Source organism: Sphingomonas sp. LY29, from assembly GCF_035593985.1.
Classification (GTDB): Bacteria; Pseudomonadota; Alphaproteobacteria; order Sphingomonadales; family Sphingomonadaceae; genus Sphingomicrobium.
On sequence record NZ_CP141587.1, the window covers coordinates 2002290 to 2058524 of the forward strand.

Consider the following 56235-nt stretch of genomic DNA (forward strand, 5'->3'; position numbering starts at 1 on the left):
CGTGTCCGAAAGTTAAGCCGCCCGATGTCCGCTTCCTCCGACCAGCCGCTGATCACGGCGCTCGACATTGGGTCGTCAAAGGTCACCGCGCTGATCGTGACTCGCGATCCCGACGGGCGGCTGCGCGTGCTTGGCACCGGCCAGCGCGAGAGCCGCGGGGTCAAGCGCGGCTATGTCACCGACATGGAAGCGAGCGAAGTCGCGGTGCGCGAGGCGGTCGAACTGGCCGAGCGAATGTCGGGCGTGACGATCGAGGACGTGTGGGCAAGCTTCGCCGCGGGCGGACTGGTCAGTGACGTTGCCAATGTCGAGGTCGAGCTTGGCGGCCATGCGGTCGAACAGTCGGACATCAACGAATTGCTGACCACCGGTCGGCAGGCGATCGACCGCAACGGGCAGGTCGTGCTTCACGCGCATCCTGCGCTCTACACGATCGACGGGGTCGAGGGCGTCAACAACCCCATCGGGCTTCATGCCGACCGGCTGGGCGTCGATATCCACGTCGTCGTCGCGGACCCCGCGCCGCTTCGCAACATCGACTATGTCATCCGCTCGGCGCACCTCGGCGTGAAGGCGATCGTCGCTTCGCCGGTGGCCGCGGCGCTGGCGTGCCTGACGACCGAGGAACGCGAACTGGGCGTGGCGCTGGTCGAGCTTGGCGCGGAGGTGACAAATGTGTCGCTTCATGCCGGCGGAATGCTGGTAGGGCTTCGCTCGATCCCGCTTGGCGCCAAGGACATCACCGACGACATCGCCTGCGCGTTCGGCGTGCCGCGGCGCGAGGCCGAGCGGATGAAGTGCCGCTTCGGATCGGCGATGACGAGCCCGCGCGACAATCACGAGATGGTCGAGGCGACCCCGATCGGCGGCGAGGATAGCGCCGAGCCGCTGCGCATCACCCATGCCCAACTGATCACCGTCATCCGCCAGCGGGTGGAGGAATTGACCAGCGAGGTCGAGGCCGCGCTGAAGTCGCTGGGTTTCACCGGGCCGGTCGGGCGCCAGGTCGTACTGACCGGGGGCGGGGCGGAATTGAAGAACATCGCCGATTACATGCAAGGCGTGCTCGGCCGCGCGGTTCGCGTTGGGCGTCCGCGCACGATCACTGGCCTTCCCGAAGCGCATAGCGGACCGGCCTTTTCGACTATGGTCGGGCTGGCGATGCTGGCCGGGAACGGCAGCGGCGACATTCGGGACATCGTTTCCGGGTCGGCACGCGAAAAGAAGACCTCGAACAGTCTTTTCGGGAAACTCTTCAGCGCGTTAAAGCAGGGCTATTAACCACGAAGTGAAGCTTGGCGGACTCACCCTCGTCCCATAATGAATCATTTCTTCACTTTTTTGCCCCGTGGACCATTTTTCGCTTGGGGGTGGAATCGACATGGTGCAAAGATTCGTCCCCACGGTTCAACGCGTTGTAGCATCGAGGGGGTTCTTCCATGAGCATTGATTTCATCCGGCCGGAGGTCGACGAACTTCGCCCGCGGATCAGTGTCATCGGCGTCGGCGGTGCCGGCGGCAACGCGATCGCGAACATGATCCGGTCCGACGTCCAGGGCGTCGAATTCCTGGTCGCCAATACCGACGCGCAGGCGCTCAATGCCTCGGCCGCCGACCAGCGGCTGCAGCTCGGCCTGAAGATCACGCAGGGCCTTGGCGCCGGATCGCGCCCTGAAATCGGCCGCGCTGCCGCGGAAGAGACGATCGAGGAAATCGATCGCGCGCTTGAAGGCGCGCACATGTGCTTCATCGCTGCCGGCATGGGTGGCGGCACGGGCACCGGCGCCGCGCCGGTGATCGCCAAGACCGCGCGTGACAAGGGTATCCTGACCGTCGGTGTCGTGACCAAGCCGTTCGCGTTCGAGGGCGCGCGTCGCGGCCGCTCGGCCGATGCGGGCATCGAAGAGCTTCAGAAGCACGTCGACACTCTGATCGTTATTCCGAACCAGAACCTTTTCCGTCTCGCGACGTCGGAAACGACGTTCAAAGAAGCGTTCCAGATGGCCGACGAGGTCCTGCAGCAGGGCGTTCGCGGAATCACCGACCTGATGGTCATGCCGGGCCTGATCAACCTCGACTTCGCCGACGTCCGTTCGGTGATGGGCGAGATGGGCAAGGCGATGATGGGCACCGGCGAAGCGTCGGGCGACAATCGCGCGATCGAGGCCGCCGAAAAGGCGATCTCCAACCCGCTGCTCGACGGCGTCAGCATGAAGGGCGCCAAGGGCGTCATCATCTCGATCACCGGCGGCGAGGACATGCGCCTGATGGAAGTCGACGAGGCTGCCAGCCACATCAAGGAACTGGTCGATCCCGACGCCAACATCATCTGGGGTTCGGCGTTCAACAACAATATGGAAGGCAAGATCCGCGTGTCGGTCGTCGCCACCGGGATCGAAGCCGAAGTCGCCGCCCAGCCGCAGCCGGGCAAGGTCTTCACCTTCCCGACGGCAGGTCGAGGCGCCGCTCCGGCGGCTCCTGCCCCCGCGGCTGCGCCCGCTCCGCGTGCGTCGGCCGAGGAGGATATCCTCGACCTGTCCGAAGGTGACGTTGCCGGCGACGAGCTCGTGCTCGACAGCGGCGACATCCTGTCGGACCCGGTCATCGGCACCCCGATCGCGCCGCCGGCCGACGACATGGACAGCGCGCCCGCGACGATCACCGCCGGCGCCAAGGAAAGCGGCACGCTGTTCGAACGCATGTCGAACATCGCGCGTGGTGCGAACCAGGCGAAGATCGACGAGGAACCGGCACCGAGCTTCCGCCGTGAACCGCTCGATATTCCGCGCTTCCTCAACCGCCAGAACAACCAGTAATTCGGTGGACGGGCGGCGCCTTGGCGCCGCTCGTCGCCGCGCGGCCACACCTCGCCGCTAGCCCCTTCCCAGCAAGCTTCCAGAAAGCTTCCATCGGGCATGGGGAGGATCATGCGAAACATGCGATCGGCGCGCGCGCCGGCCAGAGCGTTGGCGCTCGGCCTGGCATTGGGATTGGCCTTAACGACGGCCGGTCCGGTCATGGCGCAAGGCGTCTATGCGGAAACTCCCGGCAATGCGCTGTCGCGTCATATCCGCGTGCTTGCCAGCAATCCGCGCGACTTCACGTCGCTGATCGGGGCGGGGCGCGCGGCGCTCGACCTTGGCGACTTGCAAGCGGCGGTCGGCTTCTACAGTCGGGCCGAGGAAAGCTATCCGTCGACCCCCGCGCCCAAGATCGGGCTTGGCGCGGCGATGGCGCAGATGGGCGACCCGCGCGGCGCGCTCGTCTATTTCGACCAAGCGCTGCAGATGGGCGCGCCGCCGATCACGCTGGCGCTGGACCGCGGCATGGCGCGCGACCTGCTGGGCGATCCCGGCGCGGCGCAGTCCGATTATCGGTTGGCAATGGTCGGCGCGAATGCCGACGAAGCGCGACGCCGGATCGCTCTCAGCCTGGCCATCACCGGCGACCGCAACGGGGCGATCGTGGCGCTGCAGCCGCTGCTCAATCGCCGCGATGTCGCTGCACAGCGGATCCGCGCCTTCGTGCTGGCGCTGACGGGTGACCGGATGGGCGCGGCGCAGGCGATCAACTCGGTCATGCCCGGCGCCTCGGCGCGGTTCGATCCCTTCTTCGTGATGCTGCCCCGCTTGAGCATGACCGAGAAAGCTGCCGCGGTGCACCTTGGCTTGTTCCCGGAAGATGCCGCGACGCGCCTTGCGCAGGCCGGGCCGCCGCCGCCGCAACCCGGTTTTGCCAATCCCGCGCGGTCGGCGGCGCGGCAACAGCCGGTTCGCGTCGCCCGGGCAGCCCCGCAGCGACCGGCGCCCCAGCCGCGTGAGACCCGTCCGGCGGTTCGCGTCGAGCGTGATCCGGCGGTCCGCGGCCTCGACGGTCGCGAACAGCGCGCGGCGTCGCTGATCCGGCGCCCCGCCCCGACCCAGCAGGTCGCTAGCAGGCCGGTGACGCCGCCGGCGATCACGACGGCGCCTGTCCGGATGGCGAGCCAGCAGCCACTGCCGACGCCCGTTCCCACCTACACGCCGCCCGCCACGTCCGTGGCGAGCCTGACGGCATCTCCCCCGGTCGTCGAAACGGCGGGCAATTCGACGCCCGAACCGCTGGTCGACACTGCGGCCACGGCTACTCCGACGCCCGCCTTCTCCATCGCCGAATTGAACGCCGATGCCGAGCGGCTCGACGGTCTGGAAAAGCTGCTCGCCACCATCGACGACAGCGCGCCGCCGCCACCCGCGCCGCGCCCGAAGGTTGAGAGCCCCAAAGTCAAGGTTGCCGCCGACAATCGCGACGCCCGCGAGGCGCGCGAGAAGAGGGCCGCTGCCGCGAAGAAGCTGGCCGAGGACAAGAAGCGCGAGGAGAAGCTCGCCGCGGTGAAGAAGGCCAAAGCTGAGGTCGAAAAGATCGGCGTCGCGGGCATGAACTGGGTGCAGCTGGCGGGCGGATCGAACGAAGACCGCATGTCGACCGAGTATAAGAAGCTGTCCGCTAAGGCCGGCACGCTGCTGAAGTCGCGGTCGGGCTATGTGACAATGGGCAAGGACTATTTCCGACTGCTGGTCGGGCCGTTCGACAGCAAGTCGGAGGCGCAGGAATTCGTCAACAAGCTTGCCAAGGAAGGGGTCGACGGCTTTAGCTGGACCCGCACGCCCGCCCAGATCAAGATCGAGAAAATCGGCACGAAATGATGCTTGCCCCGGCCCTTGCCGCGCACCCCGAACGATCGCGCGGCCGGGCCTTTGCCGAGGACGATCGCGGTCCGCGCGGGCCGCGTGACGCGTTCCAGCGTGACCGCGACCGGATCGTCCATTCGGTCGCCTTCCGCCGCCTGCGCCACAAGACGCAGGTGTTCGTCGCGCCCGATGGCGATCACTTCCGCGTCCGGCTGACCCATTCGATCGAAGTCGCACAGATCGGCCGGACGATGGCGCGATCGCTCGGCTTGAATGAGGATCTGACCGAGGCGCTGTGTCTGGCGCATGACCTCGGCCATCCCCCGTTCGGACATGGGGGCGAAGATTCGCTCGACCGCGGGCTCGCTGACGCGGGTGGGTTCGATCACAACGGGCACACGCTGCGCCTCGTCACTGCGCTGGAGAATCCTTATCCGGGGTTCGACGGTCTCAATCTCAGCTGGGAAACGCTGGAGGGTCTGGCCAAGCACAATGGCCCGGTGAGCAACCCGACCTGGGCGATGGCCGAAGCGGATGCGGCGTTCGGCCTCGACCTGCAAAGCTGGCCGAGCCTGGAAGCGCAGGTCGCGGCGATCGCCGACGACATCGCCTACGATAATCACGACATCGACGATGGGCTGCGGTCGGGCATCCTCGATCTTAACGCGCTGCTGGAGCTTCCGTTCGTGGCGCGCCAGTGGGCGGCGATCGAGCGACGTCATCCCGACCTCGACGTGCCGCGCAAGGCGAAGGCGCTGGTTCGTGACGGGATCGGGGCGATGGTCGGCGATGTGCTGACGGAGGCGCGCCGGCGGATTGCCGAGGCGGGCGTCGAGACGATCGACGACGTTCGCGCGGCAGGCCGGCAGTTGGTCGGTTTTTCCGACGCGATGCGCGAGGAAGAGCGCGCACTGAAGCGACACCTCTATGCCAACCTCTACGACAGTCCGCCGCTCACCCCGATCCGGCGCGAGGCGCAGCGGATCGTCGCCGACCTTGTCGCTTGTTACCGCGACCATCCCGAACATCTGCCCGAAGGCTGGCAGCGCGGCGACGGCGAACAGGCGCGGCTGCGCGGCATTGGCGACTATATCGCCGGGATGACGGACCGCTTCGCGATCGCGCGGCACGAAGCGCTGATCGGTCCCGTGCTCATGCCCGACCGCTTCTAGTCAGCGGGCGTTCAGGCCGCCGAGCCGACGCTAAGCTCCTCGATTGAAGGAGTTTTCGATGACCGACCGAAGCTTTGCGGAAAGCCGCTTCGGGCTTGGCCTTCGCGGCGATGTGGCGAGCGATGCGACATCGGACCCGCGTGGCTGGGCGGCGGCGCAGATCGGTCGCTTCGAAGCGAAGATCGCCGGAATTCCCACGCGCGCTGAGGTCGCGGCCGATCTGGGCGAGTTTTACGCGATTCGGCGCGAGGCCCGGATGGAGCAGCGCGCGGCGGCCGCCACTTCTCCGACGATGACCGACATGCCGATGCGCGACCCCGAAGTGCGCGCGGCACGCCGGGCGGCACGCGATGCCTATCCGCAACTGGTCGGCGCCCGGTTGCAATCCGCGCTGACGACTCCGACGCCGTTCCTCGAGCGGATGACGCATTTTTGGTCGAACCATTTTGCCGTGTCGGCGCAGAAGCTGACCGTGGTCGGCTTCGCCGGGCTGCTGGAGATGGAAGCGATCCGGCCGAACGTCACCGGGACCTTCGGTGATATTCTGCTGGCGGTCGAGCGCCATCCGGCGATGCTGTTTTACCTCGATCAGGCGCAGTCGATCGGTCCCGACAGCGTGGTCGGAGCGCGCGCGGCTGCGCGAGGCAACAAGCGCGGCCTCAACGAGAATCTGGCGCGCGAGATCTTGGAATTGCACACGCTGGGAGTCCGCACGGGCTATGCCCAGGCCGACGTGACCGAGTTCGCGCGGGCGTTGACCGGATGGACGGTGGCGGGCGTGGGGCGCGGCGCAGGCGCGAGGATCGCGCAAGGAAGTCCGGGCGACTTCGTTTTCGCGGCGCAGCTTCATCAGCCCGGCGCGCGCACGATCATGGGGCGGCACTATGCCGAGGGCGGCGAGGAGCAGGCCCGCTCGGTACTTTCGGCGCTGGCGGTGCATCCGGCCACCGCGCGGCACATTGCGACCAAGCTTGCGCGTCATTTCGCTGCCGACAACCCGCCAGCGGCGATGGTGGCGCGGATCGAAGCGGCGTTTCTGAAAAGCGGCGGCGACCTGCCGACCGTCTATCGCGCGTTGATCGACAGCCCGGAAGCATGGGACGCAACGTCCACCAAGTTCCGCAGTCCTTGGGACTGGACGGTCGCAGCCCTGCGCGCGACTCGTTTCGTCGAGTTGCCGCCCGAAGCCGCCGTTGCCCTGCTCCGCGAGCTTGGGCAGCCCGCGTGGCAACCGCCGTCGCCGGCAGGTTGGGGGGATGACGCGGCAAGTTGGGCTGGGCCGGACGCGCTGGTGCGACGGGTGGAGACGGCGCAGCACATTGCGCAGCGGGCGGGTGAGGGGGTGGATGCGAGAGCCCTCGCGCCGAAGGTCCTAGGTAGCCGACTGAGCGCGCGCACCAACTCGGCAATCGCCCGCGCCGAAAGTCCCGAGACGGGTTTGGCACTGCTGCTTGCAAGCCCAGAAATGTTGCGGAGATAAAAATGTTCGACCGTCGAAATATCCTCCAGCTTGGCAGCGTGGGGGCAGCGCTGTTGGCGATGCCGAAGGTCACGTTCGCGGCAGGGGCGCGGACCGAGAAAAGGTTCCTCTTCGTTATCCAGCGCGGAGCGGCCGATGGGCTGGCCATCCTGGCACCGACCGGCGATCCGGCTTTCGCGGGGCTTCGCGGTGACTTGGCGGCAGAGGCGGCGACCGGGGCGAAACTTAATTCGATGTTCACGCTGCATCCGGCGCTGGCGGAGACGGCCAAGCTCTATGCGCAGCGCCAGGCGCTGTTCGTGCACGCAGTGGCGTCGCCCTATCGCGACCGGTCGCACTTCGATGGTCAGAACGTGCTCGAGAGTGGCGGCGCGGGGGCTTATCGGGTCAAGGATGGATGGATGAACCGCCTGCTTGGCGAATTGCCGGGTGGAAAGGCCGTCGCACTGGCGCCGACGGTGCCGCTGGCGCTGCGTGGCTCGCGTCCGGTGGCAAGCTATGCGCCGTCGAACATTCCCGCCGCGGCGGACGACCTGCTGCTTCGGATCGGCGATTTGTACGAACAGGACGCACAGCTGGCGCCGCTGTGGTCGGAGGCGCAGGCGGCGCGGATGAAGGCGGGGGACATCGGAACGGCGCGTGGCGGGGCGGCAGCGGGCGCGCTCGCCGCGAAGCTGATGAGTGGCGCCGACGGTGCGCGCGTTGCGATGATCGAGACAAATGGTTGGGACACGCATAACGGGCAGCGCGGGCGGATTGCGGCGCAGCTGCGCGGGCTCGACGCGATGGTCACTAGCCTGAGGGCGGGGCTGGGGACCGCGTGGAACGACACGCTGGTGCTGGTGGCGACCGAATTCGGGCGGACGGCGAGGGTCAACGGCACCGGCGGGACCGACCATGGCACCGGCGCGTCGGCGATGCTGTTGGGCGGGGCGGTAGCGGGCGGAAAGGTCGTCGCGGATTGGCCCGGTCTGTCGGACGCTTCGCTTTATGAAGGCCGCGACCTGAAGCCGACGATCGACCTCGACGCGCTCGTCGCGACCGCGCTTGCCCAGCATTTTGGGCTGGACCCCGTGCGGTCGTCCGTACTGCTGTTTCCCGAGACGCGGCCGAAGGCGCTTTCGCAGCCGCTGATGCGCGGCTGAGCATCGTTTGGCTTTGGTTAATCGCGATTTCCTAAAATTGGCGACTCGCGATCGACTGGTCGTCCGAGAGAGTCCGCTGGTCGCGTAATCGTTCGTTAAGCGGAACGACGTGGTCACAAGCTGTCGGCGTTGCGGTAGCAAGGTCGAAAGGGTCAGGGGTCGAACGATGCGCTTTGTCACACTGCTGTTTTGGCTATTGGTCGCGGCGACGCCCGCGAGCGCGCAGAGCCTGCCCTCGCTCCAGGCGATCCGGAATCAGCTGAGCTCGATGGTCAGCCCCTATTCCGCCGACGTCGGGATCGCGGCGCTCGACCTGAAGACGGGCGAACTGATCAGCGTTCACGGCGACGAGCCCTTCCCGATGGCAAGCACGGTCAAGGTCGCGGTCGCCGCCAATTACCTCGCGCAGGTCGAAGCGGGTCGACGGACCCTCGACGACCGCATCGGCAGCCGGTCGGCGCGCAGCCTGATCGACGCGATGCTGATCCGCAGCGACAACAACGCGACCGACGTGCTGATGGCCGACCTGGGCGGTCCGGAGACTTTGCAGCGCTGGCTCAACCAGCATGCGCTGACGGGCCTTCGCGTCGACCGCAACATCGACCAACTGCTGCGCTCGAAGCGTGACCTGCGCGACGTGCGCGACAGCTCGACGCCCAAGGCGATGGTAGAGCTGCTCCGCCGCATCGACAGCGGCGAACTGCTTCGCCCGACGAGCCGCGCCTATCTGCTCGACGTGATGGCGCGCTGCACGACCGGCAAGAACCGTATTCGCGGGCTGCTGCCTATGGGGACCCGCGTCGAGCACAAGACCGGCACGCTGTCGGGCTATGCGAGCGACGTCGGCTTCATCACCATGCCCGACGGCCGCCGAATCGCAGTCGCGATGTTTGCGCGCTCGACTCCCGATCGTCCGGGGATTATCGCGCGCGCCGCACGCTATATTTACGACGGTTTTTACTCGACGGTTCGGTCGCCGCTGATGCCGGCCTATTCCGCCCGCTGAGCGACGCCGAAGTTGCCCCGGTCGCACGATCGTTAAATTTCTGTTATACACCCGACTCGGGAGGAAACCGAGATGGCGGGTGGGGCAATCGCATTGATCGTGGCCGGAATGGCGGGGGCGGCAAATCCAACTCCGACCGATTTCGGCATCCGAATCCTGAACGTTCCGAAGTCGGGGCAGCCGCTCGATCCGTCGCTGGTCCCTGACGCCCCGGCACGTGGGCGGATCGACATCGGGTCGGCCGTCGGCATCGGCTCGCGGTGGGGGCGGGTCACGAGCACGCTGCGCAGCGTCGCGCACAATCGCCGCGTCGGCGGAGTCATCAACAGCTATCACCTGTCGGGCCGGGCGATCGATATCGCGCGCCGCCCGGGAGTGGCGCATCACCAGATCGCCGCCGCACTTCGCGCAGCCGGCTATCATTTGATCGAATCGCTCGACGAAGGCGACCATAGCCATTTCGCGTTCGGTGCTCCGGGTAGCCGCGCGCCGTCGAAGCCACGACCGCAGATGGTGCTGGCCGGCGAGGGCGGCGCGACGCAGTTCCGGATCATCTACGCACCGACCGCGCGCTAAGCCTTAGTGACGCGTGGCGCGCGCTGCGCTACGGGCGCGGCCATGTCGATCTATGCCCAATATTCCACGCTGCTCGATGGCGTGCTCGATGATCTCGTCGCCGACGGTGCGCTTCCCGCCGACGGCAAGCGCAATGCGGTCGCGGTCGAGCCGCCGCGTGACGCCAGCCATGGCGACCTTGCCACCAACGCCGCGATGGTGCTGGCCAAGCAGGCGGGGACCAACCCGCGCGCGCTTGCGGCGCTGATCGCGCCGAAGCTGGAAGCGCTTCCGGGGGTGACCGCGGTCGAGATTGCCGGGCCCGGGTTCATCAACCTGCGCCTCGATCAAGGCAGCTGGCGCGACGAGCTTGGCACCATCCTGGCCGAGGGCGACCGCTATGGCGTGTCGGACATCGGCAAGGGCGAGCGGGTCAACATCGAATATGTCTCGGCCAATCCGACGGGACCGATGCACATGGGCCATTGCCGCGGCGCGGTGGTCGGCGACGCACTTGCCAGCCTGCTCGAGGCCGCGGGCTTCGAGGTGACTCGCGAATATTACGTTAACGATGCGGGGAGCCAGGTCGACACGCTCGCCCGCTCGGCGCATTTGCGGTATCGCGAAGCGTTGGGGCAGGCGATCGGCGACATTCCCGAAGGCCTGTATCCGGGCGACTATCTCGTCCCCGTCGGGCAGCTGTTCGCGGCCGAGTTCGGCGACCGCTACGCCGCCGCGCCCGAAAGCGAATGGCTGGACCTGTTCAAGCGCAAGACGGTCGCGGCGATGATCGAGCTGATCAAGGCGGACCTCGCGCTGCTCGGCATCCACCACGACATCTTCGCGTCCGAGGCCGAATTGCAGGCGTCGGGCGGGGTCGAGGCGGCCGAAAGCGACCTTCGCGCCAAGGGTCTGGTCTACGAAGGCGTGCTCGAAGCGCCGAAGGGCGAGACGCCCGACGACTGGGAGCCGGTCGAACTGACACTGTTCCGCTCGTCGCAGTTCGGCGACGACCAGGATCGGCCGATGAAGAAGTCGGACGGAAGCTGGACCTATTTCGGCGCCGACGCGGCCTATCATCTTCAGAAAGCCGCGACGGCCGACCACCTCGTCAACATCTGGGGCGCCGACCACGCCGGAACGGTCAAGCGGGTGCAGGCGGCAGTGACCGCGCTGACCGACGGCCGCGTCGACCTGGACGTCAAGCTGGTCCAGATGGTGCGCCTGTTCCGCGCGGGCGAGCCGATCAAGATGTCGAAGCGCGCGGGCAATTTCGTGACGCTGGCCGACGTCGTGCGCGAAGTCGGCAAGGACGTCGTCCGGTTCATGATGCTGACCAAGCGCACAGATTCCATGCTCGACTTCGACTTCGCCAAGGTGGTCGAAGCGTCGAAGGACAATCCGGTATTCTACGTCCAATATGCGCATGCGCGGATTTGCTCGTTGCAGCGCAAGGCGGCGGACATCGGCGTCTCGCTCGACACGACCGCCGACCTGTCGCTGCTCGATGCCGAGGATCTGGCGCTGGTCAAGCTGGCCGCGCAATATCCGCGCATCCTGGAGGCGGCGGCGCTAAGCCATGAGCCGCACCGCATCGCCTTCTACCTGTCCGACCTCGCGGCCGCGCTCCACGCCCAGTGGAATCGTGGCAACGACGACACAGCGCGGCGATTTCTGCTTGAGAATCAACCCGATCTGACCCGTGCAAGGCTGGAACTTGCGCGCGCGATCGGGCAGATCATCAAGAACGGCCTGGGCCTGATGGGCGTGGAGGCTGCCGAGGAGATGCGGTGATGGGCGAAGCGGTGGTTGTTCCCGATGCGGATCGGCTGCCCTGGCTTGCGCCCGCGCCCGTTGCGGCACCCTCGACCTCGCGCCCCGCGATTGCAGCGATCGGCATTACCGCGCTGGTCGGTGCGGCTTCGCTGTGGGTCGTGACCCAGCAGCCGCGCGGCGATTCGACACCTGTCGTCCCGACCGCCAGCGTCGATTTGCCGTCGACACCTCCGCCCGCCACGATCGTCGAGACTCCGCCGGTCGTCGAACCGGTCGAGGTCGAAGAGGCTCCGGTCGTTCGCAAGGGGCGCGTCACGACGCAGCGCGCCACGCGGCCGAAGGCGCGCACGCGCCGAACGCTCAAATCTTCGGACGAGCGGCTGGCCTATCGCGACGTGGTCGCGCTCCAGACCGTGACCGCGCCGCCGCCATCGCAACCGGTGGTCGCATCCTTGCCGCAGCCGGTAATGCGACCCTCGATTGTGCGGCCGGTCACCAATCGGCGCGCCATGATCTCCCGCGGCAAGACGTTGCAGCTGGGGGTCTATCTCACCCCGCTTCAAGCCGAGGCCGCCTGGCGGAGCATGATCCGCGACTATACCTTCCTGGTGACGCTGCCGAAGGACATCTCGCTCGTCCGGCTGGGTCCGCAGAAGCAGCGCTTCTACCGGCTGCAGCTTGGCACCCCGTCGGCGAAGCATGCCAAGGCGCTGTGCGGCAACCTGCGCGGGATCGGGCGCAACTGCACCGTCGCCTAGCGCGCAAAAATTTCGGCGACGCCTGTCCCTTTGCGCGGGCAAGCGGCTAGGATAGCGGCGGTCGGACCGACCGGGGCATGAGGGAATCGGACATGAGTGACACACGCGCCTTCGACGATCAGGGACTGCCCTGGCTCGAGGGGGTCGACGACGAGGACGGCCCGCGCGGCATTTCGGCGCGCAAGATGGCGCTCGCCCTGCTGTTCGTGTTGCTTGCCGCCGCAATCGTTGCCGGGACCTTTTTCTGGCTCGGCCGCCGCGATCCCGCGGTAATTGGCGCGCCCGAACTGATCCGCGCCGACCCGGCACCGTACAAGAGCAAGCCCGAGGATCCGGGCGGGCTCGACGTGGCCGGCGACAGCGAAACCGCTTATTCGACCAGCGCGGGCGAGGATCCCGACGCGGCGCTCGACCTCAACCGGTTGCCAGAAGGACTGTCGCCTCCGCCCGAGCCGGTCGACCCGGCCGAACCGCCGCCGCCGAAGAAGATTCCGCCCAAGGAGGTCAAGGAACCCGCGCCGCCTGAAACGCCTGCCGGCGCAAGCGGCCCCGCGATCCAGCTTGGCGCTTATGGTTCGACCATCAAGGCCGACACCGCGTGGCGGATGCTCGCCGGACGCTTCCCCGAGGTGGCGGCGCTGAACAAGGTCGTCGTGTCGGCGACGGTCGAAGGCAAGCCGATTTATCGGCTACGCGCGTCGGGATCGTCCGACGCCACCCGCGCCGCCTGCGCCGCACTCCGAGCCGGCGGCGAGAGCTGCCTGGTGGTCAACTGATGCAGGCTGCGATCTACGGGCTTGCCGGCAAGTCGATGACGGCCGACGAAGCCGCCTTCTTTCGCGATGCGAAGCCGGCGGGTTACATTCTGTTCGCGCGCAACTGCGACACGCGTGCGCAGACCAAGGCGCTGACCGATTCGATCCGCGACCTGGAAGGCCATGACGGCGTCCCGATCCTGATCGACCAGGAAGGCGGCCGCGTCGCGCGCATGCGCCCGCCCGAATGGCCCGCCTTTCCAAGCGGCGAGGCGTTCGACCAGCTTTATCGTTTGGCGCCGTCGAGCGCGATCGAGGCGGCGCGGGTCAATTCGCGAGCGCTGGGGCTGATGCTTCACGAGGTGGGGGTCAACGTCGATTGCCTGCCGATGCTCGACGTGCGCCAGCCCGGCGCGACCGACATTGTCGGCGACCGGGCGCTGGGATCGGAGCCGATGCAGGTCGCCTCGCTCGGTCGCGCTATCCTCGACGGTCTTGCGTCGGCCGGCGTGCTCGGCGTCATCAAGCACATTCCGGGGCACGGCCGAGCGCTGGTCGACAGCCACAAAGAATTGCCGGTGGTCGACGCCGACGATGCCGCGCTCAGCATCGACATCGAGCCGTTCGAGCGCCTTCGCGATGCGGCGATGGGGATGACCAGCCACCTGCTCTACACGCAGTGGGATGCGAAGCGCCCCGCGAGCCAGTCGCCGGTCGTGATCCACGACATCATCCGCCAGCGAATCGGCTTCGACGGTTTCCTGATGAGCGACGACATCGGCATGGAGGCACTGGCCGGCGACCATGGGCAGCGCGCCGCCGCCTGCGTCGCCGCCGGCTGCGACGCCGCGCTTCATTGCGACGGGAAAATGGAGAATATGATCGCGGTCGCCAACGCGGTGCCGGGCCTGTCGCCCGAAGGCGAGGCGCGACTGTCACGCGCGATGGCGATGCGTTTCACCCCCGACGACGATATCGACTTTGCCGAGGCGATCGCGAAGCGCGACGCGTTGCTGGCGCTCGTCTAGCGCGCGTTGCCTTCCTCCATCGCTGCGCTAGGCTGCGCGTCGATGGAGCCGGGCCTCGCCTTTTCAGCACGCGACGATGACACGCTGGCGCTCAACCTCGACGGGTGGGAGGGGCCGCTCGACCTGTTGCTCAATCTGGCGCGGGCGCAAAAGGTCGACCTTCACCAGATCTCGATCCTGGCGCTGGTCGAGCAGTATCTGGCCTATCTGGAAGATGCCAAGGCGCTCCGGCTGGAGATCGCCGCCGACTATCTCGTGATGGCGGCGTGGCTCGCCTATCTGAAAAGCTGCCTGCTGCTGCCCAAGGATCCGACAGTGGATCCAAGCCCCGAGGAGCTTGCGCTTCGGCTCCAACTGCGACTGCAGCGGCTCGACGCGATGCGCGAGGCGGGGGCTCGGCTGATGGGGCGCGACCGGATCGGACGCGACGTGTTCGCGCATGGCCGGCCCGAAGGACTGCGGCAGGTGCGTCGGTCGGTGTGGCAGGCCAATTCCTTCGACCTGTACGCCGCCTATGGCCGAGTCCGTGCGCGGACCCAGCCGGCGATGCACGTCGTCGCCAATCGTGCGGTGATGACGCTGGAAGATGCGATTCAGCGCGTGTCGGCCCTGATCGGGCAGGCGCTCGACTGGACGACGCTTGAGGCATTCCTGCCGGTGAGCGCCGACCCCGCCTATCGCCGCTCGGCCCTGGCTTCCAGTTTCGTTGCCGCGCTCGAACTGGCGCGTCAGGGACGGCTGGAGTTGGGGCAGGACGAGCCATTTGCCGATCTGATGGTCAGGGCGGTCGCCTGATGGACGATTACCTTCGCAGCGTCGAAGCCGCATTGTTCGCATCCGAAATGCCTTTGGCGCCGGACGAAATCGCGACCTATGCGGGCGAGGGCGACGTGGCGGCTGCCTTGGCGCAGCTTGCCGAGCGGTACGCGGGACACGGCATCGAGCTGGTCGAGCGTGGCGGGCGCTGGCATTTCCAGACCGCGCCCGACCTGGCGCATATCCTTCGCCGTACCCGCGAGGAGCCGCGTCGGCTGTCGCGGGCAGCGACCGAAACGCTCGCGATCATCGCCTATCACGAACCCGTCAGCCGCGCCGAGATCGAGGCGATTCGAGGGGTGCAGATTTCCCGAGGAACGCTCGACGTGCTGATGGAGGCGAATTGGGTGAAGACCGCGGGGCGGCGGGAGTCGCCGGGGCGGCCCTTGCTCTACGCCACCACGCCCGACTTCCTGACTCATTTCGGTCTGGGCTCGCGGCGAGACCTGCCCGGAATCGACGACCTCAAGGCTGCCGGCCTGCTCGATGCGCTCGACGAGGAAGCGCTGCAGCTACGGCTGGAAACCGACGAGGATGAAGCCTAAGGGTAGGGCAACACGTCGAATTGGAGTTTTTCGCATGGGCGGTTTCAGTCTCTGGCATATCCTGATTTTCGCAGTGATCGTGCTGCTGCTGTTCGGCGGCAATCGCTTCTCGGCGATGATGGGCGACGTCGCGAAAGGCCTGAAGAGCTTCAAGCAGGGCATGTCCGACGACGACCAGGCCAACAATCCGCAGCAGCGACCGGCCGATCCGCGCCAGCTTCCGCCGCAGCAGCCGGTGCAGCAGCAGCCGATCGACATCACGCCGCAGCCGCAGCGCCCGGTCGAACCCAATCCGGTGCCGCCCGCCACCGGCGACGACAGCACCACCCGCTGACCCGCCGGTCAGGCGGCGCCTGAACCATGTTCGGCATCGACACGTCCGAACTGCTCGTCATCGCGGTGGTGGCTTTGCTGTTCATCGGGCCCAAGGATTTGCCACGTGTCATGCTGACGATCGGCCGTTGGGTCGGTCGGATGCGCGGCTATGCCCGCCATTTTACCGCCGGCATCGAAAATGTGATGCGCGAGGCGGAGCTCGACGAGATGGAAAAGAAATGGCGCGAGGAGAACCAGCGGATCCTGGCGCAGTTTCCGGCCGACGGCATTTATCCCGAGCCGGTGCCCGCCGCGACCGAGATCGCTGATCCCGCCGCGCCGGTGATGGCGCCGATTCCCGATGCCGAGCCGACGCTGCCGCTCGAGGCGCCGGCTGCTCCCGACAGTGACGTGCAGCCCCCGCGTGAACGGGACCTGCCATGATCGGTGACATCGACGACAACAAGGCGCCGTTGCTCGACCATTTGATCGAACTTCGCCGCCGCTTGCTGTGGTGCGTGGCGTCGCTGTTCGTCGCCTTCTTCGCCTGCCTCTATTTCGCGCGGCCGATCTTCTCGGTCCTCGTGCAGCCGCTGCTCGCGGCGGGGCAGGGGAAGCTGGTCTACATCGACATTTTCGAAGCCTTCTTCGTCGAGGTGAAGGTCGCCTTCTTCGCGGCGCTGATGATCAGCTTCCCAGTGCTAGCGACGCAGATCTGGCGGTTCGTCGCGCCCGGCCTCTACAAAAACGAGAAGCGCGCGTTCCTCCCCTTCCTGATCATGACGCCCTTCTTTTTCGCGGCGGGGGCGAGCTTCGCTTATTTCGTGGCAATGCCGTGGGCGCTGAAGTTTCTGTTGGGCTTCGAAGGTAATATCGGCGGCGTGAACCAGGAAGCGTTGCCGGGCGTGGGCAATTACCTCGCCTTCGTGACGCGGTTCCTGTTCGGGTTCGGCGTCGCCTTCCTGCTTCCCATCCTGCTGATGGTGCTCGAACGCGCTGGCGTGGTGACCCGCGAACAGCTTGCCAAGTCGCGCCGCTACGCCATCGTCGCAGCGGCGGGCGTGTCGGCGGTGCTGACGCCGCCCGACGTCGTCTCGATGCTGCTGATGCTGATCCCGCTGTACAGCCTGTACGAGCTGTCGATCCTGGCGATCCGCATTACTCACTGGCGTGCGGCGCGTCGCAAGACTGTCTCTACCGGTGATGTGGAAAGACCCCAGACGAATGTGGACCCGGAAACGCCACCGGGGGGGGGGAGGGTTGGCGGTTCCGGGTCCATTTAGTCGGATAGCGAGAGCGGGGGGGCAAAAGGTCACTATCCGAACTGTAAAACGCCCACTTTTCCGAACTGGTTCCACGGCGTTCATAAAAATTTTCGCAACGAATGTCGTTGCTTAGCCGAACCAAATTAGCGGTCGTGGAAAACCGGCAAGGTGACCGTGTAGCGTCCAAGTTTCCGCTCCAGTGGCGAGCGTAGCTGGCGCGCCAGTCCGTCGAGAATCCGCTCGAACTGAACCCTCGCAATGTCGTCCGCGTCGCCGTTGGGCAAAAGCACCGACGCGCCGATCGCCAGCGTCGCGGTGAGTTCGCTCGACCGGCGTAGCGAGACTTCGATCGGGCTGGTCGGCGCGCGAAGCATGGCGAATTCGACGATCTCGGTCACCAGGAAGGCCGCCGCCACCGCGACGTCCTGGGTCGTGTAGGGAGTGTCGAGGTCGAGCTCGATCGGCATCGCACGAGCGTCAGTGGGGGCGGTCGCGCGGAGACCGGCGGCCAGCTCGGTCAGCAGCGGACGGAGCGCGATCCCGCGATTGTCCTCCAGCTCGGCATAGTGATTGCGGTGGACCACCGACAGCGCATCGACACGGCGCCCGATCGACGAATAGGCTTCCTTGGCGTTTGCGTCGGCGGCGCTGCGACCGTGGATGCTGAGCAGCGAGGCGACCACCTGAAGATTGTTCTTCACGCGGTGATGCACTTCGCGGACGAGGCGGCGCTGGCCGTCGAGGGCGGTGCGGGCGTCATGCTCGGCGCCTTCGACCCGTTCGACCGCACGGCGGAAGGCATCGCCCAGGTCGTGGATCTCGGTCGCCGGGCCGAGCCCGCTCGGAATCGCGAGCGCGCTGTCGTCTCCGGGTTGGTAGGCGACGACCGCGCTCTGGAGTGCACGCAGCGGGCGGATCAGCAGGCGGTGGACGAGCAGCCAGCTGACGATCGCGGCGGCCGCCCACATCAGCAGCGGCAGGAAGATGAAGAGCCGTTCGACGTGGCTGATTTCGCGCCGAGCCACCTGGAAGCGCGCTTCTACCATTCGCGATGCGATCGGGACCGAGATGATCGACGTGGGTCCGGCGTCGGCTGCGCGGTCGAGCACCGGCATTTCGTCGTTGCCGACCACCAAGACCGCGGCCGCAACCGGGACAAATTGCGATTCGAGTGTCCGGCGAAACTCCTCGACCGGGATTCGGACCGTGGCCGAGCCACCGATGACACCGGCTCTCACTTGGAGCGCTTGATTGTCGTCGCTGATCCGCACCCGGAAATCGCCCGGAGCAAGCCGTGTCGGATCGCTTGCCGGCCCGAAGTCTCCGACCTCGCAAAGGCGGCGGCCGCTATCGTCGTTCAGTTCGAATTCGCGTCCCACGGCCGGGGCGATGCCGAGATTGGCGCGGACGACCGCGCACGGATCGGCAGCGCCGGCCTGAAGCGCGGCGTTGGCGGCAACACGCACCGCCAGCGTGTTACGGGCGATCAGATTTTGGATGGCCTCTGCGCTTACCGCTCCCTGGTCGCGAGCGCGCGCTTCGATCGTGTCGTTGGCGGAATCGAGCCCTCTAGCCGCGGCGAAGGCGCTGGCGAGGCCGATCGGCAGGAGCGCGATGCTCAGGATCAGAAGGATCTTTGCGGGAGTCGGGAGCCCGGCGAACCACTCGCGCATCACTGCCACCCGTGGGCGTGACGGTTAATCGAGCTTCCCGAGAAGATCGAGAAAGTCTTGCGGAACCTGTTCGCGGACGGTGTCATCATAAACTGTACGCAGGGCACGGCCCACCGTTCCTGATTTGTCTTTCGGCCTTTTGGTCTTGGGAGCATCGGAGGCGGGCTTGCCGCTATCTTCCTTGGCTTTGTTGGTCGCACTCAACCTCTCGTCCCCCCTCGCGCAGTACAATGTTCGCGCATTACCAAAGCTACTCGTTTCCGACGCCGTTCGCCGTCTCTTATCGTGCCAGTGACTTGCCAACTTCGCGGGCAATACAACCGCCCGGTCCGAATGGCCGCTCCTATCTGTCGGCATCCGTCGCTCGTCAATCCACGAGTCTCGATTGCGTCAGAATCGGAAATGGAAACCAAATCGCCCATCCTTTGTTCCCCATTGCGCAAACTTGGGGCAAAGGATGTTGCATCGGCGCGTCACCCGCGCGAGGAGCAGCGGTCATTTCGGCAAAGCTTGCACCGATGGAACACGGCGGCCACATACGGTCGCGAACCGAATTTGAAAGTTTGAGGGGAGTTTTTCTTAATATGTCGCTCGGCCAGGAACTCGCACCGCATCTGCCCTTCCTCCGTCGCTATGCGCGCGCCCTCACCGGTAGCCAGGTCCATGGCGACGCTTTTGTGCGCGCCACGCTGGAAACGATCGTCGCCAGCCCGGAAGATTTTCCCAAGGAAGTCGATCCGCGCCTCGGCCTTTACCGTACCTTCCACGCCATCTGGTCGAGCGCGAACATCGAGGAAGGCGAAGAGCCGACGATGTCACTCGATGGCGCCGAGGGTATCGCCCAGGCCCGCCTGTCGCGCATCACGCCGCTCTCGCGCCAGGCGCTGCTGCTGACCAGCCTCGAGGGTTTTTCGAGCGACGACACCGCCTATCTGATTTCCGCGACGCCCGACGACGTCGAGAGCCTGGTCGCCGAGGCGATGGCTGAGATCGAGCGTCAGACGCATGCCGACGTGCTGATCATCGAGGATGAGCCGATCATCGCGATGGATATCGAATCGATCGTTAGAGATCTCGGTCACAACGTCACCGGCGTTGCCGTCACGCGCGACGAGGCCATTGCCGAAGCGCGCAAGTCGCCCCCGGGCCTCGTGCTCGCCGACATCCAGCTTGCCGACGACAGCTCGGGTATCGACGCGGTCAAGGACATCCTCGCTGAATTCTCGGTGCCGGTGATCTTCATCACGGCATTCCCGGAGCGTCTGCTGACGGGCACGCGCCCCGAGCCAACCTTCCTGATCACCAAGCCGTTCCAGCGTTCGACGGTGAAGGCGGCGATCAGCCAGGCCTTGTTCTTCGACGCGGCGACGGTCCCCGCCGGCTGAGGTTCCATTTCGGAACTGACATGACTCCTGCCGCGTTGGCGGGATGAAACACATTTACCTTGCGGGGAAACATGAACGAACAGCCCGAACATCTCACTGGCACCGAAGCGCGCGCCGGAAACCGGAACCCCGTCAACCGCGTCGTGCTGGGCGTCAGCCTAGTGCTGATCGTCGTCATTTTCGCGGTCATATTGTTCGTAGCGCGCTAACTCCCTACATTATGGTGGATGCGAAATTACCGGTTCCGCCGTCGAGCGACGGTGCGACCAAGACGGGGCGGGTTTTTTGACCGACGACGACGACGACGACAATCTGGCGCATGACGAGCCGCGCCCGGAGCCGGTCCCGCTGCCCGATGACGAGTTCAAGGATCAGCTTGCCCAGGTGATCCCGCATCTTCGCGCATTCGGTCGCTCGCTCTCGGGCAGCCGCGATCTTGCCGATGACCTTGTCCAGGAAACGCTGCTCAAGGCATGGGCTGCGCGCAAGCGCTTTCAGGCCGGCACCAACATGCGGGCGTGGACCTTCATCATTCTTCGCAACCTGTTTCTCAGCCAGATGCGCCGTGCGCGCTTCAAGGGAGAGTGGGACGATGTCACCGCGGCGAAAATCCTTGCCGCGCCGGCGAGTCAGGATCGCCACGTCGAGCTTGGCGACATGCAGCGGGCGCTGATGCATCTGCCGCAGCCGCAGCGTGAGGCGTTGATTCTCGTCGGAGCGGGCGGGTTCGCGTATGAGGAAGCGGCCGACATCTGCGGCTGTGCGGTCGGCACGATCAAGAGCCGCGTCGCGCGCGGCCGCGTGGCGCTCGAAGCGCTGCTGACCGATGGCAAGCTGCCCTCGCGCCGCCAGCACAAGACTGATCCGAACAAGTCGGCGCTCCAGGAAATCATGGGTGAGGTCGACGAGCTTAGTCGCGACCGCGGCTAGCTCTTATCGAAGCTTGGCGAGCAGCCGTTCGAAGTCGCTGTCGGCATCCGCACTTGGCGCCGAAAATGCGCGACGAAGCGCAGCCGCGACAGCGGCCTTTTCGGGCGGAAGATGGTCGGAGCATTCTACGCGCTTCATCGTGTCTTCCGTCCCTCGCACATCTGGACGTTGCAGGATCATCACCCGCGGACAATGCGTAACACCCCTGCAATGTTCCTGTTTTCAGCAATTTAAGGCATGGGCTGTGGCATGACGGCGACACCCGATGCCCTGTTGCGCGATGCGGCCCTCGAGCGGGCCAAGGCGCACGCGCCCTTCCTCGCCGCAGCGGCAGACGCTTTTCCTGACATTGTCGAAACGTATCGCCGGAGCGGTCCGGACGTCGCCGTGCAGGAAGCGCTTCGCCAGCGGGACGACGATCTTTCGGTCAGCCTCCGTCGGCAGCGGCAAGCCCTGGCGCTGGCCGTCGCGCTTGGCGACCTCGACGGCAGTCGTCCGCTCGAATGGGTGACCGAGACGCTGTCCGACTTCGCCGATTATGCGATGGACGCGGCGATCCGGGCGGCGATGCTGGAGCGGATGCCCGACAACGAACCGTGCGGGTTGGCGGTGCTCGCACTGGGCAAGCTGGGAAGCCGCGAACTCAACTACAGCAGCGACGTGGATCTGGTGCTGTTGTTCGATCCCGAAACCATGCCGCGCCGGTCGCGCGACGATCCAGGGGAGGCGGCGGTCCGCTATGGCCGGCGTTTCGTCGAACTGCTGCAGCAGCGTACCGCCGACGGCTATGTCGCGCGGGTCGACCTTCGCCTTCGCCCGGCCCCCGAAGTGACCCCGATCGTCCTGCCCGTGGGCGCGGCGATTTCCTATTACGAAAGCAGCGCGCTTCCCTGGGAACGCGCCGCCTTCATCCGCGCACGTGCGGCAGCGGGTGACATCGCGCTTGGCAACCAGTTTCTCAGCGAGATCCGCCCGTTCATCTGGCGCCGGGCGCTCGACTTCGGCGCGATTGAGGAAATTCGCGAAATCTCTCTCCGCATCCGTGACCATTTTGCGCAGGGCCAGTCGTTCGCGCCGGGGTTCGACCTGAAACGAGGGCGCGGCGGCATTCGCGAGGCGGAATTCTTCACCCAAGTACAGCAACTGATCCACGGTGGTCGCGAGCCTGCGTTGCGCGCGCCGGCGACGCTCGACGCGCTTAGGACGCTGGCGGCGGGCGGACGGCTCGATCCCGCCATCGCCGACGGGATCGCGACCGCCTATCGCGCGCTGCGAACGGCGGAACATCGGGTTCAGATGATCGACGACAGGCAGGAGCATCGGCTTCCCGCCGATCGCTCGGCCCTGGCGGCGGTCGCGGCGCTCGACGGTTGCGCGGATTCGGACGAATTGCTCGCCCGGCTCGAACCCCATGTCCGGTTTGTCGGTCACCAGTTCGACGGGCTGATCACCGAGCAGGAGGAGCGGCTGTCGAACGACCCCGACAAGCTGCGCGCCGAATTGTCCGCGATGGGATTCAAGGAGGTCGAGGAAGCGTATCGCCGCATCGCCGAATGGCGGTCGGGCCGTGCCCGGTCGCTGCGTTCTCCGGCCGCACGCTCTGCTTTCGAGGCGATGCTGCCGACCCTGCTCCGCGCGGTGGCGAGCGGTGCCGACCCGATCCGCGCGATCAATCGGTTCAGCGACGTGGTCGAACGTCTGTCGAGCGGGGTGAACCTGTATCGCTTGCTCGGCGCGCGTCCGCGGCTCGCCGAATTGCTCGCGTTGATCCTCGCGCACGCGCCGCCGCTGGCGGACCAATTGGCGCGGCGCCCGACCTTGCTCGACGGACTGATCGACGAATCAAGCTTCGCGGTGCCGCCCGACGCCGCCGCCATCGCCGAGCGTTTTCTTGACGTCGCGCGCAGCGAGCCGTTCGAAATGGCGCTGGACCGAATTCGGCGGATGGTTGGCGAGCGGCGCTTCGCGCTCGGCGTCCAGCTGATCGCGGGGCATCGCGATCCGATAGTGATCGCCGAAGCGTATAGCGACCTTGCCGAAGGCGCGATCGTCGCGCTGGCCGAGGCGGTGCAGCGCGAGTTCGCGGCGACTCACGGCGTGATCAAGGGCGGTGAACTGATCATCCTCGGTCTTGGCCGTCTTGGCGGGCGCGCACTGACCCATGCCAGCGATCTCGACCTCATCTATCTGTACGACGCGCCCGAGGGTGCGCACTCCGATGGTCGCAAGTCGCTGTCGGCGACCGATTATTTCAATCGGCTAGCGAGCCGCATTTCAGCGGCGCTGGCGACCCCGACCGCCGCGGGCCCGCTGTACGATGTCGACACGCGCCTCCGTCCGCAGGGTGAGCAGGGCATGCTCGCGGTCAGCATCGACGGCTTCGCGGCGTACCAGCAGAACGAGGCGTGGACGTGGGAGCACATGGCGCTATGCCGCGCGCGTCCGCTGACGGGCAGCGACGCGCTTCGCGACCGGGTGACAAAGCTGATTTGCACCATCTTGGGCACCGGGCACGATCCGGCGAAGGTACGCGAAGATGCTGCCGCGATGCGCGCCGACATGGCGCGGCACAAGCCGCCCAAGGGTCCGCTCGACATCAAGCTTGGAAGCGGCGGGCTGGTCGACCTGGAGTTCGCGGTCCACACCTTGCAGCTGTCACATGGCATCGGCCTCGATCCCCGGCTGGAGGTCGCGTTGGCGGCGCTGGTCGAAAAAGGACTGATCGACGACGGGGCCGATCCCGACCTGCGTTTGTTGAGCCGATTGCTGGTCGTGCTGCGGTTGGTCGCGCCCGACGCTCAGGAGCCCGCCGAGGCGTCGCGGCCGCTGGTCGCCAGATTGTGCGGGCATGACCATTGGGACGGGTTGTTGGCGTCGGTCGAAGCCGCGAGATCGCGGATCGAGGCGCGTTGGTCGAAGATTGGTTTGGAGACATGACGATGACGGATACTCTGGCCCGATCGATCGGGCTGTTGCTGGCTGCTACTGCGCTGGTCGCCGCAGCGCCGCCAGCCAAGCATCCGATCTCGGCGGAACGCCTGTCGGCCGACGTCAAGATACTCGCCTCCGATGAATTTCAGGGCCGGGCGCCGGGAACGCCGGGTGAGGCGAAGACGGTCGAGTGGCTGGTGGCGCGGCTGAAGTCACTCGGGCTGGAACCCGCCGCTCCTGGCGGAACATGGACCCAGGCCGTGCCGCTGATCCGAACGCAGCTTGGCGCCGGCACGACGGCGGTGGTGAGCCCCAAGGGGTCTCGGCCGCTGGTGATGGGCCGCGACATCTACGCCAGCACCATCCGTGCGGCGGACCGGGTCGCGATCGCATCCGCGCCGATGGTATTCGTCGGCTATGGCGTTGATGCGCCCGAACGGAATTGGGACGACTTCAAGGGCGTCGACCTCAAGGGCAAGATCGCGGTCATGCTGGTCAACGACCCCGACTTCGAGGCGGCGGCGGGCGACGATTCGAAGGGCAAATTCGGCGACCGGCGGATGACCTTCTATGGCCGCTGGGTCTACAAATATGAGGAGGCGGCGCGGCGTGGGGCGATCGGTGCGTTGATCGTCCACGATACGCCCGGCGCGGGCTATGGCTGGGACACGGTCACCGCCCCACGCAGCGAGAATTACGATATCGACGGGGCGACCGGGCGGCTTGCGCTGCAGGGCTGGCTGCATGGCGATGCCGCGACAGCGTTATTCGCCGACGCGGGGCAGGATCTTGCTGCGCTTCGCCGTGCGGCACGTCGTTCGGACTTCAAGCCGGTCGATCTGGGCAGCCGTTTCTCGGCCGACCTTCCGGTGACGCTGACGCGCGTGCAAAGCCAGAACGTGCTCGCGCGCCTTCCGGGGGCGAAGCGTCCCAAGGAGGCAGTGATGTACGGCGCGCACTGGGATGCCTATGGCGTCGGCGCGGCGGATGCGCGCGGAAAAACGATCCGCCCGGGCGCGAACGACGACGCGCTTGGCGTGGCCGGGATGCTCGAAATTGCGCGAGTGATGAAGGCGGGGCCGCGTCCCGACCGGTCGATCCTGTTCGGCTTCTGGACCGCCGAAGAGCGCGGGTTGCTGGGGTCCGAGGCCTATGCGCTCAAGCCAAGCGTGCCGGCGCGCGATACGGTTGCGAACATCACGCTCGACATCCTCAACACCGGAGGGCCGTCGCGCGACGTGATGCTGGTCGGGGCGGGGCAGAACAGCCTTGAGGCCGATCTTGGCGTTGCCGCCAAGGCGCAGGGACGGGTGGTCACGCCCGAAGCCCTGCCCGAACGCGGCCTCTTCTATCGCGCCGATCACTTCTCGCTGGCGAAGCGCGGCGTCCCGACGCTGTTGCTGATGGCGATTTCGGGCGCGCCTGATCTGGTCAAGGGTGGTCGGCCGGCCGGGCAGGCGTGGCTCGACGGCTACATGAGATGCTACCATCAGACGTGCGACGAATGGTCGCCGGCGCTCGACTTCGATGGGGCCGCCGACGATGTTGCGCTCGCGCTCGAGGTCGGGCGACGCGCCGCCAAGGCAGGGGTCTGGCCAAGCTGGAGCAACGAGTCCGAGTTCAAGGCGGTGCGAGCGCGCGACCGTGGCGGCAAATAAGGAATGGCGATGATTGAAGAAGGCGGACAGGCACCCGCAAAGGCCATAGCTCTGAGCGACGGCACGTCGGTCGATCTGGCGGCACCGGGGAGCAAGCTGGTGCTCTATTTCTATCCCAAGGACGATACGACCGGCTGCACCACCGAAGCGCAGGAATTCAGCGCGCTTCGGGATGAGTTTTCCAGGGCGGGCACCCGCGTCGTCGGCGTGTCGCGTGACCCCATGAAGAAGCACGAGAAGTTCATCGTCAAATATGACCTTTCGGTGCCGCTTGCGTCCGACGAGGACGGGGCCATCAGCGACGCGTTCGGAACGTGGGTCGAAAAGTCGATGTACGGCCGCAAATATATGGGAATGGAGCGCGCGACCTTTCTGATCGGCGCCGACGGCAAAGTCCTGCGCGTGTGGCGCAAGGTCAAGGTCGCCGGCCATGCCGCCGACGTGTTGAAGGCGGCGCAATCATGATGAGCGAATATCTGGGCGCGGATCGCTTCGACGTGGTGCCACACTTCATCGCGCTAGCGATCGCCTATTTGCTGGCGCTGCCGATTGGCTGGAACCGCGAGCGCGAGGAGCGTAGCGCGGGGCTCCGCACCTTTCCGCTGGTCGCGGTGGCAAGCTGCGGCTTCATCCAGGCGGCGGAGGGGATCACCGCGCAAAGTCCCGAGGCGATGGCGCGGGTGGTCGAAGGTCTGATCACGGGCATGGGCTTCATCGGCGGCGGCGCGATCCTGCACTTGAAGGATTCGGTGAAGGGCACCGCGACCGCGGCGAGCCTGTGGGTGACGGGCGCGATCGGCGTTGCGGTCGCGCTGGGCAGCCTCGACGTCGCGGTGATGCTGACGGTGATCGCGTTCGTGACGCTCTACCTGCTCGCGCCGCTCAAGAAGAGCATCCAGCGCGACGATGTCGCCGACGAAAGCCGCTAGAGGTCGCGAAGCACCTCGAGATATTGCCGGTGCGTGTTCTCGAGCCGGAAATGCTCGACCCGCTCGCCCGGCCTGACCGGATCACGCAGTTGATCGACGATCCCGGCGGCGATGTCGGCGGGATCGTTGGCGTCGACCAGGCGGCCGAACTTCCCATCGTCGAGGACATGCGACGCGTCGCCGGCTTGTCGGCTGGCGAGGATCGGAGTGCCGACCGCCATCGCCTCGAGCAGCGCGGTCGAGGAGCCCTCCCAATGCGAGGGCAGCGCGAACAGTGCAGCGCGCGACAGCCATGCGAAAACGTTGCTTTGCTCACCCGCGAACAGGATGTCGTCGGCCATTCCTGATGCGTCGGCGAGCGCGGCCAGTTTAGCGGTCAGCTTGGCCGATCCCGATCCGATGATGACCAGCCGGAAGGGCGTCGACCGCCGCGCAATTGACGCAGCCTCGATCAGCCCTTGCAGGTTCTTTTGCGGGTGCAGCCGTCCGATCGCGAGGACAATCGGCGGGCCGCCGTCTTCGAACCATGTGTGCGGCGGCGGTGCGGCGGCCTTGGCGCGCGCGCCGTCGATATCGACGCCGTTGGCGATATAGGCCGCGTCGCCCTTGGCGATGGCTTGGGCGAACAGCGGACGGGCGGCGAGCGCACGACCGACCAGCACGCCCTTGGTCCACGAGCGGCGAAGCCGGTGGTGCCAGCGGTTTCGGCGGAAGTTCTTCCACCAGCCGGCGTTGGCGCGCCCGACCTCGTTGCTGATACGAAAGACCGTCTTCACGTCGGCCGCCTTGGCGGCGATCCAGGCGGCGCGATGGCCGAGATTGCCCATCGACACGATTGTCGAGGCGCCGCTGGATCGGATGAACTTGGCGAGGGCAGGGGCGATCAGCAATTTCGCCTTGGGCGGCTGCGGCCCGGTCGACAGCGTCACCAGGGTCGCGGGCGACACGTCAACGCCCCGATTAAGGCCTTCGTCATAGCCGGCGCACAGGATGGTTTCGCGCTCTGCCCCCATTCGCCGCGCCAGTGCGATCGCGTTGGTGACGACGCCGCTGCCGCGAAGGTCGTGGACGTAGAGGATGACAGGCCCGCTCATGGCGTGTCCCGGCTAGCCCAGACCCCTTCCCTTGGCCAGACCATGGCGCTAAGCGTTCGCCCAAATTCCCCTTTGCGACGGTGCAGGACCTCATGGCCGAATTCACGCTTCCGAAGAACAGCAAGATCAAGGCGGGCAAGAAGCATGCCGCCGAAAGCGGAAAGCGGCTGAAATCGTTCAAGGTCTATCGCTACGACCCCGATACTGGCGCCAACCCGCGCTACGACACCTATCAGATCGACCTCGACAAGTGCGGGCCGATGGTCCTCGACGCGATCATCAAGATCAAGAACGAGATCGACCCGACGCTGACCTTCCGCCGCTCTTGTCGCGAGGGCATCTGCGGATCGTGCGCGATGAACATGGACGGGCGCAACGGCCTCGCTTGCACGACCGCCATCGACGACATCAAGGGCGAGGTGAAGATCACTCCGCTGCCGCACATGGAAGTCGTCAAAGACCTCGTTCCCGACATGACCCACTTCTACGCGCAATACGCCAGCGTCGAGCCATGGTTGAAGTCGGCGACGCCCGAACCGTCGGGCAAGGAGCGCTTCCAGTCGCCGCAGGACCGCGAGAAGCTCGACGGCCTCTACGAGTGCATCCTGTGCGCTTGCTGCTCGACATCTTGCCCCAGCTATTGGTGGAACAGCGACAAGTTTCTCGGCCCCGCGATCCTGCTCGCCGCCTATCGTTGGCTGGCCGACAGCCGCGACGAGGCGACCGGCGAGCGTCTCGATCAGCTCGAAGACCCATTCCGCCTGTATCGCTGCCACACGATCATGAACTGCGCGAACGTCTGCCCCAAGGGTCTGAACCCGGCGAAGGCGATTGCGGAGACGAAGAAGCTGGTCGCGGAACGCGCCGCTTGAGCGACACGGGACGGTGTCATCTGATCGCGCCGCCGAAGCAGCCTGCACCGGTCTTTAGTCTTGTTGCGCTCGGGCTTGGTCTGGCACTCCTCGAGATCTTCCTCGGTTTCTTCCCGGCCGGCGCAGGGCATGGCTGGGGTGGTCCGATCTTCGTTTCCTTTCCGCTGGTTGTCGTGCTCCCGATCCTGTTCGTCCGTTTCCGCATCGGCACGCGGAAAGGATGGTTTCTGGACTTGGGGATCGTGGGACTGGCGGTGGCCGCAGACTACTTCCTGTTGAATAGCGCTCTCAGCTTTCGCGAGAATGTCAGCCCTATCCATGACGAATCCTTCCTGCCGGGCGTAGTGCGCTCGGTCCTTCCGTTCTTTTTCGTGTGGTTGATCTTCTGGTGTTTCTGCCAATGGGTCGCGATGCTGACCCTTGTCCGCCATCTTCTTCCGCGCGCTCCCGAGGTTGATCGTTCATGACCGACGAATTGCGGCTACCGACCGGTGCCCAGCCCGATCCCGATCATCCCGGCTGGTTCAGTTGGGGTGCCTTTCCGCGTGGCAGCTTCGCCGCGGCGACCGGGCTGATAGTGTTCAGGCCGGAAGGCGAGGGGCAAGCGCGGGTAAGGATGTTTCCGACCGAGGCGCACCTCAACATGGGCGGATCGGTGCACGGCGGCGCGGTGATGAGCTTCATCGACATGGCGCTGTTCGCGGGTGGTCGATGCGCGGGCATGGCCGAGGGACATTACGTCACGCTCGACTGCGCCACTCATTTCATCAAGCGCGGCAAGATCGACGTTCCGCTCGACGCGGTGGTCCGGCTGGTCGGGCAGACCAAGGGCGGTCACGTCTTCCTGTCGGGTCATTGCGAGCAGGACGGCAACCCCACGCACAGCTTCACCGGCACGCTGAAGCGCATTCGCGATCGATGAGCATGGGACCGGTCGGCCGCGGTTATGCGGCGCTGCTGGCAGCAGGCGAGCTTAATCAAGACGACGATCAAGCCCGGGCGGTCGAAGCGCTCGATCGTTTCGCGGCCGGCTTGTCGAAACGCAAGGGCCTGCTCGCCCGGCTGACCAGGCGCGACGAGGCTGGACGCGGCGTCTACCTGTGGGGTGGTGTAGGACGCGGCAAATCGATGCTGATGGACCTGGCGTTCGACAACATACCGATCGAGGCGAAGCGTCGGACCCATTTCCACGCCTTCATGATCGACGTCCACCAGCGGCTGCGCGCGGCGCGGGCGACCGAGGAGGGCGATCCGGTAATCGCGGTGGCCATGGCGTTGTCGGAAGAAATCCGCTTCCTCGCCTTCGACGAGATGATGGTCACCAACCCGGCTGACGCGATGATCATGGGGCGGCTCTTCACCGCACTGCTCGACGAGGGCGTGGCGCTGCTGACCACGTCGAACCGGCCGCCGATCGATCTCTACAAGGACGGACTCAACCGCGAACTGTTCCTGCCCTTCATCCGCCTGATCGAGCAGCGGATGGACGTCGTCCCTCTTAACGGCCCGACCGATTACCGGCTCGACCGCTTGCAGGGGCTCGATACGTGGCTGGTCCCGAACGGTCCGGCGGCGACCGCGGCGCTGTCGGAGGCTTTCTTCCGCCTGACCGACTATCCGGTCGAGGATCGCGCGCATGTGCCAAGCGAGGAACTTGACGTCGGCGGGGGCCGCACGCTGCACGTGCCCAAGAGCCTGAAGGGCGTCGCGGTCTTCTCGTTCAAGAAGCTGTGCGGCGCGGCGCGGGGGGCGGCGGACTATCTGGCGATCGCACGGCGCTTTCACACCGTCATCCTGGTCGGCATTCCGGTCCTGACACCCGAGAGCCGTAACGAGGCGGCGCGGTTCGTGACCCTGATCGACCAATTGTACGAGCATCGCGTGAAGCTGCTTGCCGCCGCCGATGCCGAGCCTGCCGACCTTTATCCGGCGGGCGACGGGCGCTTCGAATTCGATCGCACCGTCAGCCGGCTCGAGGAAATGCAGAGCGCGGATTACCTGGGCGAAGGGCACGGCCTGCACGAGGATTGACGTCGCGCGGCATCGGCCTAGCGTCACCCCCACATCAAGGGGGAAATGCCATGCGCTCGATTGCCGCCGCCTGCCTGCTGTTCGCGTCCACCGCCGTCTTCGCCGCCATCCCGGTCACTGAGCCTTCGAAGCTCGACCCGGCGTGGCAGGCTCAAACACGCGCGGTCTATCAGAAGATCGTCGAATATCCGACCGTCCTCCCGCGCAAGCAGACGCCGGCGATGGCCGAATATCTGGCGGGCGAACTGCGCGCGGCGGGGTTCCCCGCGAGTGACATCCGCATCGTTCCCTACAAGAGCGAGGATGGCACCGACACGGTCACGCTGATCGCCCGCTGGCGCGCGGCGAAGCCGGTCGCAAAGCCGATCCTGCTGATGGCACACATGGACGTGGTCGAGGCGAAACGTGAAGACTGGAAGCTGGACCCGTTCAAGTTCGTCGAGAAGGACGGCTATTTCTATGGCCGGGGCACCTACGACAACAAGGCGGGACTGGTCGGCCTTACGATGTCGTGGCTCAAGCTGAAAAAAGCAGGGTTCCAGCCCAAGCGCGACCTGATCCTGTTCTTCACCGGCGACGAGGAAACCGGCGGGACGGGCGCGGCGCTTGGCGCGACCGAGTGGAAGGCGATGACCGACGCCGAATATGCGCTCAATTCGGATGGCGGCGGAGGAGCCTTCACTCATGACGGAAAGCCACTCGGCTACGGCCTGCAGACCGCCGAAAAGACGTATCAGAGCTACACGCTGACCACGACCAACCGGGGCGGTCACAGCAGTCGCCCGCGTCCCGACAATGCGATCTATGATCTGGCCGATGCGCTGAAGAAGCTTCAGGGCCACCGGTTCACGCCAATGCTCAACGAGACGACGCGCGCCTATTTCACCGCGCGGGCGAAGCAGGAAGGATCGAGCGCTCTGGGAACGTCGATGCGCGCGTGGCTGGCGAACGACAAGGACGGTGCCGCAGCGGACGCGATCGAAGTTAGCGAGCTGGAGGTCGGGTTGACCCGGACGCGTTGCGTGGCGACGATGCTCGAAGGGGGCCATGCCGACAATGCCCTTCCGCAAACGGCGCGGGCGGGGGTTAATTGCCGGATCATGCCGGGCATCGCGCCCGCCGCGGTGCAGGCCGAACTGCAGCAGGCGGTCGGCCCCAACGTCGTCGTCGCGCCCAAGGTCGTTCGGGAAGCGAAGGTCACGCCGCCGTCACCGCTCCGCGCCGACGTGACCGGGGCGTATCTTGCCGCCGTGCAGACGCTGCTTGGTAAGGAGCAGGAGGTCGTTCCGCTGATGTCGACGGGGGCGACCGACGGCCTTCATTTCCGCGCGGCGGGAATTCCGGTCTACGGCGTCGACGGAAGCTGGGTGATCTCACCCGACGACGAGCGCGCCCACGGCCTCGACGAGCGGATGCCGGTGCGCGCGGTCTACGACAATGTGCTGTTCTGGGAAATGATGCTCAAGCGGCTCGCCGGCTGACGTGAAAAGGGCCGCCCCGCGAGAAGCGGAGCGGCCCTGACGGCCGGTTGCACTCGGCCGTTAGGCTTAGCGCAGGAGGGCGGTAAGCACCTGCTGCACGATCTGGGTCCGCGGATCGACCTGGTAGAGATAATTGTCGCGGTAGATGTAACGATAATCGTCGTTCAGCGAATAGCGATTGCGCAGGTCGTACGGGAGCTGATTGTACGGCGTGTAGCCGTCGTAACCGTAGGGCAGGCGCTGCCCGACGTTATACAGCTTCTTCGCCTGGCCCGGGGGCAGGCAGCCGTTGTTCTTCTTGGCAAGACCCGGCGGGCAGTTGGCCTGTGCGTAGTGATTGCCGTGATGACCATGCTTCGGCTTGGCATAGGCCGGAGCGGTGGAGGCGAGCGCCGCAATGCTCGCGAGCATGATGATTTGTTTCATGCCCGCATAATGAACGAGCGCCCTTGAACGATCCCTGAGCGCGTCGTTCATCTTGCCGATGCCGCCGTCGGGCTTTTCGGCGGGAACGGGGCCACGTCGCTGTCCGTTCGGCCCCTACATTTCATTGCAGGAGACGAGCAGTGCTTGGTCATGCCGACGCCACCCCGATGATCGCGGTCAGGGATCTCGATCGCGCCAAGGCCTTCTATGAAGGAACACTCGGCCTCGAGACGATCGACGAGGAAGCAGGCGAAGTGCTGACGATGCGCAGCGGCGATACGCTGATCAACGTCTATCGCTCTGAGTTCGCCGGGACCAACAAGGCGACGTCGCTGACCTTCGAGGTCGACGACATTCACGCCGAGGTCGACGAATTGAAGGGCAAGAGCGTGGCGTTCGAACATTACGACATGGACGGGCTCACCCGGAACGGCGACGTCTATGAAGCCGAGGGCATGAAGACCGCCTGGTTCACGGACCCCGACGGCAATATCCTTAGCCTGTACGAAGGCGAGGGCGATTCCGACTGATGGCCCGAAACGGGGCCGCTGGGAGGTTGCCCCGACACGCCCACCGGTCTAGAGCGCGGCCCAAATCCGGCGTCGTTTCGACGGCGCCTTGGGCTCACTTGACTAACTAGCAGGACCGGAAGCTTCATGGCTCGAAAGAAGATCGCGCTCATCGGCGCGGGAATGATCGGTGGAACGCTGGCGCACCTCGCCGCCATGCGCGAACTGGGCGACATCGTGCTGTTCGACATCGCCGAGGGCACGCCGCAGGGCAAGGCGCTCGACATTGCTCAGGCCGCCCCGGTCGATGGCTTCGACGTGACGCTCAAGGGCTCGACCGACTATGCCGACATTGCCGGCGCCGATGTGTGCATCGTCACTGCGGGCGTGGCGCGCAAGCCGGGCATGAGCCGCGACGACCTGCTGGGCATCAACCTGAAGGTGATGAAGGCCGTCGGCGAGGGCATCAAGGCGCACGCCCCCGACGCGTTCGTCATCTGCATCACCAACCCGCTCGACGCGATGGTGTGGGCGCTGCGTGAATTTTCGGGTCTTCCGACCGAGCGCGTGGTCGGCATGGCCGGCGTGCTCGATTCGGCGCGCTTCCGTCATTTCCTGGCCGACGAGTTCAAGGTCAGCGTCGAGGACGTCACCGCCTTCGTCCTTGGCGGGCACGGCGACACGATGGTGCCGATCGTCCAATATTCGACCATTGCCGGCATCCCGATCCCCGACCTCATCAAGATGGGCTGGTCGACGCAGGAGCGCATCGACGCGATCGTCAAGCGCACGCGCGGCGGCGGCGGCGAGATCGTCGCGCTGCTGGGCAATGGCAGTGCCTATTACGCCCCCGCGACGAGCGCGATCGCGATGGCGGAGAGCTTCCTGAAGGACAAGAAGCGGGTCCTGCCCGCGGCCGCGAACCTGACCGGCCAATATGGCGTCGACAATCTTTACGTCGGCGTCCCGATCGTGATCGGCGCGGGCGGGGTCGAGAAGATCGTCGAGATCGACCTCGACGACGAAGCCAAGCAGAACTTCAAGGTCAGCGTCGACGCGGTCAAGGAACTGCTCGTCGCCTGCAAGCAGATCGACAGCTCGCTTGCGTAAGGCGCTGCTCCTGATCGGCCTGATGCCCTTGTCCGTCGCCATGGCGCAGACGGCCAAGTCCGGCATGGCGCCCAATCCGCCCGCAAAGATCGCCGCGGCGACGATGGATTGCTGGGCGGTCACGGGCGGCGCGACGGTCGATCGGGCGCAATTGCAGTCGCGCGGCTGGCAGGCGGGAAAGCTTGCCTCCGCCGACGGAAAGCCGGTCGCCTCGCCATTGACCTTTTACAGCAAGACCGACAGCGGCGTCGTCATCCTGCTGAGCAATGAGGGCAAGTCGGCGGGCGCCTGCACGGTGCTGTCGGCAGTGACGAGTGCGCAGGACATCGCCGTCGTGGCCAGTCAGGTCGACAGCGCCGTCAAGGCGCAGGTGCCCGGCGCGACCATGTCGAAGACCGAAACGTCCATCCTATTCGCTGGCGGAAACCGCGTCGCCTTGCTTCAGGGCACCGGCACCAAGGACAAGCCCGCCGCCCGCATCATCGTGGCCCCGAAGGCCGTCGTGGAGAAGAAATGAGCATCCTCGTCAATCGCAACACCAAGGTCATCACCCAGGGAATGACCGGCGATACCGGTACCTTCCACACCGAACAGGCGCGCGCTTACGGCACGCAGATGGTCGCCGGCGTCACGCCGGGCAAGGGCGGTACCACGCACATCGGCCTCCCGGTCTATGACACCGTTGCCGAAGCGGTCGAGAAGACCGGCGCCGACGCGTCGGTGATCTACGTCCCGCCGCCCTTCGCCGCGGATTCGATCCTCGAAGCGATCGACGCCGAAGTGCCGCTGATCGTCGCGATTACCGAGGGTATTCCCGTGCTCGACATGGTCCGCGTCAAGCGCGCGCTGTCGGGATCGAAGTCGCGCCTGATCGGCCCGAACTGCCCCGGCGTTTTGACCCCGGAAGAGTGCAAGATCGGCATCATGCCCGGCAACATCTTCAAGAAGGGCAGCGTCGGCGTCGTCTCGCGTTCGGGCACGCTGACCTATGAGGCGGTATTCCAGACGACCAACGAGGGCCTTGGCCAGACCACCGCGGTCGGCATCGGCGGCGATCCGGTCAACGGCACCAACTTCATCGACGTGCTGGAACTGTTCCTGGCCGACGACGAGACCAAGTCCATCATCATGATCGGCGAAATCGGCGGCGACGCCGAGGAAGAGGCTGCGCAATTCCTCGCCGACGAGGCGAAGAAGGGCCGGTCGAAACCGACCGTCGGCTTCATCGCCGGTCGCACCGCACCGCCGGGACGTCGCATGGGCCACGCCGGCGCCATCGTGTCGGGCGGCAAAGGCGGCGCCGAAGACAAGATCGCGGCGATGGAAGCGGCTGGAATTCGGGTGTCTCCGAGCCCATCTGAACTGGGCCGCACCCTCACGGAGCTGCTGAAAGGCTAAGACTTTCCAATGGACTCGATGGCGATCGATCGCGAACAGGGACCCAGCTGGGCACGGCCGAACTGGCCGGTGGCCGAACTCGACCCGGTAAACCTGGGGCTGGACCCGACCGAGGCGACGATCGAAAAGGTCGGCGCCACGGCGTCGGCGATGGCGAGCGCCGCAGGCGTCACGGACGAAGCGGCGATCCGCCGCGCCGCCGAAGACGCGATCCGGGCGATGATGCTCATCCGGCTGTACCGGGTTCGCGGTCATCTGGCGGCGAAGCTCGATCCGCTCGGCCTCGCGCACCACGAATTTCCATATGAGCTGACCCCGGCCTGCCACGGCTTTTCGGAAGGCGACCTCGATCGCAAGATCTGGCTGGGCGGCGTGCTTGGCTTCGATTCCGCCTCCATCCGCGAGATCGTCGCGGTGCTTCAGGCCAATTACTGCGGCACCGTCGGCCTCGAATATATGCACATCAACGACTTGGAGGAGCGTCGCTTCCTCCAGGATCGGATGGAGGGCAAGGAGGCCGAGATCGTCTTCACGCCCGAGGGCAAGCAGGCGATCCTCGACAAGGTCATCCACGGCGAGCAATGGGAGAAATTCCTTGCTCGCAAATATGTCGGCACCAAGCGCTTCGGCCTCGACGGCGGCGAAAGTGCGGTCCCGGCACTCGAATCGATCATCAAGTATGGCGGCGTGATGGGCGTCACCGAGATCACGGTGGGCATGGCGCACCGCGGGCGCCTTAACGTGCTCGCCAACGTCATGGGCAAGCCGCACCGCGCGATCTTCCACGAGTTCGCCGGCGGCGCGACCAACCCGGCCGACGTCGGCGGGTCGGGCGACGTCAAATATCACCTCGGTACCTCGTCGGACCGTGAGTTCGACGGCAACAAGGTGCACCTCAGCCTCGTCCCCAATCCGTCGCACCTCGAAGCGGTCGACCCGGTCGTGCTGGGCAAGAGCCGCGCCGTGCAGACCACGCGTGGCGACAAGCACGGCAAGACGGTGCTTCCGGTGCTGCTGCACGGCGACGCAGCCTTTGCGGGGCAAGGGATCGTCGCGGAATGCTTCGGTTTCTCGGGGCTCCCGGGCTACGGCACCGGGGGGACGATCCACTTCGTCATCAACAACCAGGTCGGCTTCACGACCAGCCCGCAGTTCGCGCGCTCGTCGCCCTATCCGTCGGATATCGCGAAGTCGGTCCAGGCGCCGATCCTGCACGTCAATGGCGACGATCCCGAAGCGGTGACCTTCGCGTGCAAGCTGGCGATCGAATATCGGCAGACCTTCGGCCGCGACATCGTCATCGACATGTGGTGCTATCGCCGCTTCGGACACAACGAAGGCGACGAGCCCAGCTTCACCCAGCCGCTGATGTACGCCGCGATCGCCAAGCATCCGCCGATCAGCAAGATCTACGGCGATCGGCTGATCGCCGAAGGCGTGGTCGACCAGGCGTGGATCGACGAGCGCACCAAGCAGTTCACGACCTTCCTCGAAGGCGAGTTCGAGGCGGGCAGCAGCTATTTGCCCAACAAGGCCGACTGGTTCGAAGGTCGCTGGACCGGCATGGGTCGCCCCGGCGAGCCGGTCGATGCGCGCCGCAACGTCAACACGGCGATGCCCGACGAGCAGTTCGACCGCCTGTCGGCGTTGCTGACCAAGGTCCCCGACGGCTTCACCATCCACAAGACGCTTGGCCGCATTCTCGATGCCAAGGCTAAGACGCTGGCCAATGGTCAGGGCATCGACTGGGCAACCGCGGAAGCGCTAGCGTTCGGCAGCCTGGCCGAGGATGGCTGGCGCGTGCGCCTGTCGGGCCAGGATTCGGGCCGCGGCACCTTCAGCCAGCGACACGCGGTGTGGGTCGACCAGAGCAATGGAGACAAATTCATCCCGCTGCGCACGATCGAACGCGAGGGCGCGCCTTTGTTCGAAGTGCGCGACAGTCCGCTGTCCGAATATGGCGTGCTGGGATTCGAATATGGCTATTCGATCGCCGATCCGAAGACGCTGGTGCTGTGGGAAGCGCAGTTCGGCGACTTCATGAACGGTGCACAGACGATGATCGACCAGTTCATCGCCGCGGGCGAAGCCAAGTGGCTTCGCGCCTCGGGCCTCGTGTTGCTGTTGCCGCATGGCTACGAAGGGCAGGGCCCCGAGCACAGCTCGGCACGCCCTGAGCGCTTTCTGCAATTGTGCGCCGAGGACAATATCCAGGTTGCCAATTGCACGACGCCGGCGAACTACTTCCACATCCTGCGCCGCCAGATGCTGCGTGGGTTCCGCAAGCCGCTGGTGATCATGACGCCCAAGTCGCTGCTTCGCCACAAGCTGGCTGTATCGACGCGTGACGACTTCACCGGTGAAGGACACTTCCGCCGAATTCTGAGCGACTTGGCGCCGCCCGAAGCCGGGACAACACGTCGCTTGGTGCTTTGTTCGGGCAAGCTTGGCTACGAACTGATGGAAGCGCGCAATGCCGGTGGCGACACCGGCACCGAGATCCTGCGCGTCGAGCAGCTTTATCCGTTCCCGTCCGAACCACTGGTCAAGCGGCTCGCGGCAATGCCCGCGCTCGAGGAACTGGTCTGGGCGCAGGAAGAACCGCGCAACAATGGTGCGTGGACCTTCGTCGAGCATCGCCTCGAGCGCTGCCTTGCCGAGGCCGGTCATTCGGGCAAGCGTCCGCGCTATGCCGGTCGCGCCGCCGCCGCATCGCCAGCAACCGGGCTTGCCAAGCGCCACGCGGCCGAACAGGCAGCCTTGATCGCCGACGCGCTGGGGCATAGCAGCCAGCCAGTCACCTCCTCCGCCACCGCACCCGCCTCCGCCAAAGCCAGTTAAGGACCGATCCCGACCCATGGCCACCGATGTCAAAGTCCCGACACTGGGCGAATCGATCACCGAAGCAACCATCGGCCAGTGGCTGAAGAAGCCCGGCGACACGGTCGCGCTCGACGAGCCGATCGCCAGCCTGGAAACGGACAAGGTCAGCGTCGAAGTGCCGTCGCCGGTCGCCGGCACGCTCGCCGAGCAGCTGTTCGGCGAAGGCGACACCGTCGAGGTCGGCGCGATCATTGCGCGCGTGGGTGAGGGCGGCGCTGCCGCTGCGACGCCGACTCCAGCGCCTGCCGCCGAGCCGACGCCCGCCGCCGCTCCCGCCGAGCAGGCTGCGAGCGCCACCACCAATCCGGCTGGCCCAGCCGAGACCCCGCTGCCGCGCGGCGACGATCATGCGCCCGGATCGGAATCGGCGCTTCGGCTGTCGCCGGCTGTCCGCCGCGCGGTGCTGGAGAAGGGCGTCGATCCGTCGGCGATCAAGGGCAGTGGCAAGGACGGTCGTCTGACCAAGGACGACGTGCTCGCCGCCGCAAAGTCCAAGGGGCCGGATTCCGCCCCGGCTGCCGCGCCTGCTCATGCCGAGGCACCGACCGCCGCGCCCGCTCCCGCGGCGACCGGCAATCGCAGCGAAGAGCGCGTCAAGATGACTCGTCTTCGCCAGACGGTCGCGACGCGCCTGAAAGAAGCGCAGAACACCGCCGCGTTGCTGACGACGTTCAACGACGTCGACATGTCGGCAGTCATCGACGCACGCGCCCGCTATAAGGATTTGTTCGAAAAGAAGCATGGCATCCGCCTTGGCTTCATGGGCTTCTTCGTGAAGGCGGTCGCGCTGGCGGCACGCGACGTTCCCGCGGTCAATGCGCGGATCGAAGGCGACGAGATCGTCTACTCTAATTTCCTCGACGTCTCGGTCGCGGTATCGGCGCCCAAGGGGCTGGTCGTGCCGGTCATTCGCGGCGCCGATTCAATGAGCTTCGCCGAGATCGAAAAGGCGATCGCCGGCTATGGCAAGAAGGCCAAGGACGGCACGCTCAGTATGGACGACATGAAGGGCGGCACCTTCACCATCTCCAACGGCGGCGTGTTCGGTAGCCTGCTGTCGACCCCGATCATCAACCCGCCACAGTCAGCGGTGCTGGGGATGCACCGGATCGAGGATCGTCCGGTCGCGAAGGACGGTCAGGTCGTGATCCGTCCGATGATGTACCTGGCGCTTTCCTACGATCACCGCCTGATCGACGGTCGCGAGGCGGTTACCTTCCTCGTCCGCGTCAAGGAAGCGATCGAAGACCCGACGCGTCTGCTGATCGACCTGTAGGCGAGGGAGCCGATTCGGTTCGGCGGCGTTCACTCGGTTGCATGTTCAGCAACAGGGAAGCGTCACCACCATGTCCTCCACCTTTCGACTGACTTTCGTGCCTGTCGCCGCGGCGGCGATGCTTTTGTCTGCTTGCAGCAGCGAAACGACCGAAAACACGGCCAATGATGCCGCGCCGACGTCGACGGCGTCCGGTGGCGATGAGCCTTCGAACGCGACCACGACCGCACCAGCGGCCGAAGCTTCGGCTGTTTTTCCGCTCAACCTGACGCAAACCAGCCAGTCGGGCGTCGTCGTGCAGCTGACCTCGATCCAGATGCTGCCGGCGGAGACGGTCGTCGGCGTGAAGATCGTGAACAATTATTCGCGATCCGCCGCCCTGAACCGACGGTCCTATCTGTCGGGTGGCAATGGCGCGCAGCTCGAAATGCGCGCGCCCGATGGCAACGAATATCTGAAGGTCGCGCCGACCCAGACGCTGACCGGGGAACTGGTGTTCAAGGGTCGCCCGCTCGAGGGCAGCGACGCGGTGCTGGTGCTTAACGAAGGGTATAAGGACAGTGAGGTTCAGGACACGCCGCCGATGACCTTCCAGATCCCCCTCGTGCAGCTCGGGTACAAATGAGGCTCCGCATCGCGACTCCATTGGGCTGCTTGCTGCTGCTGACGGGGTGCGGTGACCGTGAAGACGTCACCGCCACGAACGACCAGGTACGGACGCCAAGTGGCGAACAGCGCCGGTCGACCTTCCGATCGACGTCGACCGCAAACGTGCCCGCTCCCTCGACGCGTAAGTCGTCGCTGGTCAGCATTGCGCAGTTGAAGGCTGATCTTGGCGCACGGACGACGGTACGCGGGTTGCTGGTAGAGCTGCCGACCGACGTGCTGTTCGACTATGATGCCGCCGACGTGCGTGCAGATGCCAATTCGACGCTCGACAAGCTGGCAACGCTCGCGCGCAACCAGCAGGGCGCGATCCAGGTCGAAGGGCATAGCGACGGGAACGGCGACGATGCTTACAACCTCGCTCTCTCGAAGCGCCGCGCGGACGCGGTGGTGGGTGCGTTGGTCCAGCGCGGTGTCGAGGCCGGTCGCCTTCGCGCCGTCGGGCTGGGCGAAACCAAGCCGGTCGCGCCCAATGCGTCGCCCGACGGCGCCGACAATCCTGCCGGCCGACAACGGAATCGCCGCGTCGACGTCATTCTGCCGCTATAACCGCTAGAGATCCGCATCGAACGAGTGATCGCGGCGGGCGCGCTGCAGGCTAGTGAAGATGGTGCGGGGTGGATTCCACGGCGCGGCGTCTCTATGTCGCCTCGAAACCCCGCAACGGAAGAATTTGCATGGCTGACTTCGACTACGACCTGATCGTCATCGGTGCCGGACCCGGTGGCTATGTCGCCGCGATCCGCGCGGCGCAACTGGGCCTGAAGACCGCCTGCGCCGAAGGGCGTGAGACGCTCGGCGGCACCTGCCTCAACGTCGGCTGCATTCCCTCGAAGGCACTGCTTCACGCGTCGGAGCTTTATGCCGAAGCCAAGTCGGGCAGCCTCGCCAAGTTCGGGATCGACCTTCAGGGTGCGAGCCTCAATCTCGACCAGATGCATGGCGAAAAGGCGAAGGCGGTCAAGGAACTGACCGGCGGGATCGAATTCTTGTTCAAGAAGAACAAGGTCGACTGGCTGAAGGGCTATGCCGCTTTCGAGAGCGCCAACAGCGTCAAGGTCGGCGACCAGATCGTGACCGCCAAGAACATCATGATCGCGACGGGATCGTCGGTGACTCCGCTTCCGGGCGTCGAGGTCGATAATGATGGAGGTGTGATCGTCGATTCGACCGGCGCGCTCGCGCTCCCCAAGGTGCCCGAACACATGGTCGTCATCGGCGGCGGGGTGATCGGGCTCGAGCTTGGAAGCGTGTGGCTTCGGCTTGGCGCGAAGGTCACCGTGGTCGAATATCTCGACCAGATCCTGCCCGGCATGGACGAGGAAGTGCGCAAGGAAAGCGCCAAGATCTTCAAGAAGCAGGGCTTCGACATCAAGACCGGGACCAAGGTCACCGGCGCAAATGTGTCGGGCGGGAAGGCGACGCTGACGGTCGAACCGGCCAAGGGCGGGGAGGCGTCGACGATCGAAGCCGATGCGGTGCTCGTCGCCATCGGTCGCAAGCCGAACACCGACGGCCTTGGCCTCGACAAGGTCGGCCTGTCACTCAACAAGCGCGGGCAGATCGACACCGATCACGACTTCCGCACCGCGGTGCCGTCGATCTGGGCGATCGGCGACGTCATCCCCGGCCCGATGCTGGCGCACAAGGCTGAGGACGAAGGCATTGCCGCGGCCGAGAATATCGCGGGCCAGACGGGAATCGTGAACCATGCGGTGATTCCGTCGGTGGTCTATACCCACCCCGAGATCGCGGGCGTCGGCCTCAGTGAAGAGCAGGCCAAGGAGGCCGGGCACGAGCTGAAGGTCGGCAAGTTCCCGTTCATGGCGAACAGCCGCGCGAAGACCAATCGCGACACCGACGGTTTCGTGAAGGTGATTGCCGATGCCAAGTCCGACCGCGTGCTTGGCGTGTGGATCATTTCCAGCCTTGCCGGAACGATGATCGCGCAGGCGGCGCAGGCCATGGAGTTCGGCGCGACGTCGGAAGACATCGCCTACACCTGCCACGCGCATCCAACGCACGCCGAGGCGCTGAAGGAAGCGGCGATGGCGGTGCAAGGCAAGCCGATCCACATCTGATCCCGGCACAGCGTCGATCGCCGCCGGCTCGCGCGATGCGCGGGGCGCCGCGAAACTGCGTTCATCGATTGCTAACCCTGTCTGGAAAGCTCCCGCTTACGACTGAGGCATTAACCTCGGTTAGATAAAGTCGTGGCGTTCTCCATCTGTGCCGTTAGACACGGGCGCCAGATGATTCGCGCGGGGCGCCGGGGCATGGCGCCGCATCGCGGGGAGTGGATGCGTTAACAGGGAGAAGATCGTGGGTCTGCGAAGTTCGCTGCGCCGCTACCATGTGTGGCTTGGCTGGCTGGTGGGCGTGCCGATGCTGTTTTGGACGGTGTCGGGATTGGTGATGGTGGCCCGGCCGATCGAAGAGGTCCGCGGCACCGACCTGCTGAAGCCAGTCGTGCCCATTTCCTCGACCGCCGGCTTCACCGCCCCTGTCATCCAGGGTCGCTCCCTCACGCAGATGTCGCTTGAAAGCCGCGCCGCAGGCCCGCGCTGGATTGTCCGCTTCGCCGATGGCGACGCGCGGCTGGCCGATCCGGCGACAGGTCGGCTGCTTCCACCGCTTGGCGCGCCCGAAGCGGCGCGCGAAGTTGCCGCGCGCTATGCCGGCACCGCGACGGTCGCGGGTACCAGCCGAGTCGCCGCCGACTCCCCGCCGCTCGAGCTTCGCCGTGCCATGAACGGCTGGCGCGTAGCGATGAGCGATGGGACGCACTTCTACGTTGACAGCGGATCGGGCGAGATCGTTGCTCGACGCACCAAATGGTGGCGAGTCTACGACTTCATGTGGGGCTTGCACATCATGGACCTTGAGGGCCGCGAGGAGACCGACAACCCGTGGGTCGTCACCTTCTCCGCGCTGTCGCTGGCGATGGTCCTGCTTGCGCTCGTGATGATGCCGCTCACCATCCGCCGCAAAGGCAAGCGGCGCAAGCCGGTCAGTTCAGACTAAGCCACCGCGCCACCCAGCTCCGGTCGGCGTCGCTCAACTGCGGCGCCGCCGATGTCGGCGGGCAGGACAGGCAGCGCGCCTGGATGGTCGGACCCGACATGATCATCTGAAGGTCGGCGATCGCGCGGACCAGCAAAGCTTCCGGCGCCGGCGAGAGCGTGGCCAACGCGTCGGCGGGTGCCTCGGCATCGTCCTCTTCCTCGCTCGCGAACGATTCCATCAGCGTGTCGGCGAAGCTCTTTTCCTGATCGAGATAGGTGAGACCGCGCTCGTCCTCGCCAAGCTTGGCAAGCTCAGCAGCCTTGGCGATCGCCTCGTCCATGTCGCCGAAGCCGTCGACCAGCCCAAGTTGGCGCGCCGTTCCGCCGTCCCACACTCGGCCCTGCGCGATGCGGTCGATGTCGGCGGGGGTCTTGCGGCGCGATTGGGCAACGATCGCCAGGAAACGGGTGTAGATTTGCTCGACCCCCGCCTGAATCAGTGCGCCCGCGGCTTCCGATGGGCCGTTGAGCAGGTCGGGTTCTCCCGACAGCGGGGTCGTCTTCACGCCGTCGGCGCCGACACCCAGCTTGGCGAGGCTGCCCTGGAAGCTGGGCAAAACACCGAACACGCCGATCGACCCGGTGATGGTCGACGGTTCGGCAAAGATGTAGTCGCCCGGCGTCGCGACCCAATAGCCGCCCGACGCGGCGACGTCGCCCATCGATACGACCACCGGGATCTTGCGCTGCTTGGCCTTCAGGATCGACTGACGGATACGCTCAGACGCAAGGGCCGATCCGCCCGGGCTGTCGACGCGGACGACAAGCGCTTTCAGATTGCCCTTGGCGACGCCCTTGTCGATCGCGTCGGCGATGGTTTCGCCGCCCGCGCTGCCGGGTCCGGCGGTGCCGTCGACGATCGTCCCGGCAATGGTGACGACGCCGATCGGTCCCTTGTCTTCGGTAACGGCCTGTTCGCGGTAAGCGGCAAGGCCGATGCGCTTGTAGCCGTGCGCGGTCTTGTCGTCCTTCCCGCCAAGCTCGGCGAGGCGCGCCTCATATCCGCCGCGCTCGCCGATGCGATCGATCAGCTTCAACTGGAGCGCGGCCTGCGCTAGGTCGCCGCGCGCGGCGCGGGTGACACCGACCGGATCGGCCAGCATCCGCGAGAGGCCACCAGCGGCGGCGGGGCGCGCGCGGGCGATATCGTCGCGCCACGTCTGGAGCAGCGCGTCGCCCAAAGCCTGCGCATTTTCGCGCGCCTCGGGCGACATGTCGTTGCGGGTATAGGGCTCGACCGCCGACTTGTAGGTTCCGACGCGATAGATGTTGGCGGTCACGCCAAGCTTGTCCATCAGCCCCTTGTAATAGAGGTTGTTGCCGCCGGGGCCGGCAACCGCCAGCGCGCCGAGCGAGGGCATCCAGATTTCGGACGCGTGCGCCGCCAGCTGGTAGCGATCGTCAGTGTATCCAGTTGCGAAGGCGACGACAGGCTTGCCGCTTTTGCGAACCGCGTCGAGCGCCTGGCCGAGCGACGCGAGCGAGGCCTGCCCGCCGCCGAGGAATCCGTCGAGGTCAAGCGCGACGGCCTTCACCCGGTCGTCATCGCGCGCCTTGTTCAGCGTGGCGACGAGGTCGCGAAGCTGATGTTCGCGGGTCATGGTGCCGCCGGCGAGGGTCGAGAAGGGATCGGGACGCGACGCCTGTTCGACGATCACGCCGTCGAGATCCATCGCCAGCACGCCGTCCTCGATCGCGGTCGGGCGTGAGGACAGCGCCGCATAAAGCAGGCCGAAGAACAGGAGCATGAAGACGAGGACCAGCGCGTCCTTTACGCCGACCAGCAACTTCCACACCGCACGAACGAACCGCATCTGCTTCTCCAATTTCCGTTAAATGGCGCCTAGCCCAGCGACTTGGCTTGGCCCAAGGCTTTTCGACCAATGGGGACGGCTGGCACGGCGGGGGAAAGCTGCTACCTGCGCGGCGATGCCCTCCGCTTCTCCCTGGACCGCCGAGTTTAAGGCGACGCTTTCGCTGGCGTGGCCGCTGATCCTCGCCAACCTGACGATGGCGGCGATCCAGGCGACCGACGTGGTGCTGATGGGCTGGCTGGGGCCGCGCCCGCTGGCGGCATCGGCGCTGGGGCTCAATCTCAACTTCGCGTTCAGCCTGATCTGCCTTGGACTCGTCACCGCCTCGTCGCCGATGATGGCGACCGCGCTCGGCCGCAGCCGTGCAAACCTGCGCGAAGTGCGCCGGACTTTCCGCCAGTCGCTGTGGCTGATCGTGACCGTAGTTCCGCCGATCTGGCTGCTGTTGTGGAATGCCGAGCCGCTCATTCGCGGGCTGGGGCAGGACCCGGGCCTCGCCGCCGACGCCGCCCTGTTCCTCAAGGGCTATATGTGGTCGCTTCTGCCGTTCCTGGTTTTCCAGGCGATGCGCAACTTCGTCTCGGCGCTCGAACGGCCGGGCTGGATCCTGTCGATCAGCCTCGTCGGGATCGTGCTCAACGCATTGCTCGGTTACGGCCTGATCTTCGGCCATTTCGGCCTGCCCGAACTGGGGATCATCGGCGGCGGCCTGGCGAGCAGCATCGTCTGGTTCCTGCTCGCCATCGCGCTTGGCGTGGTCATCGTACGTGATCGGCAATTCCGCCGTTTCCACGTCTTCGCGCGCTGGTGGCGGCCCGACTGGCCGCGCTACCGGCGGCTGTGGCGGCTTGGCCTGCCGATTGGCCTGGCGATGGGCTTCGAAGGCGGGGTGTTCAGCGCTGCCGCTTACCTGATGGGTCTGATCGACGCCGAGAGTGTGGCCGCGCACGCGGTGGCGCTGCAGATCGCGGCGCTGTCGTTCATGGTGCCGTGGGGACTGGCCCAGGCGGCAACGGTTCGCGTCGGCCTGTTCCTGGGACAGGACGACCGCGCCGGGATCGGACGCGCCGGCTGGGTCGCGTGGACGATGGGAGTCGTGTTCATGGCAGCGATGGCGCTGGTCATCTGGCTGGTCCCGCGCGACCTGATGACCATCTTCCTCGACGACACGCCCGCCAACGCCCGCGTCATCGCGCTGGGCGTCACCTTCCTCGGCATCGCCGCGATCTTCCAAGTCGTCGACGGTGCGCAGGTCGTCGGCGCCGGCATGCTGCGCGGGCTCCACGACACCCGCGTGCCGATGATCTTCACCTTCATCGGCTATTGGGCGATCGGCATCGGCGCGGGGGCGTGGCTTGCTTTCGCGCAGGATTGGAACGGCGTCGGCATCTGGACGGGGCTCGCGATCGGCCTCGCCATCGTCGCAGCGCTGATGCTGTGGCGCTGGAACCGGCGCGAGGCGTTGGGACTCGTCGGCGTCCACAAAATCTGATCGGCCGCGCCATTGACGGGATTGGGGGTCGCTCCCATATGCCGTCCATCGCTGGCACTCGCGTGATGGGAGTGCCAAGCGCCCAACATCAATCGAATGACAAAGGGTCAAGCACCATGGGTTTCAGGCCGCTTCATGATCGAGTCCTCGTCCGCCGCGTCGAGGCCGAGGAAAAGACCGCTGGCGGGATCATCATCCCCGATTCGGCCAAGGAAAAGCCGCAGGAAGGCGAAGTCGTCTCGATCGGCACCGGCACTCGCTCGGAGACTGGCACGATCACGCCGCTCGACGTCAAGGCCGGCGACCGCATTCTGTTCGGCAAGTGGTCGGGCACCGAGGTCAAGGTCGACGGCGAAGACCTGATCATCATGAAGGAAAGCGATATCCTCGGGATCATCGGCTGACCTCCTCGCTACGCAATAACTCAACTACAGTTTGAAAGGGTAGCCACATGGCAGCCAAGGACGTGAAATTCAGCCGCGACGCTCGTGAGCGCATCCTGCGCGGCGTCGATATCCTCGCCGATGCCGTCAAGGTGACGCTCGGTCCCAAGGGCCGCAACGTCGTCATCGACAAGAGCTTCGGCGCGCCGCGCATCACCAAGGACGGCGTCACCGTCGCCAAGGAAATCGAACTTAAGGACAAGTTCGAGAACATGGGTGCGCAGATGCTTCGCGAAGTCGCATCCAAGACCAACGACCTCGCCGGCGACGGCACCACCACCGCCACCGTTCTCGCCCAGGCGATCGTCCGTGAAGGCATGAAGTCGGTTGCCGCCGGCATGAACCCGATGGACCTCAAGCGCGGCATCGACCTCGCAGTCACCAAGGTTGTTGAAGACCTCAAGGGCCGCTCGAAGCCCGTGTCGGGCTCGGCGGAAATCGCGCAGGTCGGCATCATCTCGGCCAACGGCGACCGTGAAGTCGGCGAAAAGATCGCCGAAGCCATGGACAAGGTCGGCAAGGAAGGCGTGATCACCGTCGAGGAAGCCAAGGGCCTCGAGTTCGAGCTGGACGTCGTCGAAGGCATGCAGTTCGACCGTGGCTACCTCTCGCCCTACTTCATCACCAACGCGGAAAAGATGCAGGTCGAACTCAACGACCCGTACATCCTGATCCACGAGAAGAAGCTCAGCAACCTTCAGGCGATGCTGCCGATCCTCGAAGCGGTCGTGCAGTCGGGCCGTCCGCTGCTGATCATCGCCGAGGACATCGAAGGTGAAGCGCTGGCGACCCTCGTCGTCAACAAGCTGCGCGGTGGCCTCAAGGTCGCCGCCGTCAAGGCGCCGGGCTTCGGCGATCGTCGCAAGGCGATGCTCGAAGACATCGCGATCCTCACCGCCGGTGAAATGATCTCGGAAGATCTCGGCATCAAGCTGGAGAACGTGACGATCGGCATGCTCGGCACCGCCAAGCGCGTCACCATCGACAAGGACGCGACGACCATTGTCGACGGCGCCGGCACCCACGAAACGATCGAGGCCCGCACCGGCGCTATCCGCCAGCAGATCGAGAACACCACCAGCGACTATGACCGTGAGAAGCTCCAGGAGCGTCTCGCCAAGCTTGCTGGCGGCGTGGCCGTGATCAAGGTCGGCGGCGCATCGGAGGTCGAGGTCAAGGAGCGCAAGGATCGCGTCGACGACGCCCTCCACGCGACCCGCGCTGCGGTCGAGGAAGGCATCGTCCCCGGCGGCGGTACCGCGTTGCTCTATGCGACCAAGTCGCTCGACGGCCTCAAGGGTGCCAACGACGACCAGACCCGCGGCATCGACATCATCCGCAAGGCGATCGAAGCCCCGCTTCGCCAGATCGCGCAGAACGCGGGTGTTGACGGTGCGGTTGTCGCAGGCAACCTGCTTCGTGAAGGTGATCAGACGCAGGGCTTCAACGCTGCGACCGATACCTACGAGAACCTCGTCGCCGCCGGCGTCGTGGATCCGACCAAGGTCGTTCGGACGGCTCTGCAGGACGCGGCTTCGGTCGCTGGCCTGCTGATCACCACCGAAGCGACGATCGCCGAGCTGCCCGACGACAAGCCCGCCATGGGCGGCATGCCGGGCGGCGGAATGGGCGGAATGGGCGGCATGGACTTCTAAAAGTCCGGCTACTCAGCCAATGAAATGGGGTCGGGGAGCGAACGCTTCCCGGCCCTTTTTCGTGGGTCTTAGTCGGTGATGTTGTCGTCGGCGCGGTGACGCGGGGCGGCGGTGTTGGCCTCTTCTCGCGGCGCGTCGCGATCGGCCATCGTGTCGAGCATCCGGTCAGCCTCGTCGAGTTGCGCGGTTTGCGCTTCCGTCGGTGCCTCGACCTTTTCGCCGCGATCGCACGCGGCGAGCGCGAGTGCCATCAGGGGCAGGATCAGTCGGCGATTGGGCATGCGAGACTTATAAACAAAAAAGGGCCGCCCGCGCTAGGCGGACGGCCCCGACCGCGTCCTGACGGACGCAATCGTCGATGATTACATCGAGTTGTCGACGGCTTCCGCGCCATTCTCGAGCGCTTCACCGGTGTTCGCAACCGCATTGCCAGTGGCGTCGGCGGCGTTCTCAACGGTGTTGCCGGCATCGTCCAGCGCGTTGTCGACGGCGCTTTCGGCCGCCGCAGCGTCGTTCTCGACGGCGTTTTCGACAGTGGTGTTTTCGATGGCGTTCTCGGTCTGGGTTTCGCACGCGGCCAGGCCAAGCGCGAGGACCGCAACGGTCAGTGCAACCTTCTTCATGATCGTTCCATTCCTTGCTTTTAAAGGGCGGCCTCCTCGCGAAGGACCGTCCCAGCTTGGCCCGCCGCCGAGGCATCGGGCCAGCGCGCCGAAATATAGACGCGGGTGCCGTCACGCAATCGTCATTTGCGACGAATCGAATTTTGGCATTTCAATGGCAGTGGTTGATTGACCGATATAAAGATATGTTTATATCCTTATCCGGTGTCTGACGAACTCTCTCTAGCCGTATTTTTCCAGGCGCTGGCCGATACCAGCCGTCTGCGGATCATCGCGTTGCTGCGAGCGATGGAGCTGTCGGTCGGGGAGTTGGCGCAGGTGCTGGCCCAGAGCCAGCCGCGCGTCTCGCGCCACGTTCGCATCCTTTCCGAGGCGGGGCTGGTCGATCGCCGCAAGGAAGGAAGCTGGGTCTTCCTGCAACTTGCCGATGCGGCGCGCACCGCGCCCCTGTTTGATGCAATCGATCGCTGGTCTGACGAGCGCGCCGCCGCGCTGTTCGCGGCCGATGCCGCCCGGTTGGAGGCCGTCCGCGCCGATCGCGCCGAAGCCGCCCGCCGCTATTTCGAAGCGCGCGCCTCGGCGTGGGACAGCATTCGCTCGCTTCATGTCGCCGACAGCGAAGTCGAACAGGCGATCGCCGACTTGCTGACCGATGAGCCGATCGGCGCCTTGCTCGACATCGGGACGGGCACGGGCCGGATGCTCGAATTGTTCGCGCCGTCCGCCGACAGCGCGATCGGGATCGATCGATCGTCGGAGATGCTGCGCCTGGCGCGCGTGAAGCTGGAGGAGGCGCAAATTGCGCGGGCCAGCCTTCGCCAAGGCGACATGTATGCCTTGCCGCTGGCCGACGGCAGCGCCGACAGCGTGATCCTTCACCAGGTCCTTCATTTCGCGCAGCAGCCCGCGGCGGCGATCGCCGAGGCGGCGCGCGTGATGGCGCCGGGAGCGCGTCTGCTGGTCGTCGACTTCGCGCCGCATGAGCGCGAGGATCTTCGCGAGCGGGACGCGCACCTTCGGCTTGGTTTTGCCGACGATGCCATGCGCGGCTGGTTCGCGGCGGCGGGGCTGAAACTGGACCGAATTGAACGATTGGAAGGCGGCGAATTGTCAGTGATTCTTTGGCGTGGTCGCCGTCCGGGCGTGCGTCGGCGCGAAAAGGTGGCGGCATGAACCGCGAGGCTCGCCAGGCGCTAGCCGACCATGCCCCGCTGTTCGCCGCGGCGCGCGGCGACATCGCCGTCAGCTTCGAATTCTTCCCGCCGAAGTCGGACGCGATGAACGAAACGCTGTGGCGCTCGATCGAGACGCTGGCGCCTCTCAAGCCGCGCTTCGTCTCGGTCACCTATGGCGCTGGCGGCTCGACCCGTGAGCGCACCCACGCGACCGTCGAGCGGCTGGTCCGCGAAACGGACCTGGCGCCCGCCGCGCACCTGACCTGTGTCGGTGCAAGCCGCGGCGAGATCGACGACATCGCCCGCGCCTATTGGGATTCGGGCGTTCGACACATCGTCGCGCTTCGCGGCGATCCGAGCGAACCCGGGCAGGCCTATGTCCCGCATGAGCAGGGCTACTCGAACGCCGCCGAGCTGGTCGCGGGTCTCAAGAAGATCGGGCCGTTCGAGATTTCGGTCGCTGCCTATCCCGAGGTTCACCCCGATTCGGAATGTCCGGACAGCGACCTCGACAATCTGTTGCGCAAGATCGACGCGGGCGCCGATCGCGCGATCACGCAATTTTTCTTTGCCGCAGAGAATTTCTTCCGCTTCCGCGACCGCGTCGCCGCGCGCGGCGTGGATATCGAGATCGTCCCGGGCATCCTGCCGATCAGCAACGTCGCGCAGACGCGCAAATTCGCCGGACAGTGCGGCGCCGAGATCCCGGCGTGGATGGACCATATTTTCGAAGGCCTCGACGATCTCCCCGCCGCGCGCGCGCTGGTCGCCGCGACGATCGCGGGCGAATTGTGCGGCCAGCTTTATGCCGGAGGCGTTCGCGATTTCCATTTCTACACGTTGAACCGGGCAGAATTGGCCTACGCCATCTGTCACATGCTGGGGGTAAGGGCATGAGTGCCGCCGATACGCTGAGAGCCGAGGCGGCCAAGCGCGTGCTCGTCAAGGATGGTGCCTATGGCACGATGATCCAGGCCGAACGGCTGGACGAGCAGGATTTTCGCGGCGGTCGTTCCTTCACCCACGACCAGAAGGGCAACAACGATCTCCTCAACCTGACGCAGCCGCAGATCGTGGCGGCCATCGCCTCGCGATTCGTCGATGCGGGCGCTGATATTCTCGCCACCAACACGTTTAACGCCAATCGCATCAGCCAGGCCGATTACGGGGCCGAGGCGCTGGTCGCCGACATCAACCGCTCGGCGGCCAAGCTGACCCGCGAAGTCGCCGACAAGGCCAGCGCGGTCGACGGGCGCAAGCGTTGGGTTGCGGGCGCGCTTGGGCCCACCAACAAGACGCTGTCGCTATCACCCGACGTCAACGATCCCGGCTATCGCGAAGTCGATTACGCCACCGTCCGCGCCGTCTATCGCGAACAGATCGATGCGCTGGTGGAAGGTGGGGTCGACTTCATCCTGATCGAAACGGTCTTCGACACGCTCAACTGCAAGGCCGCGATTTCTGCTACGCTCGATGCCGAGGCCGACCTTGGCCGGCCGTTGCCGATCATGATTTCGATGACGCTGACCGATCTTAGCGGTCGCAACCTGTCGGGTCATACGGTCGAGGCCTTCTGGGCCAGCGTCCGCCATGCGCGGCCGGTCACGATCGGCCTCAATTGCTCGTTCGGCGCGGCGCAGCTTCGGCCGCACCTCGCTTCCCTTTCCGGCCAGGCGGACACGCTGATCATGGCCTATCCGAATGCCGGTTTGCCCAACGACCTTGGCTGCTACGATGAGGCCGCGGAGGAAACCGCGGCACAGGTGTCGCAGTGGTTGGAGAGCGGGCTGGTGAACATTGTCGGCGGATGCTGCGGGACCACTCCCGCGCATATCGCCGCCATCGCCGGGGCGACGCGCGATTGCACGCCGCGCGCCGTCCCGGCGTCACCGACCCGCACCGTTCTTGCGGGCCTCGAACCGATGATCCTCGCCGCATGACTCAGGAAATTGGCGCCGGAAGCGGCGCCCGATTCGTCAACATCGGCGAGCGAACGAATGTCACCGGCTCCGCCAAGTTCAAGAAGCTGATCCTCGCGGGTGATTACGACGCCGCAGTCGAAGTTGCGCGCGAACAAGTCGATGCCGGCGCGCAGATCGTCGACGTCAACATGGACGAAGCGCTGCTCGACGGCGAGCAGGCGATGACGACCTTCCTCAACCGGCTCGCCGCCGAACCCGACATCGCGCGGGTGCCGGTGATGATCGACAGCTCCAAGTGGAGCGTGATCGAGGCCGGGCTCCAGTGCGTATCGGGCAAGCCGATCGTCAATTCGATCAGCCTGAAGGAAGGTGAGGGGCCGTTTCTGGAAGTCGCCGCCAAGGTCCGCTCCTACGGCGCCGCTGCGGTGGTGATGGCATTCGACGAGACCGGTCAGGCCGACACCAAGGAGCGCAAGGTCGAGATTTGCGAGCGCGCCTACAAATTGCTCACCGAAAACGGCTTCCAGCCGCAGGACATCATCTTCGATCCCAACATCTTCGCAATCGCGACCGGGATCGACGAGCACCGCCGCTACGCGATCGACTTCATCGAGGCGTGCCGCGAGATCCGCATTCGCTGTCCGCATGCGCACATCTCGGGCGGCCTGAGCAACCTCAGCTTCTCGTTCCGCGGCAACGAACCGGTGCGCCGCGCGATGCACTCGGTGTTCCTCTATCACGCCATCCCCGCCGGACTCGACATGGCGATCGTCAACGCGGGCCAGCTCGACGTTTACGACGCGATCGATCCCGAACTTCGCGAAGCGTGTGAGGACGTCATCTTCGACCGCCGCGAGGATTCCACCGAGCGCATGATTGCGCTGGCTGAGCGATATCGCGGCACTGATGCGGTCGCCGAGAAGCAGGCCGCCGAATGGCGCGGCTGGCCGGTCCGCGAACGGCTGGCTCATGCGCTGGTCAAGGGCATCGACGCCGATATCGTCGCCGATACTGAGGAAGCGCGGCAGCTGTTCGCGCGGCCGATCGAGGTGATCGAAGGCCCGCTGATGCAGGGCATGAATCTGGTCGGCGATCTGTTCGGGTCGGGCAAGATGTTCCTGCCGCAGGTGGTGAAATCAGCCCGCGTGATGAAAAAGGCGGTCGCGCATCTGCTGCCCTACATTGAGGCTGAAAAGGCTCCGGGCGCGGACACGTCGAAGGGCCGGATCGTGATGGCGACGGTCAAGGGCGACGTTCACGACATCGGCAAGAACATCGTCGGCGTGGTCCTTCAGTGCAACGGTTTCGACGTCATCGACCTTGGCGTGATGGTGCCGTGGCCGAAGATCCTCGAAGCCGCGAACGAGAATGGCGCGGCGATGATCGGCCTGTCGGGCCTGATCACGCCCTCCCTCGACGAGATGGTGACCGTCGCCGAGGAAATGCAGCGTGCGGGCATGGACATGCCGCTGCTGATCGGCGGCGCGACGACCAGCCGCGCGCATACCGCGCTTCGGATCGCGCCGGCGTTCGAGGGGCCGGTGATCCACGTCCTCGACGCCAGCCGCGCGGTCGGCGTCGCCACCGCGCTGGTCAGCGAAGGGCCAAGCCGCGAGGATCTGATCCAGCGCACCGCCAATGACTTCCGCGCGCTTCGCGAGGCGCGCGAGGGCCGCACCGACAATGCGCTGTCGTCCCTGACCGAAGCGCGCGCCAACGGCTTCTCGCCCCCCGAACAAGGCCCGAGCCCGCGTCCCGCGCAGCCGGGAACGCACGTCTTCGACGACTGGCCGCTCGAGGATCTGGTCGAAGCGATCGACTGGACGCCCTTCTTCCGCGCGTGGGAGTTGGCGGGCAATTATCCGGCCATCCTGCAGGATGAGGTCGTCGGCGAAAGCGCTCGCTCGCTATTCGCCGACGCGAAGGAAATGCTCGCGCAGATCGTCGCAGAAAAGTGGCTGACCGCGCGCGGGACCGTTGGCCTGTGGCCGGTCCGCCGTGAGGGCGATGACGTGGTCGTGCTCGACAATCGCCAGCAGCGGATTCCTTTCCTTCGCCAGCAGGTGAAGAAGCGCGCCGGTCGTCCGAACATGTGCCTCGCCGACTTCATCGCTGCGGGCGAGGAAGATTGGCTCGGCGGCTTCGCGGTTGCGATCCACGGAATCGACTCGCACCTGGCGCGGTTCAAGGCCGATCACGACGACTATAAAGACATCCTGCTCAAGGCGCTTGCCGACCGATTGGCCGAGGCCTTCGCCGAGCGGCTCCATCAGCATGTTCGCACCAAGGTTTGGGGTTACGCGCTCGACGAAGCGCTGAGCAACGAGGACCTCATTCGTGAGAAGTATCGCGGGATCCGTCCGGCGCCGGGCTATCCCGCCTGTCCCGATCACAGCTTGAAGCCGATCCTGTTCGATCTGCTCGGCGACCAACCGGCCGGGATCGACCTGACTGAGAACTTCGCGATGTGGCCGACTTCGGCGGTCTCGGGTTTCTACTTCGCGCATCCCGACAGCGCCTATTTCGGCGTGGCGCGGATCGGCGAGGATCAGTTGACCGAATATGCCGAGCGGCGCGGGGTCGATCTCGACCAGGCGCGGCGCTGGCTTCGTCCCAACCTCGACTAACCGGGTGGCGCGGGGTAGCGCGGCGGCGATGATCGCACGGCTCCTCCTGCTTTGCGCCATGCTGATGGCGACGCCCGCGCTCGCGCAGGTCGCGCCGCGTCAGAATGCGATCGTGCCCGAACTGGTGGTCGAGCATGCCGCGCGGCCCGGCGGCGAGGTCGAGCTTGCCATCCTGATGCGCACCAGCCCTGGCTGGCACGGCTATTGGTCCAATCCCGGCGACGCCGGCCTGCCCATGAGCATCGAGTGGCAGCTTCCGCCGGGCGCGAGCGTCGGGCCGCTGCGCTATCCCGTGCCGGGCAAACTGCTCGTCGCCGACATCGTCAATCATGTCTTCGAGCGCGACTATGCGATCCTCACGCGGCTGCGGCTGCCCGCGGGCGTCAGCGGTTTCGTGCCGATCCGGGCGACCGCGACATGGCTGGCTTGCACCGACCAAGTTTGCGTGCCGGAGAAGGGCGAGTTTTCCGCGACTGTGCCGATCGGACCGGCGGGGGCGTCGGACGCTCGTTTCGACGGGTGGCGCCGGGCACTGCCACGGCCTCTATCGAGTCCGGCGCGTTTCCAGATCGACGGCGATCGCCTGCGCATCGCAATTCCCTTGCCCGCCAGCGTCGAGTTGGACCAGCCGATCTTCTTCCCCTCCGAAGATGGGCCAATTGATTATCCCGCGCCGCAAATCTTTCGGCGGGACGGCGACACGCTGATCGCCGACCTCAAGCGGCGGCGCGGCGAGCCCGGACGGCTTGGCGGCGTCCTGGCGCTGGGGGATGGGCGAGGGCTGGAGATCGACGCGGTACCGGGGGCGGTGTCGACGGACGGCAAATTGCTTGGGTCGGTCGAGGCGGGAGCGGTCGTGCTCGCCATCCTCGGCGCGTTGG

56 protein-coding genes (2 of these 56 running past the window's edge) are annotated in these 56235 nt (G+C 65.9%); 48 read left to right on the plus strand and 8 right to left on the minus strand.

What is annotated here, in order from left to right; genetic code table 11:
• From SH584_RS10135 to tatC, 18 genes are all read left to right on the plus strand, one after another.
• Positions 1 to 16: the final stretch of a cell division protein FtsQ/DivIB gene (locus SH584_RS10135; RefSeq protein ID WP_324806823.1), read on the plus strand. The gene continues 854 nt to the left of window position 1, outside the view; 16 of the gene's 870 nt are visible here — the last part of the coding sequence; the start codon falls outside the window, past its left edge; the stop codon is at positions 14 to 16.
• Positions 17 to 24: 8 nt separating this feature from the next.
• Positions 25 to 1281 carry a cell division protein FtsA gene (gene ftsA / locus SH584_RS10140; protein WP_324806825.1) on the plus strand — a complete coding sequence of 419 codons (1257 nt, stop codon included), beginning with the start codon at positions 25 to 27 and terminating at the stop codon, positions 1279 to 1281.
• A 158-nt stretch (positions 1282 to 1439) separates the two neighbouring features.
• A complete protein-coding gene (gene ftsZ, locus SH584_RS10145) occupies positions 1440 to 2816 on the plus strand; it encodes a cell division protein FtsZ (protein ID WP_324806827.1) in 1377 nt (458 codons plus the stop codon).
• Between the two features lie 174 nt (positions 2817 to 2990).
• Positions 2991 to 4685, plus strand: a complete 1695-nt coding sequence (locus SH584_RS10150; RefSeq protein WP_324806829.1) for an SPOR domain-containing protein — start codon at positions 2991 to 2993, stop codon at positions 4683 to 4685.
• Positions 4682 to 5842: a deoxyguanosinetriphosphate triphosphohydrolase gene (locus SH584_RS10155; RefSeq protein ID WP_324806831.1), complete on the plus strand. Its 1161-nt coding sequence runs from the start codon at positions 4682 to 4684 to the stop codon at positions 5840 to 5842. Before SH584_RS10150 ends, SH584_RS10155 begins: the two co-directional genes overlap by 4 nt.
• 58 nt (positions 5843 to 5900) lie before the next feature.
• Complete coding sequence (locus tag SH584_RS10160; RefSeq protein ID WP_324806832.1) at positions 5901 to 7322, plus strand: DUF1800 domain-containing protein; 1422 nt, start codon at positions 5901 to 5903, stop codon at positions 7320 to 7322.
• 2 nt (positions 7323 to 7324) lie between these two features.
• Positions 7325 to 8467, plus strand: coding sequence for a DUF1501 domain-containing protein (locus SH584_RS10165; RefSeq protein WP_324806834.1), 1143 nt, complete (start codon positions 7325 to 7327; stop codon positions 8465 to 8467).
• 166 nt (positions 8468 to 8633) lie between these two features.
• The gene (locus SH584_RS10170) at positions 8634 to 9473 is read left to right on the plus strand and encodes a serine hydrolase (protein ID WP_322841260.1); all 840 of its coding nucleotides are present in this window, start codon (positions 8634 to 8636) and stop codon (positions 9471 to 9473) included.
• A 72-nt stretch (positions 9474 to 9545) separates the two neighbouring features.
• Positions 9546 to 10049 carry a D-Ala-D-Ala carboxypeptidase family metallohydrolase gene (locus SH584_RS10175; protein ID WP_324806835.1) on the plus strand — a complete coding sequence of 168 codons (504 nt, stop codon included), beginning with the start codon at positions 9546 to 9548 and terminating at the stop codon, positions 10047 to 10049.
• Between the two features lie 42 nt (positions 10050 to 10091).
• Positions 10092 to 11822, plus strand: a complete 1731-nt coding sequence (gene argS / locus SH584_RS10180) for an arginine--tRNA ligase (RefSeq protein WP_324806837.1) — start codon at positions 10092 to 10094, stop codon at positions 11820 to 11822.
• Complete coding sequence (locus SH584_RS10185) at positions 11822 to 12562, plus strand: hypothetical protein (protein WP_324806839.1); 741 nt, start codon at positions 11822 to 11824, stop codon at positions 12560 to 12562. The genes argS and SH584_RS10185 overlap by 1 nt, the downstream gene beginning before the upstream one ends.
• A gap of 92 nt (positions 12563 to 12654) precedes the next feature.
• Positions 12655 to 13338 carry an SPOR domain-containing protein gene (locus SH584_RS10190; protein ID WP_324806841.1) on the plus strand — a complete coding sequence of 228 codons (684 nt, stop codon included), beginning with the start codon at positions 12655 to 12657 and terminating at the stop codon, positions 13336 to 13338.
• Entirely contained in the window at positions 13338 to 14345 is a 1008-nt protein-coding gene (gene nagZ, locus SH584_RS10195; RefSeq protein WP_324806843.1) for a beta-N-acetylhexosaminidase, read from the plus strand. Before SH584_RS10190 ends, nagZ begins: the two co-directional genes overlap by 1 nt.
• 42 nt (positions 14346 to 14387) lie before the next feature.
• Positions 14388 to 15140, plus strand: a complete 753-nt coding sequence (locus tag SH584_RS10200) for a segregation and condensation protein A (protein ID WP_324806845.1) — start codon at positions 14388 to 14390, stop codon at positions 15138 to 15140.
• Complete coding sequence (gene scpB, locus SH584_RS10205) at positions 15140 to 15706, plus strand: SMC-Scp complex subunit ScpB (protein WP_324806847.1); 567 nt, start codon at positions 15140 to 15142, stop codon at positions 15704 to 15706. The genes SH584_RS10200 and scpB overlap by 1 nt, the downstream gene beginning before the upstream one ends.
• Before the next feature lie 34 nt (positions 15707 to 15740).
• Positions 15741 to 16040, plus strand: a complete 300-nt coding sequence (locus SH584_RS10210; RefSeq protein WP_324806849.1) for a twin-arginine translocase TatA/TatE family subunit — start codon at positions 15741 to 15743, stop codon at positions 16038 to 16040.
• Positions 16041 to 16066: 26 nt separating this feature from the next.
• Complete coding sequence (tatB, locus tag SH584_RS10215; protein WP_324806851.1) at positions 16067 to 16465, plus strand: Sec-independent protein translocase protein TatB; 399 nt, start codon at positions 16067 to 16069, stop codon at positions 16463 to 16465.
• Positions 16462 to 17304: a twin-arginine translocase subunit TatC gene (gene tatC / locus SH584_RS10220; RefSeq protein ID WP_324806853.1), complete on the plus strand. Its 843-nt coding sequence runs from the start codon at positions 16462 to 16464 to the stop codon at positions 17302 to 17304. The genes tatB and tatC overlap by 4 nt, the downstream gene beginning before the upstream one ends.
• A gap of 125 nt (positions 17305 to 17429) precedes the next feature.
• Here the strand turns inward: tatC and SH584_RS10225 are convergent, their stop codons facing one another.
• On the minus strand, positions 17430 to 18959 hold the full coding sequence (locus SH584_RS10225) for a sensor histidine kinase (protein WP_324806855.1): 1530 nt from the start codon (positions 18957 to 18959) through the stop codon (positions 17430 to 17432).
• Positions 18960 to 18983: 24 nt separating this feature from the next.
• Complete coding sequence (locus SH584_RS10230) at positions 18984 to 19163, minus strand: NepR family anti-sigma factor (RefSeq protein WP_322841248.1); 180 nt, start codon at positions 19161 to 19163, stop codon at positions 18984 to 18986.
• Positions 19164 to 19543: 380 nt separating this feature from the next.
• Between SH584_RS10230 and SH584_RS10235 the strand changes: the two genes are divergently transcribed.
• The 3 genes from SH584_RS10235 (at position 19544) to SH584_RS10245 (ending at position 21274) form a co-directional block, all read left to right on the plus strand.
• Complete coding sequence (locus SH584_RS10235) at positions 19544 to 20344, plus strand: response regulator (protein WP_322841247.1); 801 nt, start codon at positions 19544 to 19546, stop codon at positions 20342 to 20344.
• A 71-nt stretch (positions 20345 to 20415) separates the two neighbouring features.
• Positions 20416 to 20553: a hypothetical protein gene (locus SH584_RS10240; protein WP_322841246.1), complete on the plus strand. Its 138-nt coding sequence runs from the start codon at positions 20416 to 20418 to the stop codon at positions 20551 to 20553.
• Between the two features lie 76 nt (positions 20554 to 20629).
• Positions 20630 to 21274, plus strand: coding sequence for a sigma-70 family RNA polymerase sigma factor (locus SH584_RS10245; protein ID WP_416385131.1), 645 nt, complete (start codon positions 20630 to 20632; stop codon positions 21272 to 21274).
• A gap of 3 nt (positions 21275 to 21277) precedes the next feature.
• On the opposite strand, the gene SH584_RS10250 is transcribed toward SH584_RS10245, so the two are convergent.
• On the minus strand, positions 21278 to 21412 hold the full coding sequence (locus SH584_RS10250) for a hypothetical protein (protein ID WP_322841245.1): 135 nt from the start codon (positions 21410 to 21412) through the stop codon (positions 21278 to 21280).
• Between the two features lie 111 nt (positions 21413 to 21523).
• Here SH584_RS10250 and SH584_RS10255 point away from each other — a divergent pair, with 111 nt between their 5' ends.
• From SH584_RS10255 to SH584_RS10270, 4 genes are read left to right on the plus strand one after another with little or no spacing between them, the layout of a single operon-like run.
• Positions 21524 to 24211 carry a bifunctional [glutamine synthetase] adenylyltransferase/[glutamine synthetase]-adenylyl-L-tyrosine phosphorylase gene (locus SH584_RS10255; protein ID WP_324806859.1) on the plus strand — a complete coding sequence of 896 codons (2688 nt, stop codon included), beginning with the start codon at positions 21524 to 21526 and terminating at the stop codon, positions 24209 to 24211.
• A gap of 2 nt (positions 24212 to 24213) precedes the next feature.
• Entirely contained in the window at positions 24214 to 25863 is a 1650-nt protein-coding gene (locus SH584_RS10260) for a M28 family peptidase (protein WP_324806861.1), read from the plus strand.
• A gap of 9 nt (positions 25864 to 25872) precedes the next feature.
• Complete coding sequence (locus tag SH584_RS10265) at positions 25873 to 26328, plus strand: peroxiredoxin (protein ID WP_324806863.1); 456 nt, start codon at positions 25873 to 25875, stop codon at positions 26326 to 26328.
• The gene (locus SH584_RS10270; protein WP_322841241.1) at positions 26328 to 26792 is read left to right on the plus strand and encodes an MgtC/SapB family protein; all 465 of its coding nucleotides are present in this window, start codon (positions 26328 to 26330) and stop codon (positions 26790 to 26792) included. Before SH584_RS10265 ends, SH584_RS10270 begins: the two co-directional genes overlap by 1 nt.
• On the opposite strand, the gene SH584_RS10275 is transcribed toward SH584_RS10270, so the two are convergent.
• Positions 26789 to 27886 (minus strand): glycosyltransferase, encoded by a 1098-nt coding sequence (locus tag SH584_RS10275; protein WP_324806866.1) that lies wholly within the window; start codon positions 27884 to 27886, stop codon positions 26789 to 26791. The two genes, SH584_RS10270 and SH584_RS10275, sit on opposite strands and share 4 nt — an antisense overlap.
• Positions 27887 to 27978: 92 nt before the next feature.
• Between SH584_RS10275 and SH584_RS10280 the strand changes: the two genes are divergently transcribed.
• Genes SH584_RS10280 through SH584_RS10300 form a run of 5 tightly spaced genes read left to right on the plus strand, consistent with a single transcriptional unit; the run spans position 27979 to position 32270 of the window.
• A complete protein-coding gene (locus SH584_RS10280) occupies positions 27979 to 28758 on the plus strand; it encodes a succinate dehydrogenase iron-sulfur subunit (protein ID WP_322841239.1) in 780 nt (259 codons plus the stop codon).
• Positions 28755 to 29225, plus strand: coding sequence for a hypothetical protein (locus tag SH584_RS10285; RefSeq protein ID WP_324806867.1), 471 nt, complete (start codon positions 28755 to 28757; stop codon positions 29223 to 29225). The genes SH584_RS10280 and SH584_RS10285 overlap by 4 nt, the downstream gene beginning before the upstream one ends.
• On the plus strand, positions 29222 to 29680 hold the full coding sequence (locus SH584_RS10290; RefSeq protein WP_324806868.1) for a PaaI family thioesterase: 459 nt from the start codon (positions 29222 to 29224) through the stop codon (positions 29678 to 29680). Before SH584_RS10285 ends, SH584_RS10290 begins: the two co-directional genes overlap by 4 nt.
• A gap of 2 nt (positions 29681 to 29682) precedes the next feature.
• Complete coding sequence (gene zapE / locus SH584_RS10295; protein ID WP_324809557.1) at positions 29683 to 30789, plus strand: cell division protein ZapE; 1107 nt, start codon at positions 29683 to 29685, stop codon at positions 30787 to 30789.
• Between the two features lie 50 nt (positions 30790 to 30839).
• A complete protein-coding gene (locus SH584_RS10300; RefSeq protein ID WP_324806870.1) occupies positions 30840 to 32270 on the plus strand; it encodes a M20/M25/M40 family metallo-hydrolase in 1431 nt (476 codons plus the stop codon).
• A 66-nt stretch (positions 32271 to 32336) separates the two neighbouring features.
• Here the strand turns inward: SH584_RS10300 and SH584_RS10305 are convergent, their stop codons facing one another.
• Positions 32337 to 32696, minus strand: a complete 360-nt coding sequence (locus tag SH584_RS10305; RefSeq protein ID WP_324806872.1) for a hypothetical protein — start codon at positions 32694 to 32696, stop codon at positions 32337 to 32339.
• A 140-nt stretch (positions 32697 to 32836) separates the two neighbouring features.
• On the opposite strand from SH584_RS10305, the gene SH584_RS10310 reads away from it, so the two are divergent.
• From SH584_RS10310 to SH584_RS10355, 10 genes are all read left to right on the plus strand, one after another.
• On the plus strand, positions 32837 to 33226 hold the full coding sequence (locus tag SH584_RS10310) for a VOC family protein (protein WP_324806874.1): 390 nt from the start codon (positions 32837 to 32839) through the stop codon (positions 33224 to 33226).
• A gap of 126 nt (positions 33227 to 33352) precedes the next feature.
• Complete coding sequence (gene mdh, locus SH584_RS10315; RefSeq protein WP_324806876.1) at positions 33353 to 34315, plus strand: malate dehydrogenase; 963 nt, start codon at positions 33353 to 33355, stop codon at positions 34313 to 34315.
• Positions 34308 to 34832: a hypothetical protein gene (locus tag SH584_RS10320; protein ID WP_324806878.1), complete on the plus strand. Its 525-nt coding sequence runs from the start codon at positions 34308 to 34310 to the stop codon at positions 34830 to 34832. Before mdh ends, SH584_RS10320 begins: the two co-directional genes overlap by 8 nt.
• Complete coding sequence (sucD, locus tag SH584_RS10325; RefSeq protein WP_324806880.1) at positions 34829 to 35713, plus strand: succinate--CoA ligase subunit alpha; 885 nt, start codon at positions 34829 to 34831, stop codon at positions 35711 to 35713. The genes SH584_RS10320 and sucD overlap by 4 nt, the downstream gene beginning before the upstream one ends.
• Positions 35714 to 35731: 18 nt before the next feature.
• Positions 35732 to 38554, plus strand: coding sequence for a 2-oxoglutarate dehydrogenase E1 component (locus SH584_RS10330; protein WP_324806881.1), 2823 nt, complete (start codon positions 35732 to 35734; stop codon positions 38552 to 38554).
• Between the two features lie 16 nt (positions 38555 to 38570).
• Positions 38571 to 39872, plus strand: coding sequence for a 2-oxoglutarate dehydrogenase complex dihydrolipoyllysine-residue succinyltransferase (gene odhB / locus SH584_RS10335; protein ID WP_324806883.1), 1302 nt, complete (start codon positions 38571 to 38573; stop codon positions 39870 to 39872).
• Between the two features lie 70 nt (positions 39873 to 39942).
• Positions 39943 to 40497, plus strand: a complete 555-nt coding sequence (locus SH584_RS10340; RefSeq protein WP_324806885.1) for a hypothetical protein — start codon at positions 39943 to 39945, stop codon at positions 40495 to 40497.
• Positions 40494 to 41087, plus strand: a complete 594-nt coding sequence (locus tag SH584_RS10345; RefSeq protein ID WP_324806887.1) for an OmpA family protein — start codon at positions 40494 to 40496, stop codon at positions 41085 to 41087. Before SH584_RS10340 ends, SH584_RS10345 begins: the two co-directional genes overlap by 4 nt.
• Before the next feature lie 128 nt (positions 41088 to 41215).
• Positions 41216 to 42619 carry a dihydrolipoyl dehydrogenase gene (lpdA, locus tag SH584_RS10350; protein ID WP_324806889.1) on the plus strand — a complete coding sequence of 468 codons (1404 nt, stop codon included), beginning with the start codon at positions 41216 to 41218 and terminating at the stop codon, positions 42617 to 42619.
• Between the two features lie 241 nt (positions 42620 to 42860).
• Positions 42861 to 43562, plus strand: coding sequence for a hypothetical protein (locus SH584_RS10355; protein WP_324806891.1), 702 nt, complete (start codon positions 42861 to 42863; stop codon positions 43560 to 43562).
• Here the strand turns inward: SH584_RS10355 and sppA are convergent.
• Complete coding sequence (gene sppA, locus SH584_RS10360) at positions 43549 to 45417, minus strand: signal peptide peptidase SppA (RefSeq protein ID WP_324806893.1); 1869 nt, start codon at positions 45415 to 45417, stop codon at positions 43549 to 43551. The genes SH584_RS10355 and sppA overlap by 14 nt on opposite strands.
• Before the next feature lie 115 nt (positions 45418 to 45532).
• On the opposite strand from sppA, the gene SH584_RS10365 reads away from it, so the two are divergent.
• The 3 genes from SH584_RS10365 to groL all read left to right on the plus strand — a co-directional run bounded on the left by SH584_RS10365 (position 45533) and on the right by groL (position 49007).
• On the plus strand, positions 45533 to 46909 hold the full coding sequence (locus tag SH584_RS10365; RefSeq protein ID WP_324806895.1) for an MATE family efflux transporter: 1377 nt from the start codon (positions 45533 to 45535) through the stop codon (positions 46907 to 46909).
• A 116-nt stretch (positions 46910 to 47025) separates the two neighbouring features.
• Positions 47026 to 47313: a co-chaperone GroES gene (gene groES / locus SH584_RS10370; protein WP_322841222.1), complete on the plus strand. Its 288-nt coding sequence runs from the start codon at positions 47026 to 47028 to the stop codon at positions 47311 to 47313.
• Positions 47314 to 47360: 47 nt separating this feature from the next.
• Positions 47361 to 49007 (plus strand): chaperonin GroEL, encoded by a 1647-nt coding sequence (gene groL, locus SH584_RS10375; RefSeq protein ID WP_322841221.1) that lies wholly within the window; start codon positions 47361 to 47363, stop codon positions 49005 to 49007.
• A 68-nt stretch (positions 49008 to 49075) separates the two neighbouring features.
• Here the strand turns inward: groL and SH584_RS10380 are convergent, their stop codons facing one another.
• Both SH584_RS10380 and SH584_RS10385 read right to left on the minus strand, forming a co-directional pair.
• A complete protein-coding gene (locus SH584_RS10380; protein WP_324806898.1) occupies positions 49076 to 49288 on the minus strand; it encodes a hypothetical protein in 213 nt (70 codons plus the stop codon).
• Between the two features lie 81 nt (positions 49289 to 49369).
• Positions 49370 to 49630 (minus strand): circumsporozoite protein, encoded by a 261-nt coding sequence (locus SH584_RS10385; protein ID WP_322841219.1) that lies wholly within the window; start codon positions 49628 to 49630, stop codon positions 49370 to 49372.
• A gap of 204 nt (positions 49631 to 49834) precedes the next feature.
• Here SH584_RS10385 and SH584_RS10390 point away from each other — a divergent pair, with 204 nt between their 5' ends.
• The 5 genes in view from SH584_RS10390 to SH584_RS10410 are tightly spaced (at most 28 nt apart) and all read left to right on the plus strand, a layout consistent with a single transcriptional unit that may run on beyond the window.
• Positions 49835 to 50803: an ArsR/SmtB family transcription factor gene (locus SH584_RS10390; RefSeq protein ID WP_324806900.1), complete on the plus strand. Its 969-nt coding sequence runs from the start codon at positions 49835 to 49837 to the stop codon at positions 50801 to 50803.
• Positions 50800 to 51702 (plus strand): methylenetetrahydrofolate reductase [NAD(P)H], encoded by a 903-nt coding sequence (gene metF, locus SH584_RS10395; RefSeq protein WP_324806902.1) that lies wholly within the window; start codon positions 50800 to 50802, stop codon positions 51700 to 51702. Before SH584_RS10390 ends, metF begins: the two co-directional genes overlap by 4 nt.
• Positions 51699 to 52745, plus strand: a complete 1047-nt coding sequence (locus SH584_RS10400; protein ID WP_324806904.1) for a homocysteine S-methyltransferase family protein — start codon at positions 51699 to 51701, stop codon at positions 52743 to 52745. Before metF ends, SH584_RS10400 begins: the two co-directional genes overlap by 4 nt.
• On the plus strand, positions 52742 to 55354 hold the full coding sequence (metH, locus tag SH584_RS10405; protein ID WP_324806905.1) for a methionine synthase: 2613 nt from the start codon (positions 52742 to 52744) through the stop codon (positions 55352 to 55354). The genes SH584_RS10400 and metH overlap by 4 nt, the downstream gene beginning before the upstream one ends.
• A gap of 28 nt (positions 55355 to 55382) precedes the next feature.
• A protein-coding gene (locus SH584_RS10410; RefSeq protein WP_324806907.1) for a protein-disulfide reductase DsbD family protein crosses the window boundary here: on the plus strand, positions 55383 to 56235 show its beginning. The gene runs 1136 nt beyond the window's last position; the window shows 853 of its 1989 coding nt (coding positions 1-853); it begins with the start codon at positions 55383 to 55385; the stop codon falls past the right edge of the window.

What these genes read in the sequence shown, in the direction of transcription:
- ftsA (WP_324806825.1), top strand. Translation starts at nt 25, where the DNA reads ATGTCCGCTTCCTCCGACCAGCCGCTGATCACGGCGCTCGACATTGGG.
- ftsZ (WP_324806827.1), top strand. Translation starts at nt 1,440, where the DNA reads ATGAGCATTGATTTCATCCGGCCGGAGGTCGACGAACTTCGCCCGCGG.
- SH584_RS10155 (WP_324806831.1), top strand. Translation starts at nt 4,682, where the DNA reads ATGATGCTTGCCCCGGCCCTTGCCGCGCACCCCGAACGATCGCGCGGC.
- SH584_RS10160 (WP_324806832.1), top strand. Translation starts at nt 5,901, where the DNA reads ATGACCGACCGAAGCTTTGCGGAAAGCCGCTTCGGGCTTGGCCTTCGC.
- SH584_RS10165 (WP_324806834.1), top strand. Translation starts at nt 7,325, where the DNA reads ATGTTCGACCGTCGAAATATCCTCCAGCTTGGCAGCGTGGGGGCAGCG.
- SH584_RS10170 (WP_322841260.1), top strand. Translation starts at nt 8,634, where the DNA reads ATGCGCTTTGTCACACTGCTGTTTTGGCTATTGGTCGCGGCGACGCCC.
- SH584_RS10175 (WP_324806835.1), top strand. Translation starts at nt 9,546, where the DNA reads ATGGCGGGTGGGGCAATCGCATTGATCGTGGCCGGAATGGCGGGGGCG.
- argS (WP_324806837.1), top strand. Translation starts at nt 10,092, where the DNA reads ATGTCGATCTATGCCCAATATTCCACGCTGCTCGATGGCGTGCTCGAT.
- SH584_RS10185 (WP_324806839.1), top strand. Translation starts at nt 11,822, where the DNA reads ATGGGCGAAGCGGTGGTTGTTCCCGATGCGGATCGGCTGCCCTGGCTT.
- SH584_RS10190 (WP_324806841.1), top strand. Translation starts at nt 12,655, where the DNA reads ATGAGTGACACACGCGCCTTCGACGATCAGGGACTGCCCTGGCTCGAG.
- nagZ (WP_324806843.1), top strand. Translation starts at nt 13,338, where the DNA reads ATGCAGGCTGCGATCTACGGGCTTGCCGGCAAGTCGATGACGGCCGAC.
- SH584_RS10200 (WP_324806845.1), top strand. Translation starts at nt 14,388, where the DNA reads ATGGAGCCGGGCCTCGCCTTTTCAGCACGCGACGATGACACGCTGGCG.
- scpB (WP_324806847.1), top strand. Translation starts at nt 15,140, where the DNA reads ATGGACGATTACCTTCGCAGCGTCGAAGCCGCATTGTTCGCATCCGAA.
- SH584_RS10210 (WP_324806849.1), top strand. Translation starts at nt 15,741, where the DNA reads ATGGGCGGTTTCAGTCTCTGGCATATCCTGATTTTCGCAGTGATCGTG.
- tatB (WP_324806851.1), top strand. Translation starts at nt 16,067, where the DNA reads ATGTTCGGCATCGACACGTCCGAACTGCTCGTCATCGCGGTGGTGGCT.
- tatC (WP_324806853.1), top strand. Translation starts at nt 16,462, where the DNA reads ATGATCGGTGACATCGACGACAACAAGGCGCCGTTGCTCGACCATTTG.
- SH584_RS10225 (WP_324806855.1), bottom strand. Translation starts at nt 18,959, where the DNA reads ATGCGCGAGTGGTTCGCCGGGCTCCCGACTCCCGCAAAGATCCTTCTG.
- SH584_RS10235 (WP_322841247.1), top strand. Translation starts at nt 19,544, where the DNA reads ATGTCGCTCGGCCAGGAACTCGCACCGCATCTGCCCTTCCTCCGTCGC.
- SH584_RS10240 (WP_322841246.1), top strand. Translation starts at nt 20,416, where the DNA reads ATGAACGAACAGCCCGAACATCTCACTGGCACCGAAGCGCGCGCCGGA.
- SH584_RS10250 (WP_322841245.1), bottom strand. Translation starts at nt 21,412, where the DNA reads ATGAAGCGCGTAGAATGCTCCGACCATCTTCCGCCCGAAAAGGCCGCT.
- SH584_RS10255 (WP_324806859.1), top strand. Translation starts at nt 21,524, where the DNA reads ATGACGGCGACACCCGATGCCCTGTTGCGCGATGCGGCCCTCGAGCGG.
- SH584_RS10260 (WP_324806861.1), top strand. Translation starts at nt 24,214, where the DNA reads ATGACGGATACTCTGGCCCGATCGATCGGGCTGTTGCTGGCTGCTACT.
- SH584_RS10265 (WP_324806863.1), top strand. Translation starts at nt 25,873, where the DNA reads ATGATTGAAGAAGGCGGACAGGCACCCGCAAAGGCCATAGCTCTGAGC.
- SH584_RS10270 (WP_322841241.1), top strand. Translation starts at nt 26,328, where the DNA reads ATGAGCGAATATCTGGGCGCGGATCGCTTCGACGTGGTGCCACACTTC.
- SH584_RS10275 (WP_324806866.1), bottom strand. Translation starts at nt 27,886, where the DNA reads ATGAGCGGGCCTGTCATCCTCTACGTCCACGACCTTCGCGGCAGCGGC.
- SH584_RS10280 (WP_322841239.1), top strand. Translation starts at nt 27,979, where the DNA reads ATGGCCGAATTCACGCTTCCGAAGAACAGCAAGATCAAGGCGGGCAAG.
- SH584_RS10290 (WP_324806868.1), top strand. Translation starts at nt 29,222, where the DNA reads ATGACCGACGAATTGCGGCTACCGACCGGTGCCCAGCCCGATCCCGAT.
- zapE (WP_324809557.1), top strand. Translation starts at nt 29,683, where the DNA reads ATGGGACCGGTCGGCCGCGGTTATGCGGCGCTGCTGGCAGCAGGCGAG.
- SH584_RS10300 (WP_324806870.1), top strand. Translation starts at nt 30,840, where the DNA reads ATGCGCTCGATTGCCGCCGCCTGCCTGCTGTTCGCGTCCACCGCCGTC.
- SH584_RS10305 (WP_324806872.1), bottom strand. Translation starts at nt 32,696, where the DNA reads ATGAAACAAATCATCATGCTCGCGAGCATTGCGGCGCTCGCCTCCACC.
- mdh (WP_324806876.1), top strand. Translation starts at nt 33,353, where the DNA reads ATGGCTCGAAAGAAGATCGCGCTCATCGGCGCGGGAATGATCGGTGGA.
- sucD (WP_324806880.1), top strand. Translation starts at nt 34,829, where the DNA reads ATGAGCATCCTCGTCAATCGCAACACCAAGGTCATCACCCAGGGAATG.
- SH584_RS10330 (WP_324806881.1), top strand. Translation starts at nt 35,732, where the DNA reads ATGGCGATCGATCGCGAACAGGGACCCAGCTGGGCACGGCCGAACTGG.
- odhB (WP_324806883.1), top strand. Translation starts at nt 38,571, where the DNA reads ATGGCCACCGATGTCAAAGTCCCGACACTGGGCGAATCGATCACCGAA.
- SH584_RS10340 (WP_324806885.1), top strand. Translation starts at nt 39,943, where the DNA reads ATGTCCTCCACCTTTCGACTGACTTTCGTGCCTGTCGCCGCGGCGGCG.
- SH584_RS10345 (WP_324806887.1), top strand. Translation starts at nt 40,494, where the DNA reads ATGAGGCTCCGCATCGCGACTCCATTGGGCTGCTTGCTGCTGCTGACG.
- lpdA (WP_324806889.1), top strand. Translation starts at nt 41,216, where the DNA reads ATGGCTGACTTCGACTACGACCTGATCGTCATCGGTGCCGGACCCGGT.
- sppA (WP_324806893.1), bottom strand. Translation starts at nt 45,417, where the DNA reads ATGCGGTTCGTTCGTGCGGTGTGGAAGTTGCTGGTCGGCGTAAAGGAC.
- SH584_RS10365 (WP_324806895.1), top strand. Translation starts at nt 45,533, where the DNA reads ATGCCCTCCGCTTCTCCCTGGACCGCCGAGTTTAAGGCGACGCTTTCG.
- groES (WP_322841222.1), top strand. Translation starts at nt 47,026, where the DNA reads ATGGGTTTCAGGCCGCTTCATGATCGAGTCCTCGTCCGCCGCGTCGAG.
- groL (WP_322841221.1), top strand. Translation starts at nt 47,361, where the DNA reads ATGGCAGCCAAGGACGTGAAATTCAGCCGCGACGCTCGTGAGCGCATC.
- SH584_RS10380 (WP_324806898.1), bottom strand. Translation starts at nt 49,288, where the DNA reads ATGCCCAATCGCCGACTGATCCTGCCCCTGATGGCACTCGCGCTCGCC.
- SH584_RS10385 (WP_322841219.1), bottom strand. Translation starts at nt 49,630, where the DNA reads ATGAAGAAGGTTGCACTGACCGTTGCGGTCCTCGCGCTTGGCCTGGCC.
- metF (WP_324806902.1), top strand. Translation starts at nt 50,800, where the DNA reads ATGAACCGCGAGGCTCGCCAGGCGCTAGCCGACCATGCCCCGCTGTTC.
- SH584_RS10400 (WP_324806904.1), top strand. Translation starts at nt 51,699, where the DNA reads ATGAGTGCCGCCGATACGCTGAGAGCCGAGGCGGCCAAGCGCGTGCTC.
- metH (WP_324806905.1), top strand. Translation starts at nt 52,742, where the DNA reads ATGACTCAGGAAATTGGCGCCGGAAGCGGCGCCCGATTCGTCAACATC.